This is a genomic window from Rhizobium sp. GW821-FHT14E12 (assembly GCF_058803745.1).
The window spans coordinates 1-53,901 of record NZ_JBXAPH010000006.1 but is presented as its reverse complement, the minus strand read 5'-3'; the positions used below and the strand labels follow the sequence as shown (position 1 = coordinate 53,901).

Here is a 53,901-nt window from a genome sequence, read left to right as displayed (position 1 = left end):
CGTCGGCATCCCGGCGCCGGAAGACCGCCTGTCGAACTTTCCGCACCAGATGTCGGGCGGTATGAGCCAGCGCGTCATGATCGCCATGGCGCTTGCCTGCAATCCAAAGCTCCTGATCGCCGACGAGCCGACCACCGCGCTCGACGTCACCATCCAGGCACAGATCCTCGATCTGCTCGTGCGCCTGCAGCAGGAACAGGGCATGGCGCTGGTGCTGATCACCCATGACATGGGCGTCGTCGCCGAGACCGCCGAGCGCGTGCAGGTGCAATATGCCGGTCAGAAGGTCGAGGAGCAGCCAGTTAAGGCGCTGTTCCGCGATCCACATCATCCCTATACGGCGGCGCTTCTCTCGGCTCTGCCGGAGCGCGCCATCGTCGGCCAACGCCTGCCGTCGATCGCCGGCGTCGTGCCCGGCCAGCATGATCGTCCCACGGGCTGTCTTTTCGCACCTCGCTGTTCGTTCGCGACGCCCGAATGCGATCGTGGCGTCAAGCGCCAGGGCATCGAACTTGGCGTGACGCTCTGCAACTATCCGCTGGAACACGGCAAGCCGCTCGGTCATCCCGGCCTTGTCGCCACGCAAACAGCAGGAGGTGCCGCATGACCGGCGCTGTTCTCGAAGGGCGCGATCTCGCCCGCTTCTACTCCGTCAAGCGCGGCAGCTTCAAACCGGAGGCAACCGTCAAGGCGTTGAACGGCGTCAGCTTCAGCCTGCAATCTGGCCGCACACTCGCCGTCGTTGGCGAATCCGGTTGTGGCAAGTCGACGCTCGCTCGTCTGGTGACGATGATCGAACACCCGACCTCGGGCGAATTGCTGATCGACGGCAAGCCGGCGAAGATTGGCGACCGCAGCCTGCGCAGCGCCGTGCAGATCGTCTTCCAGAATCCCTACGGCTCGCTCAACCCGCGCCAGAAGGTCGGTTCCATCCTCGAGGAGCCGCTGAAGATCAACACCGATGACGATGCCGCCACCCGCCGTGGCAAGGCTGAGGCCATGATGGCGCGCGTCGGCCTGCGTCCGGAACATTACGATCGCTATCCGCACATGTTCTCCGGCGGCCAGCGCCAGCGCATCGCTATTGCCCGCGCGCTGATGCTGAAGCCGAAGGTGCTGGTGCTGGACGAGCCGGTTTCCGCACTCGATCTGTCGATCCAGGCGCAGGTGCTGAACCTCCTGATGGACCTGCAGAAGGAGATGGGCCTCGCCTATCTCTTCATCTCGCACGGCCTTTCGGTGGTACGTCACATCGCCGACGACGTGATGGTGATGTATCTCGGCCGCCCGGTGGAAACCGGCACGGCGGAAGAGGTCTTCACCCGCCCGCGCCATCCCTATACGGCAGCCCTTCTGTCGGCGACGCCGATTGCTGATCCTGATCGCGCGAAGAATCGCATTCGTCTACAGGGCGAGCTGCCATCGCCGCTCAATCCGCCGACCGGCTGTCACTTCAACCCGCGCTGCTGGCGCGCGCAGGATAAATGCCGTCAGGTGATGCCGGAACTGACGGGCGAGGGGACACACAAGTTTTCTTGCTTCTTCCCGCTGGATTGATCCAAGTTGCGAATCAGGCATGGCCGGTCTTTCCAGCCATGCCTGATTGATGACTATTCCTTCAGGGCGAATTCAATGAGCGATACATCAAACACTTCCCTCGCCATCATTGTCATGGGCGTCAGCGGCAGCGGCAAATCCTCGATCGGTGAGAAGGCGGCGGCTCGGCTCGGCTTGCGCTATGTCGAGGGTGACGCGCTGCATCCCACCGCCAATGTCGAGAAGATGAGCAAGGGCATCCCGCTGACGGATGAGGATCGCTGGCCCTGGCTCGACGTGATCGGTCAGGAGATTGCCGAGAGCCTCGCAAAAGGCGAGGGTATCGCCGTTTCCTGCTCGGCGTTGAAACTCGTCTATCGCGAGCGCCTGCGGGCTGCCGCCGGCGGGCACCTCTATTTCATCTATCTCGACGGCTCGAAGGAATTGCTGACCAGGCGCATGGGCGAACGCAAGGGCCACTTCATGCCGTCATCGCTGCTGGAAAGCCAGCTTCGCACGCTGGAAGTGCCGACCGGCGAGCCTGGCGTCGTCACCGTCAGCATTGATGATACCATCGACGGTATCGTCGAGGCCGCGCTCAAAGGCCTTGCCGCAATCGGTTGAAGCCCTGCGATATCAGGGCGCGAACCGGCCCGGCGCATAGGCCGAGATATCGATGAAGGGCGTTTCGCCGGTGATGAGTTCGGCGAGAACGCGGCCGGTCACCGGCCCGAGCGTCAGGCCGTGATGGGCATGGCCGAAGGCGAACCACAGGCCGTTATGGCGCGGCGCCTTGCCGATGATCGGCATCATGTCCGGAGTGCAGGGGCGGGCGCCCATCCAGGGCTCCGCATCGAGCCGTTCGCCGAGCGGAAATACAGTGCGGGCGACGGCCTCGGCGCGGTCGAGCTGCACTGGCGTCTTCGGCGCGTCGCGTCGCGCGAATTCAGCCCCGGTCGTGAGCCTTATGCCGCGGCTCATCGGCGCCATCAGGTAGCCGCGCTCCGCATCCAGTACCCAGTTGTTGAGGACGGCGTTGCCCTCGGCTGCATAATGCATGTGATAGCCGCGCTTGACGCCGAGCGGAAAGGCGTAGCCGAAGCGCTTCGTCACCTGATCCGCCCAGGGGCCGAGCGCGACGACGACATCCTCGGCTTCGATCGACCCCTCCGCCGTCACCATTTTCCAGCTTGAACCGGAGAGGCCAAGCGAGACGGCGTCGCCGGTCGTGACGCGGCCGCCGATGCTTTCGAAATATTTGCGATAGGCGGCGGTCAAACCGTGTGGGTCGAGCACCGACCACGGATCGCGCCAGCGCAGGGCGCCAGCGAAACTGTCCGTGAGATGCGGCTCCGATGTCGCCACGTCGGCGCCGGTTAGAGCGTCGGAGGCAATGCCGAATTCGCGGCTGAGACGCTCGGCCTCGGCGAATTCCGCATCGCGTTTCTCGTTCGAGCGGTAAAGTTCGATCCAGCCGTCTTTGCGGATCAGTTCCTCGGCATGGGAAGCTTCGATGAGGTCGTTATGCTCGCTGATGGAATGGGCGATGAGCGGCGCATAGGCGCGGGAGATCATCTCATGGCGCTTGGTATTGGAGTTCCACCAGTAACGGGCGAGGAAGGCGATCTGGCTTGGCAGGGCCTTGAGGTGATAATGCGCGTCGATGCGGTTGTTGAAGGCATAGCGCAGCAGCAGGCCGAATTGCTGCGGAAAGCCGTAGGGAACGACGCCCTCGCGCTGGATCAGGCCGGCATTGCCGAAGGAGGTTTCCTGACCGGGCGACTTGCGATCGACGAGGGTCACCTGGCGTCCGCGCCGCTGGAGGTGGATGGCTGTCGATACGCCGACAATGCCCGCGCCGAGCACGATTGCGTCTTTTGTCATGATCCCCTGCTATCCGCATGCTTGTTTTTCTGCGCCTGACCCCGAAAGACGCTCAGCCCCTTCCGGGATCATGCTTCAAGCATCGAAAATGCCTGCCAAAATGCTGCGGTGCAAATGAAAAATGCGATCACGCCATGGCCTGATCCAGAGCCGCATTCTCGGCGCGAATGCGTATCGCGAGGACGGCGGCGTTGAGCAGCGAGAAGATGATCGCATGGAGCGGCAGGCCGAAGGCAAGCGGCAATACGGCGATCTCGCCGACCACGACCGCATAGTTCGGATGGCTGAGAAAGCGGTATGGTCCGCTTGCCACCAGCGGCGCTCCCGGCAGTATGATGATGCGCGTCGTCCAGCGCCCTTTCAGCGTCGCCAGCACCCAGACGCGCAGGCCTTGCAGCACCATGAAGATGATGAACCAGACTGGGTTGACCGGCTGGCCGGTGGCGAGAAGCCACAGGCTGATGAGCCAGGCGGTATGCATCGCCACCATATAGGGATAATGCCCCGGCGCGATCTCCCGCCCGCCTTGTGAGAGAAGTGCAGCGGTGTTGCGCCGGGCATAGGCCAGTTCGGCAAGCCGTTGCAGGGTGACGAAGGTGAGAAGTGCTATCGACGGCCAGAGCATCAGGCAACCCTCTTCAACGTGATGCAGCTTGCGGTAAAGCCCGGACCCATGGCGACCATGGCCGAGCGGCTTGGCAGGCCGGCGAGGATGGCGCGCTCCAGCACGAACAGCACCGTCGGTGACGACATATTGCCGTAGTCGCCGATCACCTCGCGCTCGATATCGAGCGAGCCTGGCTCGAGGTCGAAAGCGGTCTCCAGCGCCTGCAGCACCTTGGTGCCGCCGGGATGGCAGATGAAGCGGTCGATATCGGAGATCGTCAGGCCGGCGCGCTCGAGAATGCCGGCGACGGCGGGCCTGATATTTGCCTCGGCAAAGGGCGGCAACGATTGTTCCAGGATGATGCCGAAGCCGGTGTCGTCGATCTTCCAGCCCATGATGCCGAGTGTATCGGGGAAGAGATGTTCTCCTGTCGATTCGATCTCGGCGAGGCCCTCGCTGCCGGTTCGCAGGATGCAGGCGGCCGCGCCGTCGCCGAACAATGCCGTGGCGATGATGTTCGGCCGCGTCAGCTCGTCCAAGCGGAAGGCGAGGGAGCAGAGTTCGATGGAGACGAAGAGCACGACGGCGCCCGGACGGCTCTTCGCCATGCGCGAGGCGATGGCAAGCCCGGAGACGCCGGCCGCGCAACCCAGCCCGAAGACCGGCACGCGCTCGATATCGGAACGAAAGCCCATTTCGCGGGCGAGCCGCGCCTCCAGGCTCGGCGTCGCGAAGCCGGTCGAGGATACGGTGACGATGCAATCCACATCCCTGGCTCTGAGGTGAGCGCGTTCGAGCGCTTTGGTGGTGGTCTCCTTGAAGAGCTGGCTTGCAACCTCGACATAGGCTTCCATACGGTCCTGCCAGCCATGCGGCTGTTCGAACCATGAGAGCGGACGGGCGGCATAGCGCTTGCGGATGCCGGCGCTTTCGAACACGCGGGCGAGATGTTTGTAATCGCGAAACCTGTCGGAAAACAGGCGGCCGGCCGTCTCGGCGGCTTCCGTTTGGTGGATGATATTGTCGGGCGTGGCAACGGCCAGACTGACAAGCTTGACGGTATTTGTCACTCGGTTCTCCTTGGCGACCCTTGGCGGGTATGCAGGAGGAAACACGCCATCGTCAGCATTTATTCGAAAGCCGCCGGTCACGAAGGAGTGATGGCCCGGAGGCGAATCCGGGTGTGAGAAAAAAATATCTGATGGCTGTGAATAAAATGAATGGATGGCGTGTTCTCCCATCGCAACGTTCATTTGCCAAGGAGCAACCCCATGACCACCACCGCTTTCCGCCTGGCCTCGGCCGCACTCGGCGCCTGCCTCACCCTCAGTGCTTTCGCTGTTCCGGTCTTCGCGGCCGGCGACGATTCGAGCACGACACCGACCTGCAAGAAGGGCGAGATCTATGACAGCAAGACAAAGAAATGCGTGAAGCAGCAGGGCGCCAACATCACCGACGAAAATCGCGCCGACTATGCCTATTCGCTCGCCAAGAAGGATCATCGCTATGAAGAAGCGCTGGCCGTTCTCGACACCTTGCAGAACCCGAATACGGCGGAAGCGCTGAACTATCGCGGCTATGTCACCCGCAAGCTCGGTCGCACGGATGAAGGCATCTCCTACTATAAGAAGTCCGTCGCCATGGACCCGAAATACACGCTGGTTCGCGAATATCTCGGCGAAGCCTACGTGATCAAGGGCCAGATCGACCTCGCCAAGGACCAGCTCAGCACCATCAAAGCGCTCTGCGGCAACACATCCTGCGAAGAATACCAGGATTTGAACGAGGCCATCCAAAATCCGTCGAGCCTCTGATTTCAAGATCGGACCTGAGATGGCCGGCATAAGCAGTGAGTATTGAGAGGGATATTAGAGTGTCAGTCGCTCATTCCACGATTTCTGCTTATAGTCCGACACGATCGGAGCCGTCGGCGAGGCCGGCGGTTTCCAAAAACGTGAACCTCGCGGAGGGTGTCATCGCCAGCGAAGAGGATATCAGGGCGGGGCTGTCGCAGCATTTGACGCGGCTCTGGCGTTATGCCGTCGTGCTGTCGCATCAGCGTGACGTGGCGGATGATCTGGTGCAGGCGACCTGCGTCAGGGCGCTGGAGCGCGCCCATCAGTTCATCGCGGGTACGCGGCTCGACCGCTGGCTGTTTTCGATCCTGCATTCGATCTGGCTGAACGAGATCCGGTCTCGCCGGGTGCGTATGGGTCAAGGCTTCGTCGATGCCGACGAGGCGCTGGTCTTCGACGGTGCGCGCGAGACGGAGACGCATATCTTGGCGGGGCAGGTGCTGAAACAGGTACAGGCTCTACCGGAAGCGCAGCGCACCGCCGTTTTCCTCGCCTATGTCGAAGGCCTGTCCTATCGCGAGGTGGCACAGGTTCTGGATGTGCCGATCGGAACGGTGATGAGCCGGCTGGCGGCGGCGCGGGCCAAGCTCGCGGATGGCATGGGGGCGACGGACGAGGCGCGACTGGGGAACGGACATGAGTGAACAGGACAACAGAAACATGCCCTCGGACGAACAACTCACCGCCTTCATCGACGGCGAGCTGGAAACTGCCGACCGCGACAGGATCGAAAGACTGATCGAAAGCGACGCCACGGTGGCGGAACGCTTCGATCTCCTGTCGCGCAGCAATCTGCCCTTCCGCGAGGCATTCGAGCCGCTGCTCGCCGCTGCCCCAAGCACCAGGCTGGACGCGATGCTTGCCGCAATCCCCTCCGTCGATGCACAGAAGAAAGCCGCGTCCGGCATCGGCCGCCGTGGCTTCCTGGGTGCGATTGCCGCCTGCCTGGTCGCGGGCATCGCCATCGATCGCGCTGTGATCGGCATCAGCCATCGCCTCGCCAAACCGGACGAAGGGAGTGAATGGCGCGCCGTCGTTGCCGAATATCTCTCGCTCTATACGCCGGATACGCTGAGCGGACCGGCTGGCGATCGGGTGCAGCAGCTTGCGCAATTGAACGAGGTCGGCTCGAAGGTAGGTCTCGCTCTGACCCCCGAAGCCGTCGCGATCCCGGGTATCGATTTCAAGCGCGCCATCCTGCTGAATTACGATAGCAAGCCTTTGGCCCAGATCGCTTATCTCGACCCCGAGAGCGGTCCGATGGCGCTTTGCATCACCCCCTCGACGACCGGCGTGTCCGCCCCGGATATGGAAAACCGACGCGGCATGAATGTCGTCTATTGGTCGGACGCCGCGCACGCCTTCATGCTGATCGGCCATTTGCCGATCGACCGGATGAAGGCGCTGGCGGACGACGTCCGGGGCAGGCTGACAGCCTGATATTGAGTTTCGGCGTTTTGTCGCGAAGAGAGAGTGCCTCCAGCTAAAATCGCGCTTTTCAAAAAGAATTTGGCGAAAACTGTTCCTGCTGATATCCTCACGTCAACGAAAATCAAATGAGCGCCTGCTGCATGCCTGTCGGCCTTGCGCGGCGCGGTGGAAAAGATACGTGAGTGACCCCGACAGCGGCAGAGCGCCGCAGGCAGACGGGGCGTCGGTAGCAGAGCGCAGGAAGGGTAAATCCTCCCGGCGCGCTAAGCGTAAGCGTGGCGGTCAAGCCCGTCCGAACGCTTTGTCTGCGGAGGCCAACCAGACCGGAAAGTCCGGCCCGGTGGCGACACGCCCAACAGATCAGGACGCCGGTTTTCCGGCCAAGAAGCGCAAGCGCAGACGCCGTTCTCGTGGCGGAGCGCAGGATGGCGCGCAGCATTCCTCCCAGACACAGCAGCCACAGGCCTCCGCCGCGCCAGACCATCGCGCCGCGGGTGAGCATGGCCATGCGTCGTCGAACAAGAGCGGCAAGAACAGGCGCAAGCACCGCAGCAAGCGCGGCCTGCAGGGCAGGCCGCTGGCGCATGAGAAGACGGCGCACGTTGTTGCTCCCGCCGCCGTCATCGCCGCTGAGCGCGCTCCTGCTCACAACGATCATCGGCATCCGACGCAGCAGCGCCGCGAAGGCTCAGCGCCGCATCAGCAAGCCGATGCCGATTCCCGCCCCATGGATCTCTATGCGGCGCTCGATCTCGGCACCAACAATTGCCGCCTGTTGATCGCTCAGCCAACGCGGCCCGGTCAGTTTCGTGTCGTCGATGCCTTTTCTCGCATCGTTCGTCTCGGCGAAGGGCTTGGCGCCAGCGGCCGGCTGTCCGGTGACGCCATGGACAGGGCTGTCGAAGCCCTGCGTATCTGCGCCGCCAAGCTGAAGACTCGCGAGATCCGCCGCATGCGGTTGATCGCGACCGAAGCCTGCCGCGCGGCGGAAAACGGCGAGGTCTTCCTCGCTCGCGTCATCGAAGAAACCGGCCTGCAGCTCGAAATCATCGATCGCGAGACCGAGGCACGCCTTGCTGTTTCCGGTTGCTCGTCGCTGGTCGGTCCCGAGGCGCGCTCCGTCGTACTCTTCGATATCGGCGGCGGCTCCTCGGAAATCGCCATCATCCGGATCGGTGAAAACCGCTCCAGCCGGCTTGCCAACCACATCACTCACTGGACTTCGCTGCCCGTCGGCGTGGTCACGCTCTCGGAGCGTCACGGTGGCCGCGATGTCACGCCGGAATTGTTCGAGGCCATGGTGCGCGAAGTCGAGGGCATGCTCGAACGATTCGATTGCCCGCCGGTGCATGGGGCGACACGCGACAGCGCCGATTTCCATCTGATTGGCACGTCCGGCACGGTGACGACGCTCGCCGGCGTCCATCTCGACCTGCCGCGCTACGACCGCCGCCGGGTCGATGGTGTCTGGCTGTCGGATGACGAAGTGACCGCGATGCAGGCCAAGCTGCTTTCCTGGGATTTTGCCGGCCGCGCCGCCAATCCTTGCATCGGGCCGGATCGCGCCGATCTCGTGCTGGCGGGCTGCGCCATTTTGGAGGCGATCCGCCGCCGCTGGCCGAGCCCGCGCATGCGCGTTGCCGATCGCGGCCTGCGCGAAGGACTGCTCACCGATATGATGGCGGATGACGGCGTTTGGCGGCGGGGCCGCTCGCGCCGCGGCCATCGACCGAGGGATATGAAGGGACCACAGGCATGACAAAGCCAACGATCGCCGGCAACCGCACCGGCCGAAAGCTCGGCCAGCGTGTGAAGAACAAGAAGATGAAGGCTTCCTCGCGGGAGTGGCTGCATCGGCACATCAACGATCCCTATGTGCAGCGCGCCCAGCTTGAAGGCTATCGCGCCCGCGCCGCTTTCAAGCTGCTGGAGATCGACGAGAAGCACCAGATCCTGAAGGGCGCACGCCGCATCATCGATCTGGGTGCTGCACCGGGAAGCTGGTCGCAGATCGCTGCCAAGGTGACTGGATCGACGGAAGATGATATCCGCGTCGCTGCCATCGACTTTCTCGAAATGGCGCATCTGCCGGGCGTTACCATCCTTCACCTCGATTTTCTGGAGCCGGATGCACCGCAGCGGCTGGTCGAGGCGGTCGGCGGCGAGCCGGATCTCGTCCTTTCGGATATGGCCGCGCCGACAACGGGCCATCACCGCACCGATCACTTGCGCACCATGCATCTCTGCGAGGTCGCGGCGCATTTCGCAATCGAGGTTCTGGCCGAGGGTGGGCATTTCCTCGCCAAGACCTTCCAGGGCGGCACGGAACGCGACCTGTTGAACATGCTGAAGCAGAATTTCCGCCAGGTCGTCCATGTGAAGCCGGGCGCATCCAGGGCGGAATCGGTCGAAATGTTCCTGCTGGCAAAAGGCTTCAAGGGACGCAATGTCGAGCACGGCACAATAAGCGCTTGATTTAGCAGTCGCTTTTGGTCGATGATGTGCTCCCCTCGATACTGAAGGCGGCGCATCATCACCATGCTTCTTTACGTCACGCTCGGTTCCAACGATATTCCACGCGCCGGCATATTTTATGACGCGGTTCTGCCTATCCTCGGCTACCGGCGTCAACGCGAATCGGATGAGGAAATCGGCTATGCCGCCGATGGCGATGTCCGTTGCCGGTTCTGGGTGGTGATCCCCTACGATCACCACGCCGCGACGATCGGCAACGGCTCGATGGTCGCCCTGCATGCGGAAAGCCGCGCCGATGTCGATGCTTTTCATGCGGCCGCGCTCGCCCATGGCGGCACTGATGAGGGCAAGCCTGGCCTGCGGTCGTTCCATGCCAATTTCTATGCGGCCTACGTGCGCGATCCCGACGGCAACAAGCTCAGCGCCGTCTGCGAGAAGCCTGAATAGGCTTCAGCTTTTCCCTGAGATGTAGAGGAAACTACTTCACCACCGATTGCTGCGGCTCCGTCGCCGCCGCGCGCTTCAGGCCGGCCTTGTGGCCGGAAACCGTGGCGCCGGCATTGCGGTCCATGCGGATGAAGGGAATGGTGGCAAGCACGGTCAGGATCGAGATGCAGTAGAAGGCGATGTGGAAGTCGCTGACCTGCAGCTCCGTGCCGCTGAAGAAGGTCGAGGTTTCCAGGATCATCGCGGCGACGGCGACGCCAAGCGCCAGGCTGATCTGCTGCATCACCGAGCTCATCGATGTCGCCTGGCTTGCCTGCTTGTCGCTGATGTCGGCAAAGGCGAGCGCATTGATGCCGGTGAAGAAGAACGAGCGCGAGAAACCGCCGATCAGCAGCACGCCGATGATGACGAGATGCGATGTCGTGGGCTCGAACAGGCCGGTGCAGATTGTGGTCACCGTCGTGATGGCGGCTGCCGACAACAGCGCCGTCTTGAAGCCGACGGCGGTAAAGACGCGGCGCGCGATGAACTTGGTGGAGATGGCGCCGATAGCGCCGGCAAAGGTGATCAGGCCCGACTGGAACGGATTGAGCCCGAAGCCGAGCTGCAGCATCAACGGCGTCAGGAACGGCATGGCGCCGATGCAGATACGAAACAGCGTGCCGCCGGTGACGGAGGCGCGGAAGGTGGCGTTCTTCAGCAGTGTCAGGTCGAGGATCGGCGCCGGGTGACGGCGCGCATGGCCGACGTAAAGGAAACCGCAGACGAAGCCGATGGTGACCGTCGAGATGCCGATTGCTGGCGGTAGCGCCGGCAGGCTGATGACCGACATGCCGAAAACGACGCCGGCCGCCGCGAAGGAGGTCAGCAGGAAGCCGATGAAGTCGAGCTTTGGCGGCTTGGTCGCCTCAACCTCCGGCAGGTAGATCGACGCCAGGATAATGCCGAGGATGCCGACGGGTACGTTGATCAGGAAGATCCAGTGCCAGGAGGCATAGGTGGTGATGAAGCCGCCGAGCGGCGGGCCAGCCAGCGGTCCGACGAGGGCAGGGATGGACAGTAGCGCCATCGCCGAAACCAGGTCGCTCTTCCGCGTCGTGCGAACCAGAACCAGACGCCCGACCGGCGTCATCATCGATCCGCCGACACCCTGCAGGAAGCGGGCGGCAACGAATTCCAGAAGGCCACCCGAGACGGCGCACAGAATCGAGCCGACGACGAAGACACCGATGGCAATCCGGAAGATGTTCTTTGCCCCGAAGCGATCCGCCATCCAGCCGCTGATCGGGATGAACACCGCCAGTGACACCATGTAGGAGGTCAGCGCCAGCTTGAGCGTGATCGGGCCGACATGGAGATCATTCGCAATGGCCGGCAGGGCGGTTGCGATCACCGTGGAATCCATCTGTTCCATGAACAGCGCAACGGCAAGGATCAGGGGAACGATGCGATTCATAGGCATGCGCCTTGATGGGTGGTGTCTTCGGGAAAAGGCGCCGCTTGCGGCGGGCACCCGCTCTGTAGTCCTATGTACTGTCTCTGCCAATCCCCGAATCTACCGCGTGGCCTCCCAAGCATCACGTCTTCGTGATGCTTGATATGGCCCGGTATAGTTTACCAGGTTTGACATATGCTAAGCGCATGTAAATGCTAAACGCATAAAACGTCATTCGGTCTATTAGCGGATTTGGCCGGCCATGTCATGGCCAAATTACCGGCCGCGAAAGATCGTGTTACAGCCTGCCATCGCCGATGACGATGATAGGCGCGGCTTACGCTGCCACCATTGGAGAGAATGAGATCATGAGTGTTGTTCTGCCGCCCGAAACCCACCAGTTCAAGCTGGGATCCTGTATCGTCACCGTCGTCAAGGATGGTGCCAATGTCATGGACAACCCCTGGGAAACATTCGGCTCGAACCAGACGCCGGATACTGTGCGCAAGCTGCTGGCGCAGCATTTCCTGCCGACCGAGAAGTTCGTCAACAGTTATGCGCCCGCCATCATCGATACCGGCTCTGATCTCATCGTCGTCGATACCGGCTTCGGCGCTGCTGGTCGCGCTCGCGGCCTGGGGCGGTTCCGCGAGGGCCTGAAGGCCGTCGGCTATACGCCAGAACAGGTGACGGTGGTCGCCCTGACACATCTGCATGGCGACCATATCGGCGGGCTGCTGGAGGAGGGCGCTCCAGCCTTCCCGAATGCCCGCTATGTCAGCGGCGAGATCGAATATGGCTTCTGGACCGACAAGGCCCGCGAGGGAACGCCGGCCGAGGGCGGCCACAAGGCGGTGCTTGCCAATGTCGTGCCCTTTGCCGAGAAGATGAGCTTCCTGAAGGAGGGCGACCAGATCGTCAGCGGCATGACCGCGATGCTTGCTCCGGGCCACACACCCGGCCATCTCGTCTTCCATCTCGAATCGGAGGGCAAGCAGTTGGTCATGGCCGGCGATACGGCCAACCACTATGTCCTGTCGCTCGGGCGCCCGGATTGGGAAGTCCGCTTTGATACCGACAAGGCGCAGGCCGCCAAGACCCGCCGCCGGGTCTTCGACATGATCGCCACCGACCGCATCCCTTTTATGGGTTTTCACATGCCGTTCCCGTCCGTCGGTTTCGTCGAGAAGCAGCCGGAAGGTTTCCGTTATGTGCCGAAGACCTATCAGTTTGATCTGTGAGGGCAGTTTGACGCAGGAATGATGGGAAACTCGTTCCGAGACCGGCTATGCATTTGCGTCCGGGCTGGCTTGCGGCCATCCGGCGCATTTTACTATTCCCTTCCTGTCATAGACGTGTTACCAGCCCTCGCCAACTTCCAAGCAACACTTGCAAGATCGCCCGGTAGACGATTCGTTCCGGAGCTGTCCTGTTTTTTAAAGACGAAGGAATTGGCAATGGCTCGCATTATCGAAACGTCAACCGGGTTAGACGCCCTTACTTTCGACGACGTGCTCCTGCAGCCGGGACACTCCGAGGTCATGCCCGGCCAGACGAATATCGCCACCCGCATCGCCCAGGATATCGAGCTCAATCTGCCGATCATGTCGGCCGCCATGGATACGGTCACGGAAGGCCGTCTTGCCATCGCCATGGCCCAGGCCGGTGGCCTCGGCGTTATCCACCGCAATCTGACCCCCGTGCAGCAGGCCGAAGAGGTCCGCCAGGTCAAGAAGTTCGAAAGTGGCATGGTGGTCAATCCGGTGACGATCGGCCCCGACGCGACGCTGGCCGACGCGCTCGGCCTGATGAAGGCCCACGGCATTTCCGGCATCCCTGTCGTCGAGAAGTCGCAGCGCCTGGTCGGCATCCTCACCAACCGTGACGTCCGCTTCGCCTCCAATCCGGAGCAGAAGATCCACGAGTTGATGACCCACGAAAACCTGATCACGGTTGCCGATGGCGTACAGCAGCAGGAAGCCAAGCGCCTGCTGCATACGCACCGCATCGAGAAGCTGCTGGTCGTTGACGGCGAGGGCCGTCTTATCGGCCTGATCACCGTCAAGGACATCGAAAAGTCGCAGCTCAACCCGAACGCCTCCAAGGATGCGCAGGGCCGCCTTCGCGCCGCCGCCGCCATCAGCGTTGGTGACGACGGCTTCGAGCGCGCCGAACGCCTGATCGAAGCTGGCGTCGACCTCCTGGTCGTCGATACCGCCCATGGCCATTCGCAGCGCGTTCTCGATGCCGTCACCCGCGTCAAGAAGCTCACCAATTCGGTTCGCATCATGGCCGGCAACGTCGCCACCTATGACGGCACGCGGGCGCTGATCGATGCCGGCGCGGACGCCGTCAAGGTCGGCATCGGCCCCGGCTCCATCTGCACGACCCGCATCGTCGCCGGCGTCGGCGTGCCGCAGCTCGCCGCCATCATGTCGGCGGTTCAGGCGGCGCAGGATCAGAATATCCCCGTTATCGCCGATGGCGGCATCAAGTATTCCGGCGACCTGGCCAAGGCGATTGCCGCCGGCGCGTCGGCCGCCATGGTCGGCTCGCTGCTTGCCGGCACGGATGAAAGCCCGGGCGAGGTCTATCTCTACCAGGGCCGTTCCTTCAAGGCGTATCGCGGCATGGGTTCCGTCGGTGCGATGGCGCGCGGCTCGGCCGATCGCTACTTCCAGGCGGAAGTTCGCGACACGCTGAAGCTGGTGCCGGAAGGCATCGAAGGTCAGGTGCCTTACAAGGGGCCGGTCTCGGGCGTGCTGCACCAACTCGCCGGCGGCCTGAAGGCGGCCATGGGCTATGTCGGCGGCGCCGATCTCAAGGACTTCCAGGAGCGCGCCACCTTCGTGCGTATCTCCGGCGCGGGCCTGCGCGAAAGCCATGCCCATGACGTCACCATCACCCGCGAAAGCCCGAACTATCCTGGCTCCGGCGGCTGATCGATGCGGAATGGCGCTGAAGGCAATGTCAGGTCCCTACAGGGCCTGACGGCGGTGCTCGCTGCCATGTCCCTGGCGCTGTTCGCCTGGATCTACGCGGGCTTCGTCACCGCCTTCCGCAATGCGGCGGCGGGCCAGCAGATGCTGGACGCGCGCATCGGCGGCTATGAGGCCGAAGATGTCGTTGCCATGGTGCGTTACCTCAAGGATCACCCTGATCCTGCCGCCATCCTGCATTCCATGTATCTGGGTCCTGAGCTGGTCTTCCCGCTGGTACTGGCCGGACTGCTATTTTGCCTGATGCGCCTGATCGGCCCTGGCGGTTTCTTCTTCGGCCGCCCCATTCCGCCGGGCGCGACCGCAGTCATTTTCTGCCTGCCGGTCTTTTATGGGATTGTCGATTATGCGGAGAATATTGCCGGCCTGCTGCTCTATCCGCCGGCTGCTCCGTCGGACGGAACCGTGGCGCTGCTGTCGGGCTTGCTGCCGATCATCGTGCGGCTGAAGTTCCTGTCGCTGGTCATCACCATCATTCTGCTGGCCCGTTTCTCGATTTTTCGCTACCTGTCTCCCGGCGGATCCAAGCCGTCCTGAGCGGTCGCTTCAGCCGCTTTGAAATCGTAAAGGAGTCGGCTGCGTGACCGGTTATGAAATGTTGTGGCCCATGGTGGCCCATGCGGGGCTTGTCTATATTCTCTACGGACTATTGGGCCTGCGCCGGCGCGATCTGGTCAAGGCCGGCAAGATCCGGCTATCGCAGTTTCGCGAGAACCATGCCGCCAATGAGGCGACGGAGAGTCTGGTGGTGCGCAACTGCATCGCCAATCAGTTCGAGCTCCCCGTCCTTTTCCATGCCTGCTGCATCACGCTGTTCATCGCCCAGGCGGATAATCTGCCGGCCGTGATCCTCGCCTGGCTCTTCGTCGCCACGCGCTATGCCCACGCCTATGTGCATGTCACCAGCAACAATCTGCGCTACCGCAGCCCACTTTTCGCCCTTGGCTATATCGTCCTTGGTGGCATGTGGGCCTGGCTTGCCGTCTGGCTCGCCGTTACGCAGGCCATGCCGGCCTGAGCGGCCCGCAGCGTCGCTTTCATGCGAAGACAAAGGCCGAAGCATGCTTCGGCCTTTGTCGACTCGGCGAGAATGCGTTATTACATATTGCATGTAAAATTGGACTTTTCCCCTTTACGTCCATTGAGTATGCCTGAGGCATAGCTTGCCCGCGTCTTCGGGCGTCGCTTTTGTGACAATGAAACGGGAAATGCATGAGCCCGGAAAAACCTGCCCGCATCGAATTCCGCAAGCAGCCGAAACAGGAGCGCAGCATCCAGCGCGTCGATGTCATTCTGGCGGCGGCCGCGCAGCTTATCGCGGAAAAAGGCGTCAGCGCCATGAAGATGACGGAACTCGCTGCCGTGGCCGGCGTGCCGATCGGTTCCGTCTATCAGTATTTTCCCGAAAAGGCGGCGATCGTCACGGCGCTGTTCGACCGCCATGCGCTTCTCGTTCAACAGAAGACGATAGAAGTCTTCGCCACCGTAACGTCGCTCGATCATGCCGTCGATCTCGTTTGCGGCACGATCGACTGGTACTATCGCGAGTTTCGCGGTGATCCGGCCTATATGGGCGTGTGGCTCGGGACGGAAATGGACGGGGATCTGCTGAAGCTCAATATCCAGCACAGCAATCGTGTCGCCGAGATCTTTCTCAAGGGTATCGAACCCTTCCTCCCGGCCGATAGTTCCATCGATCTGCAGGCTCGCACCCAGCTCTTCAGCCACCTGATCGGCGCCTCCGTCCGCCTCGCCATCATGAGCGACAAGGCGCTGGCGGTCCGCATGCTGAACGAGTGGAAACAGGTGATCCGGGCGACGCTGTTAGCGGATCCGGCAGGAGCAGGCAGTGGCCAGTAGGTTCTCGCTACTGCCCATAACTCTCACCAACCCGGCAGAATATGCCCCGCGCGCAGGCGCGGATAGGCGCGCGGAAAGGTCTTCACCTCGCCATCAAGATCGTCGTCGATCACCGCCGGCGTGATGTTATCGAGGCAGGCTGAGATATGGGCGGTAATGGCGTTCATCAGCGACACAGAAAGGCCCGGCCGCTTCATGATGCCGATCTGCACCGGCGGCAGCGGCGGGAAGCCGTCGGCCTGGGTCAGGACCTTCATGCCCGTGCGCAGCGCCGATTCCGGCATCACCGACACCGCCATGCCGGCAAGGACTGCGGACGCGACAACGGTGCAGGACCAGCTCGTGAACAGGACCTGATAGTCGCGGCCGCCGGCATCGAGTGCCGAGCAGGCAAGCTGACGCCACGGGCAGTCGCGTCGTCCGACGGCCAGCGGAATGGGAGCATCGTCCTTGAGTGGATGATTGGCCGATCCGACCCAGCATAGCGGCTCGGTCCGCACCACATCCGACATTCTCTCGCGCGGATTATGGGTGACCAACGCGATATCGAGTTCGCCGCGATGCATGCGCTCGGCGAGATCGACGGAAGGCTCGCAAACGATATAGAGCTCGACATTCGGATGCGTCTTGGCGAAGCGGCCGATGATCTCGGGCATATAGCGGTCGGCATAATCGTCGGGCGTGCCGATGCGCAGCGTGCCTTCGAGCCGGTTGTCGTCGAAGGCGGCGATCGCTTCATTGTTCAGGCGGATGATGCGGCGGGCATAGTTGAGCAGCTTTTCGCCCTCGGCGGTCAGCCGGTTGCCGCGCCCGTCCTTGATAAAGAGCTGCTTGCCGACGCGCTCCTCGAGCCGGCGCATCTGCATGGACACCGCCGACTGCGTCTTGAACACCCGGTCGGCCGCCTTGGTGAAGCTGCCGGAATCCACGATGGCGATGAAGGTCTGCAACTGATCGTTATCAAGCGGCGCGGACATGATCTCACCTATAAAAGAGTTTGATGCTTACCATTAGAAACATTCGTTGGACTGATCAATAGGTGTTTGGCATCTTCCTAATGCAAATCAGCATACCAATCGACAGACTTCCTGCTGAATTCCTCCCAGCCAACCCCTTGCCCGCACCACCGGGAAGGGGCTCGGCTAGCGCGTGCCTGAAGGAAAGGACCTTGAAATGAGCACGACAGACCGGACACTACATCTCGGCCACGCAAAGCCGTCGCTGCCCCTGACGGTACGCCTGACGCTTGCTTTCGATAAGATGGCAAAGGTCTGGCGCACATTTCGCAATCGCCGCGAGATCAACTATCTGCATGAGCTGAACGACAGCCAGTTGATGGATATCGGCCTGACACGCCAGGACCTGATGTCGGCGCTGACGACCTCGACCTTCTTCGAGGATCCGTCCTGTCAGTTGAGCACTTCGGCGCGTCAACGCGCGCGCCTCTTCGGCCTCGACAGCATTCGCCGCTGACGCTGGCCAACCGTTTCCCCGCAGGGTGATAGCCAATAAGCCCTGCTTCTTGCCCGGTGTCCGGCCTCAGTGCCGACACCGGGTTTTTTCTTTTCGGGCAGAAGCTTCGGGCGACGAAAAAGATGCTCGCGGAAATTGCCATGTGTTTCGAATGCCTTATGTTACAGCGCAGCTAAGATGCGAGGACGATGACAATGGCGACGGTGATCCTTTTTCATTCCGTTTATGGATTGCGCTCGCTTGAGCATGAGGCCGTCGCGCGGTTACAGGCCGCCGGGCACAAGGCATTTGCGCCCGATCTCTATGATGGCCAGACCGCCCGCTCTATCGATGAAGGCTTCAAGCTCAAGGACGAGATCGGCTGGGCGACCATTTGCGAGCGTGCCGAATGGGCGATGGCCGGCTTGCCTGCCTCAACCGTCCTGGGCGGATTTTCCTTTGGCGCTGCCGTCGCGACAAGTCTCTGGCCGAAACGGCCACAGACCGCCGGCATCCTTTTCCTGCACAGTATTGCAGAGATTGCCGGCAATGCCCGCAAGGGCCTGCCCTTGCAGCTCCATCTTGCCGACCCCGATCCTTTCGAGCCGGCGGAGGATGTTGCCGCCTGGCGGTTGGCCGCCGCACGATCCGGTGTCGCGACCGATATCTTCACCTATCGCGGCGCCGGCCACATTTTTACCGACGCCAGTCTGCCCGACTATGATGCCAAGGCTACCGATCTGACCTGGAGCCGTGTCCTCAGCTTCCTCGACACTATCGAGGCGTAGGCTTGAACTGAAAATGGTTGTCGCTTAAATTATCGGCACCCGTCATTCCAACAGGATGTGTGCCGCAATGGATTTCAACCCGATCACAATGCCTTTCAGCCTTGTTGCCGGGGAATTCCATATCCATGCCTGCATCCATCACACTTTCCAATCTTTCGTGGTCCACGCCTGACGGCCGGCCGCTTTTTTCCAATCTCGATCTGAGTTTCGGCGCCGAGCGCACCGGCCTTGTCGGCCGCAATGGCGTCGGCAAGACGACGCTCTTGCAGCTCATTGCCGGCGAGCTGCAACCGCAATCCAGGGCTATATCCTTTGCGGGTAGCCTCGGTGTGCTCCGCCAGAGCGTCCAGGTCGAACCTGACGAAACCATCGCCGATCTCTTTCAGATAAGGGAAGCGCTAGCGGTTCTTCGTCGCGCGGAGGCGGGGGAGGCGACGGCCGAGGAGCTGGCTCCGGCGGACTGGATGCTGGAAGCGCGAATTGCCTCCGCACTCGATCGCGCCGGCCTCGATGCGGACCCTCGGACACGGCTTGCGGCGCTATCTGGCGGCCAGCGAACGCGCGCCGGCCTTGCCGCACTGATCTTTACCGACCCCGATTTTCTCATTCTGGACGAACCGACCAACAATCTGGACCGCGAGGGCAGGGACGCAGTCATCGCTCTGCTCGCAAGCTGGCGCGGCGGCGCGATCGTCGTCAGCCATGACCTGGAACTGCTCGACACGGTGGACGCAATCGTCGAGCTGACCTCGCTCGGCGCCACCCGCTACGGCGGCAACTGGAGCCATTACCGAGAGCGCAAGGCACTCGAACTCGTGGCGGCCGAACACGATCTTGCCAATGCCGAAAAGCGCGTCACTGAAGTTGCCCGCGCCGCGCAGGCGACGGTGGAGCGGCAGGCGCGCAGAGACAGCGCCGGCAAGAAAAAGGCCGCCAAGGGTGGCATCCCGCGTATCCTGCTGGGCGGGATGAAGGAGCGGAGCGAGATGACCAGCGGCGAAAATGCGCGGCTTGCCGAACGCCAGCGCGCCGAAGCGGTTGATGCGGCCGCCGCCGCCCGCCGTCGCATCGAAATCCTCCAGCCTTTGTCCGTCAGGCTTCCGCCGACCGGGCTGCCGGCCAACAAGATCGTCCTGACGATCGACGGAGTGGCGGCAGGTTACCGGCCAAACCAGCCGATCATCCACGATCTGTCTTTCGACATCACAGGGCCGGAGCGGATCGCCGTCACCGGCGCGAATGGTTCGGGCAAGACGACGTTGCTGGCGCTGATCTCGGGAGAGCTTGAACCTTGGACGGGAACGATGCGTGTCATGACCACGTTTTCCATGCTCGACCAGCAGGTCAGCCTGCTCGATCCGTCTCTCTCGATCCGCGACAATTTCCGGCGGATTAACCCGCAAGCGGATGAAAACGCCTGCCGCGCTGCTCTTGCCCGCTTCATGTTCAGGGCGGATGCAGCACTTCAGCTCGTCTCCACGCTCAGCGGCGGGCAATTGCTGCGCGCTGGCCTGGCCTGCGTTCTCGGCGGCCCGACGCCACCCTCGTTGCTGATCCTCGACGAACCGACAAACCATCTCGATATTGATTCCATCGCCGCCGTCGAGGCGGGGTTACGTGCCTATGACGGCGCGCTTCTGGTTGTCAGTCATGACGAGGTTTTTCTGGAGAATGTCGGGGTCTCGCGCCGATTGGAGCTGTCGGCGCTGTCTAATTCAGGCTTTTGCGGAAATACGCATGTGTGAATGAGCCGGAATAGATGTAGCAAATCTTCTCCGGCTTATCCGCCATGAACTCGTCACAGGCTTTTTTGACGCCGGGCAAATGGTTCCAACCATCCGGGTTGATGCTTGGATCGCAATAATCGTCAATAAGACAAACGGCTCCTCTGGAAAGGCGAGGATACACATACTTCAAGCTGACCAATATTGAATCGTAGAGATCGCCATCCAGATACGCAAAGCATATCCTATCCGGCAAACCCTGCGAGAGCGTGTCCTCAAACCATCCTCTGTGGATGACAGGCGGCTCCAAGCCATGTGCCGCGAAATTATTGATCAGCACACCCTGCGATGTTGCCAGATCGCCTTTCTTGTAGGAATTTCCGTCTTCGCTTCGTGCGGACGGAAGCCCCTCGAAGCTGTCATAAACATGCAGTTTCTTATCGGAATTGAAGCTGTTTATGACTTTTGTGATGAGCACGGATGATTGGCCCTCATTGCAGCCAACCTCGACCAGATCTCCATCTATGTCATAGGCAAGCGCCTGAGAAACCAGATGGTACATGTTCATTCTCTGCTCCACATTCGTGGAAATTCCCGAACGGGTCGGCGAAAACTTAAGGCCGGTAAATTTGTAGATCGACCGGTCGATCATATCGGCGGTGTTGGCGTTAAATCCGAACCGCCTGGTGAGCAAATTAAGAAACCTGTCGATATTGGACGATCGCCGTATCTGCCAGTCGAAGTCTCTCGTAATGAAGAAATTGTCCATACTGCCCTCCAATTTCATGGTTAAAAATCCATTACCTGGCACAGGTGGAAAGGCGACCGTCAGTATGTTGGAGTATATTTTCCTGCCCTCATCAATATTGTTGTCTGCGCAGGGAAAAAGTCAAGAGTTTCGCACGAAAACTAGGCTCGTTGCTTTATTTTGTGCTTTTCTTGCGTAAATCATATGCAAATCCGCGAAACCGGAATTTCGGCTGACGGCATAGGCAACCGCACGGCCGCAAACGCCAAGCGGGAGCGGCGTATTGGCCATCTGCTCATTCGGTTTGACGGGAACTTCGGCAAGACTCAATCAACTTGCCACAACTCAGGCCAATCATCGAAGCTCTCGATCGGCACTGTGTCACACAGGAGCGTATACAGTGGTTCCGCAGGGAAGTCGTTCAGCCGGATAACCAGCGCCCCTTCGCCTGGATCGACAGCCGTATAGGCGAATTCCGCATCATCCGTTTTTTTCCAACGAAGATTGCGTTGCAGAAAAGACTTTGTGATCATGTCTTCCACCGCGAGATCTGCCCATCGTCACATCTATTTCGGCGCGGGCTTACCTTCCGCCGGCTTGTAGCTGTCGAAGATCGCTTCCATGTTCTTCTGATAGTTCTTCTGCACTTCCAGACCGCTGTCGAACATGGCGTTGAACATCTCGGTATAGGCGGCCATGTCGACGCCGGGGGCCGCAGGCTTGGCTTTCGGCTCCTCCTTCGGCGGCTCTGAAGCCGTCGAGACGTTGCGCATCATCTCCTGAAAAGCCTTGGCGAAGGGATTGTCGAGAAAGGGATTGGCGGCAGCGGGCTTTTCGCGCTCGACCGCCTGCGCGCCGAACATCAGTTCCATCACCTGCGTGAAGGGATTGTCGAAGATGCTCGCCTGCGGTGTCGGCTGCTGCTTTGGCGCAAAGCCGATGCTCTGCAGCCAGTTCTGCATCATCTCGCCCATCGCCGTGTTGAGGAAAGGATTGGCCATCTGAGGCATCTGGCCGCTGGTTTCCTTGAACAGGCCGCCCATCAGCGCGTCGGCCATGACGGGCAGCATGCGCTTGTAGATGTCCTGGCCGATGCCGGTCATCTGCGCGGCTTGCGCGGCCACGGCACGCGATACTTCCTTGGAGCCGAACAGGCGCCCCAGCACATTATTGCCGTCGGCAATGCCTTGTGGCGTGAAGGCCTTGCTCATGTCCTCGAAATATTTGGCATAGTTGCCGGAGGTGATGTCCTGCATCACGCCCATGAAGTTGTAGGGGTCGGTGGCGCTGCGCTTGAAGCCGGAGGAAAAGGCGGGCATCAGCGCCGCCATGGCCTTGGTCGCCTGTTCCTGCGCGAGGTTGAACTGCTTGGCCATCGCCTCGGTGGCAGCGCCGTTCTGTGCCTGCATCATCATGTCGAAGAGTGGCAGCATCGAAGTTCCTTCCCCCGTTATTTGGCCGCCTCGGAATCAGGAGACAGCAGTTCCAATAGTATAGCGGGAAAAAAGAGGGCGCATACCGGTTTCTATCGGCCTATTGCTCCGGCAACCGGGGCAAGGACGGGCTGCTAGTACTGATATTCCTCGAAGACCGGTTCGACCGATTGGTTCCAGCGGCCGTGATAGAGCATCAGCAGATCGTCGGAGAGCGTGCCTTTCTTGGCGAGCACTTCCTCGAGCGGCGCCAGGAACACGCTTTCGTCCTGGCCGTCGCCGTTCAGCCGCGCACGGCTCTTCAAACCGCCGCGGGAAATGCCGATGACCTCGCGGGCCACGTCGAACAGGCCGTGGCCCTTGATCACGGCCTTCAGGCCTTGCACGGGCACGATATCGCGCAGCGTATTGACCTCTTCGAAGGTCCAGTCCTTGGTCAGCTCGTCGGCAGCGGCAAGGGCCGCATCATCATACAATAAGCCGACCCAGAAGGCCGGTAGCGCACAGATGCGCCGCCACGGGCCGCCGTCGGCGCCGCGCATTTCCAGGAAGCGCTTGAGGCGCACATCGGGGAAGAGGGTGGAGAGATGGTTCGTCCAGTCGCCCATGGTCGGTTCCCAGTCAGCGATCTCGCCCTTCAACGCGCCGTTCATGAACTGGCGGAAGGTGACGTGGGTACAGTCGTGATAGCGACCGTCGCGGACGACGAAATACATGGGAACGTCGAGCGCCCATTCGACATAGTCATGGAAGCCGAAATCGTCGCGGAAGGTGAAGTCGAGCAGGCCGCCGCGGCGGTTGTCGGTGTCCTTCCAGATCTCGCCGCGCCAGGAGGAGAGGCCGTTCGGCTTGCCTTCGGTGAAGGGCGAGGAGGCAAACAGCGCCGTCGCCAGCGATTGCAGCTTCATCGATACGCGCATCTTGCGGCGCATGTCCTCTTCCGAGGAGAAGTCCAGGTTCACCTGGATCGTGCAGGTGCGGTACATCATGTCGAGACCTTCGGTGCCGACCTTCGGCATGTAGCGGCTCATGATGTCGTAACGCGATTTCGGCATGCGCGGCGTCTCGGCCAGCGTCCATTTCGGGCTGCCGCCGATGCCGAGGAAACGGATGCCCATCGGCTCGGCGATCTCGCGCAGCGTCGCCAGATGCTGGTTCGATTCCTTGCAGGTCTGGTGAATGGTTTCGAGCGGCGCGCCCGAGAGCTCGAACTGGCCGCCGGGCTCGATCGAGATCGCGCCCATGCCGGTCGGCTCGGCGAGCCCGATGATGTTGTCGCGGTCGAGGATCGGATCCCAGCCGGACTTCGCCTGCAAGCCCTTCAGGAGCGCGGAAATGCTGGCGTCACCGGCATAGGGCACGGGACTGTTGTCGGCGCGGAAGAACACGAATTTCTCGTGTTCCGTGCCGATGCGGAACTGCTCCTTGGGCTTGTTGCCGGCGGCCAGATAGGCCGTCATGTCCGAGACCGAGGAGAGCGGGGTCTGGTCGGTAGTATCGCGCGCCATGGTATTACCTTGATCTCGGAAAGAAGCCCGCGCAAGACGCGGGCCGATTAGAAGGGTGATTGCAGCGAATTGAGGTACGGTGCAAGTGAATTTCTTTCAAGAGCAGTTCAAAAAAATAGGATCGTGTGTCTCGGAGATGCCCCACAATGGGGTCATTCGGCGGCGCACTTGCACAAGCGTTCAAGACGGCTCGCCATTCCCGTGGATAGTTTTGCTTCGACAGTCAAAGATCGGAGCATATCAATGTTCGATGAAATGGGTCTCTATCCCATCTTGACGCTGCTCGTAGCGTCGCTGGTGATCATGGGCAGTCCTGGCCCGTCGACGATCAGCGCGACGGCGGTGGGCGCGGCCTATGGTTTCCGACGATCGCTTGGCTACGTATCCGGCCTCATCGCCGGCACGGTCGCTGTACTCCTGGCCGTGGCGGCCGGCGTCGTCGCGTTTCTGCTGTCCGTGCCACATGGCGCGCTCGTGCTGACAGCGGTTTCGGCAGCCTATATCCTTTATCTCGCCGTCAAGATTGCTACGGCACCGCCACTGGCGCGCCGTGACGATCAGGTCGCCGCTCCCGTGTTTTCCGGCGGCTTCCTGCTGGCGATCGCCAATCCGAAAGCCTATTTGGCGATTGCGGCCGTCTTCGCCGGCGTCAGCCCGTTTCAGGATCGGCGGTTGCTCGATGCGACGGTCAAGATCGCGCTGCTGACGGGAATGATCGTCGCCATCCATATGATATGGCTTCTTGTCGGCGCCGCGCTCTCGCGCTTCCTTCGGCATCCGGCCATTTCGAGGGCGGTGAATATCTCCCTGGCCGTCCTGCTGATCGTTGCCACGGCATTTGCCGTGGTGGGCTGATGGCCTGCTTATGGTGCGAAGCTCTGGGCGCTACAGGAGAACGGCGGGTCTCCGCCGACCAACTGAGGCCGGCCTGCGAATCTGTACCGTTCGTCGCGAGTGCTGGTTGTCGCCGTTTCCGCTTAAGAAGCAATACGATCGCGATCGCAACGAGCCGCTCTTAGAGCTAAGGCCGAAGATGTTCATCTCGCGCGCTTGGCCCACCCCTCTGCAAACCAGGGCGGTATCGGGCAGGCCAAGCGCTAATCTACATCATAGGAGAAGATAAAATTGGACAAGTAAATGCGGCTCACTTGTTCATGTCTGCGACCACCCAGCGAAAAAATAAAACGACGATGGCAGCAAACAGTAACAACGGCATTATCTTGGGCAAATCAAGCATATCATGGCTCTCTAAATTTACATCTGCATCATGCAGACGAGTCATAACAACCACAGAAATATTAACGAAATTCTACCGTAATTTTTGAAAACTATACAGTTAAAGTGTATCTAATGCATGACTTAACGCAGATGTTTCGTATTGGCGCACGATAATATTAATAGTTTTATTTAGAGATATCTGAAAGATGAGGAGAGACTAGCCGACAACGCTCGGAAAGAGCTGAACCTGCTCAAGATGTATGCTTGCTGTATTTGATGTGGTGGCGATGCGAAGCCATTTCGATTGATAGAATTGCATCGCCGATCGGCCGGTGATCATTGTCGCATAGCGTCAAGCCTGCCCGAAAGGAATACGGCTCGATCCGCGCCATCTGGTACTCGCTCGGTAGAAACAAATCGCTCATCACAGCCTCTTGTCGGAGGCCATGAATTACAGTTGAATTCAAATAAACAGGTGCTAGTTCCAATCCCCGATCGCAGCCTGGATAACCGCCATGGCTGCCACTGCCGCAGTGTCGGCGCGCAATATACGTGGGCCGAGTGGGATAGCGGTGACGAAGTCGAGGCTGCGCAGCAGCGCGCGTTCCTCTTCCGAGAAGCCGCCCTCCGGGCCGACCAGCAGCGCCAGATGTTTCTCCTTGATCTTTGCGAGAAGCGGCAGCGGGTTCTGGCCGGCGTCGCCCTCGTCGCAATAGATGATGCGGCGATCCCTCGGCCAGCGCTCGAGGAGATCGGCGAGCTTTACCGGTTCGGCGACATCGGGAATGCCGAGAATGCCGCATTGCTCGGCCGCCTCGATGACATTGGCCCTGACCTTGTCAAGATTGGTGATCTTGCCCTGCACATGCTGGGTCATGACGGGCTGTAAGAGGCCGGCGCCCATCTCCACCGCCTTCTGCACGAGATAATCGAGCCGCCCGACCTTCAGTGGTGCAAAGAGATAGTGAAGATCGGAAGCGGCGGGCTGCGGCCGTGTCTCTTCGACCGGCGTCAGCAGGATGCGTTTGCGCGAGGGAAAGGAGATGCGTGCTTTCCATTCGCCGTCGCGGCCATTGAAGATCAACAGCTCCGCGCCGTCCTCCATGCGCAGCACATTGGCGAGATAGTTGAATTGCTCCTGATCGGCCTCGATGCCGGCATTTGCCTTGATATCCGAAACCACGAACAGCCGCTGCATGCGGAAATTGGCGCGCATGGGTAACCTCTTAAATGAAGAGCGCGACCATAGCCCAATATACCGCGGCTGCAAGCAGGGCTGAAACCGGCACCGTGATGGCCCAGGCGGCAATGATGGTCATGAAATGCGAGCGGCGCACGAGGCGCCGGCGATGGATTTCGTCGGGATTATGCTCGTCGGCTTCTTCCATGTCGCTCCAGACAATTCCGGAGGCTTCGGCCTTCTGTCGCATGTAGTCCAGCCGCCGTCTCGAGCGACTGGTGTACCATTCGCGGAAGAAGCCGACGCCGAAGACCGCGCCGACGGCAATATGGGTAGAGCTGACGGGCAGGCCGAACCAGGAGGCGACGATGACGGTGAGTGCCGCCGACAGCGCCACGCAATAGGCGCGCATCGGGTTGAGCTTGGTGATCTGCGAGCCGATGAGGCGGATCAGGCGCGGGCCGTAAAGCAGGATGCCGACGGAAATGCCGCAGCCGCCGATCAGCACGACCCAGAAGGGCACGGTCTGGCCGGTGGCGCCAGCGACGATGCTGAGGCTGTCGCCCTGGCGGACGCTGCGCACGATCGCCGCCAACGGGCCGATGGCGTTTGCAACATCATTGGCCCCATGCGCAAAGGACATCAGCGCCGCCGAACAGATCAGTGGTAGGCGGAAAAGCTTGCGCAATGCGCTGTTCTTGTTTTCCAACCCGACGGACTGCGCCACCACGAATGGTCTTGCGCTAAACCACGTCACCAGACCGACGCCGATGCCGATCGCAAGGGTAGGGAGGCCGACGACCGTATCCCTGGGCGCGAGCTGCAGGACAAGATAGGCGGTAAAGGCGCCGGCCATCAGGCCGATGAGAATGGGGATCCAATATCTGGCCGCGGCGATCTTGTCGTTGCGATAGATGATGAAGGTCTTGATGAAGAAGAGCATGCCGGCGGCGATCGTGCCACCCAGAAAGGGCGTCACCACCCAGCCGGCTGAGATCGCCGCCAACACATGCCAGTTGACCATATCAGGCCCGACGGCGGCGGTACCCGCGCCCACCACGGCACCGACGATGGCATGCGTGGTCGAGACCGGCGCTTTCAGCCAGGTAGCGAAATTGATCCAAAGCGCGGCCGATAGCAGCGCCGCCATCATCAGCCAGGCGAGCTTGCCGCTGTTGATGATCCGGTCTGTATCGACGATATGCGTTGAAACGGTCTTGATAACGGGGCCGCCGGCAATCGTGGCGCCGAGAATTTCGAAGATGGCCGCCATGACCAGAGCCTGCGTCATGGTGATGGCGCGGGCGCCGACCGCCGCGCCGACATTGTTGGCGACGTCCTTCGCGCCAATATTCATGGCCATGTAGCCTGCAAGCGCGACGGCGGCGATGACCAGCGTCGCGCCGGGCCGGTCCAGCACATAAATGCCGGCAACAAACATGGCGAAGCCAAGGAAGATCAGGCCAAGGCCTGGAGCGATCAGACGTTTCGTGACATGGTTCGCCGCATCCTCGACATAGCTGAGTTTGTCGAGATCCTTGTCTAGCGTCCGTTTTGTCAGTGTTACCGGTCGGTCTTCGGGCATGCCATTCTCTGAATCGAAACGTGTAGTTTTACGCTGCACAGCGCGCTGGGCAATGCCCAACGATCGTTCCGGCACAATTTATGTGTTGAGACTATCTAGCAGCTTACTTTGACTGCGCTGTGGCAGGCATTGCCGTCATCCGTTGCTGGAAAGCAAGGATGATGTCGCGCAGTTCCGGTTCGCGGACACGCTTGGCGGCTTCATCGCAGGACGCCCACTCGATCGAGCGCTCGCCCTTTTCCTTGAAGTTCTTGGCGAGATTGCTGACTTCAAGCGCATAGACCTGGACCCGGCAGGCCACCTGGATGCCGTCCTTCAGGACCTTGTCGTAGCTGAACGCGCCGAGCGGCTCGGTTTCCACCGTCCCATGCACGCCGGCTTCTTCATAAGCTTCGCGGGCCGCCACTTCATGCGACAGCTTGCCCGGCATCGGCCAGCCCTTGGGAATGACCCAGCGGCCGGTGTCGCGGCTGGTCAGCAACAGCACCTCCAACTCCCCCGTCTTCTTCTTCACCCGATAGCAGAGCGCGGCATATTGCTGTCGCGGCGGGCGCCGAAACATGAGCTGCACATCATTTGCAATACGGGTAAGAATGGCCAAGGGTCGGATCACCATAAAGAGCTTGAGTTGAGAATCGAATACATATTAGCATTGTGTGGAAAAATTATGCATTGCCTATGAATTCATATGGTGCTTCCCCACACCTTTATTGAGTGTTCAGTAGAAAAAAACGAACTGATTCGGCCTCTGATATTCGCCAGTGACTGTGCTGTAAGCGACATCAGATGCGGTTTACATGCCGCAGATGGTGCAGTTGCTCGTCGGCTCTTCCTATCATGCTGGAAAACAAGATAAATCTTCGTTATGTCCGAACACTCCTCGTCGCAACGCCTCCCGCCGCTGAACGCGCTACGCGCCTTCGATGCCGTTGCTCGTCGCGGTAGCATATTGCAGGCGGCGGCCGAACTCGGTGTCGTGCGGGGGGCCGTGCGTCAGCAGTTGGCCATCTTGGAGAGCCATTTCGGCATTGCCTTGTTCCGGCGCGATGGCCGGCGCCTGGTGTTGACGGAGAAGGGCAGGGCCTTTGCCGATGCCGTCGGTGTCGCCTTTGGCATTCTGACGCGGGCTTCGGGCGCGCTCACGACGGACGATCGGCGCACTATTCGTCTTGGCGTCCCCTCCGCTTTCGCTATCTGGTGGCTGATGCCGCGCGTCGCCGATCTGCAGGCCTCCCTTCCCGATATCGATATAGACATTATCCCCATGACGACAGTCGAGCCCCTGGCGCGCCATCCCGGTCTCGACGCGGTGATCATGGGCGGCGAATATCGGCCGGCGTCGGACATCACCGCCATTCGTTTCCTGGAGGATGAATTCGGCCCGGTCGCGACCCCTGACCTTGCGATACGCCTGGGCCTTGTCACCGGCGTGGAGGCCCTTGCCGGCGCTGTCGCCCTGACCAGCCGTTCGGCGCCGCGTCTTTGGGACGATTGGTTTGCCGAAAGCGGCCGGGCGCCCATCCGCTTCGCGCGAAATCGTGAGTTCGAAGACCTGCTTTTGGCGATCGGCGCCGCCCGCTCCGGTGTCGGCGTTGCCATCGCCCCACGCACGGCCGTCGGCGAAGACATCGAACGCGGCACATTGACGGCACCCTATGGCTTCATCCGCAGACCGGCGGGATACAGCCTCAGCGTCCGCAGCGGCGATGCGAAAGATGCGGCGCTTGTGGGATTGGTGGAATGGCTGGTGCGGGCGGGGTCAGTCCGTGCGTGACGATCCCGGCGAGACCTAAGAATACCGGCAAACGAGCATGGCAGATTTTCTGCCCTATCGTTCATTCGAATGTCCATCGACAGTCTGCGGTTCTCCGTGAGAGATCGAAGCATGACAGACCATTGCCAGGAGCGCATGATGGACCAACCTTCCTCTCTTTCCCGTATCGACTGGGTTGGCCGGAGCTGCCGGCTGCTTGCGGCCACGGCAGCGGAATTCCGTGAGACCCGACCCTTTGCCGGCCTGACGATCGGCACCGGCATTCATCTCGAGCCGAAGACGGTAGCGTTGTTGATGACATTGCGCGCCGGCGGCGCCCACCTTGTCTGCACCGGCAATCTCAACAGCACCCAGCCGGAAACCGTAGACTATCTGCGTGCGCAGGGCGTGACAGTCTTTGCCACCCAGACCACCGACGCCGATGAGCATGGTGCCAGCCTCGACGCCATCGTGGCGGAGAAACCGGACCTGCTGCTCGACAATGGCGGCGATCTCTTCGCGCGCGCCGCCGAGCGCCCCTATGCGAACCTCTTAGGGGGCACTGAGGAGACGACATCGGGCCGCACCCGATTGCTGCCGATGCGCGACAAGCTGGCCATGCCGATCCTCGTCATCAATGACAGCCCGATCAAGCAATTTGCCGAAAACAAGCATGGCGTCGGCCAGAGCTTGTTCGAGAGCTATCTGCGCTTCACCAACCGTTCGACCAATGGCAAGCGCGTCACCGTCTTCGGCTACGGCGCATGCGGCAAGGGAACGGCTGCCTGCTTCCGCAACGCTTTTTCCGCTGTCAGCGTGGTCGATATCGATCCGGTGACAACGCTGGAAGCGCATCTCGATGGCTTTGTCACGCCGCTGCGTGAGGAGGCGATCCGCTCCGCCGATATCCTGATCACCGTCACAGGCTATCCCGCGATCATAACCGCAGCCGATCTATCGCTGATCAAGGATGGCGCGATCCTGATGAACGGCGGTCATTTCCCGCATGAGATCGATGTCGAAGCCTTCCGGGACAGTCCGGATGTCGCCGGCGTCGATCGCTACGAGGCCGAGCATATCGAGACCATCCGCATGCGGGATGGACGGGCTTTCCACATCCTCGGCGCCGGCCACATGGCCAACCTCGCCGGCCCGCGTCCCCTCGGCAATACTGTCGAATCCATGGATCTCGGCTTCGCGCTGCAAGCCCGCTGCCTGGAACGCGTGGCAAAGGGCGGACTTGGCAAGGAAGCCTGTGTGATGCCCGTGCCCGCGGATATCGACGCCATGGTGGCGTCGGCCTTTCTCGATTTGGCGCGGTAGTGGTGCCCTATCGCTCCCAATAGGGCACCGGCCCATAAAGTTCCGCTAGGAAGTCGATGAAGACCCGCACCTTAGCCGGCAGGAACTGGCGGCTGGGATAGACGGCCGAGAGCGTGACATTGTGCGAGCCCTCATACGCGGGCAGTACCTGTACGAGGCGGCCGTCCTTCAGTTCGGGGCCGATATCCCAGGTGGAGCGCAACGCGATGCCGAGGCCGGCAATGACGGCCTCGCGGATGACCTCGCTGGAATTGGTGATCAGCCTGCCCTCCGGCCGGAAGGTCAGGGCGCCCTTCGGCCCATCCAGCCGCCATGGATCGTGATTGTGCGCCGGCAGGCATATGTGGCGGCGCAGGTCGTCGATATTCTCGGGCATGCCATGCGCGGCGACATAGGCGGGCGAGGCGCAGAGCAGGCGGCGCACCGGCGCCAGGCGCCGGGCAACGAGACTGGAATCGGTGAGCTCGGCAATGCGGATGGCAAGATCGTAGCCACCGCCGACGATATCGGTGAATTCGTCGGTCAGGATGAGGTTGATCGCCAGATCCGGATGCGCCTGCATGAAGGTTTTCAGATGCGGGGCGATATGCAGACGGCCGAAGGAGGTGGGGGCGGAAATCTTCAGCGTGCCCTGCATCTGCGCCGAGCGGCCGCCAATATAGGCTTCGGCCTCCTCCAGCCCCGCAAGGATGGCGAGCACCCGGTCGTAAAAGCCCTGGCCTGCCTCCGTCAGCGAAATCTGCCGCGTCGTGCGCTGCAAAAGCCGTGTGCCGAGCCTGTCCTCCAGCCGCTTGATGCGCTTGGAAATGACGGCGGGCGAGAAGCCGAGCGCGCGGCCGGCGAGCGACATGCTGCCCGTCGCAACGACGCTGGCGAAGATTTCGAGATCCCCGAGATTGGTCATGGCACAACTTGTTCCTATTTTGGCATAAATGCTTATCATTTACGCCGATTTCGGGAAAGTGATAACCGTGATATGGCGTTAGAAAGAGGCTGTATCCCGATTTGGATGCAGGAGGAGAACGCCATGGCCGAGGCCATTTCATTTCTGGCGCCGCGTGCGGATGTCCTGGCTCGCCGCAACGAGATCGTCGCCGATCTTGCCGATCTTCTTGCCCCGGAATGCCTGATTCACGAGCCGCGCGAGCTGATGCCCTTCGAGACGGACGCTTTTGTCTCCTATCGCCGTATGCCGCTTGCCGTCGCCCTGCCGCGCTCGACGGCGGAGGTCGCCGCAGTGATGAAATACTGTCACCGCTACGGCATTCCCGTCGTGCCGCGCGGTGCCGGCACATCGCTGTCCGGCGGTGCCATTCCGCAGGAAGATGCCGTCGTGCTCGGTCTTTCGAAAATGAACCGCATTCTCGACGTGGATTTCGCTAATCGCTCGGCGACGGTGCAGGCTGGCGTCACCAATCTGAATATTTCCGAAAACGTCTCGGCCGACGGTTTCTTCTACGCGCCCGATCCAAGCTCGCAGCTTGCCTGCACCATCGGCGGTAATATCGGCATGAACTCTGGCGGCGCACACTGCCTGAAATACGGTGTCACCACCAACAATCTGCTCGGCGTCAAGCTGGTGCTGACTGACGGCACGGTGATCGATCTTGGCGGCAAGGCGCTGGATGCGGCGGGCTATGACCTGCTCGGTCTGGTCTGCGGCTCGGAAGGCCAGCTCGGCATCGTCACGGAAGCGACGGTGCGGCTGATCGCCAAGCCGGAAGGCGCGCGGCCGGTGCTATTCGGCTTCGATACCTCGGAGCAGGCGGGCGCCTGCGTGGCCGATGTCATCGCCGCCGGCATCGTTCCGGTCGCTATCGAATTCATGGACAAGCAGGCGATCGAGATCTGCGAGGCCTTTGCCCATGCCGGCTATCCGCTCGACGTCGGCGCGCTGTTGATCGTCGAGGTCGAGGGCTCGGAAGCCGAGATGGACGACATGCTGAAAAGCATCGTCGACATCGCCCGCGCCCACAAGGTCAAGACGGTGCGCGAATGTCAGTCGGCAACGGAGGCTGCACTGATCTGGAAGGGCCGTAAATCGGCTTTCGGCGCCACCGGCCGCATCGCCGACTATATCTGCATGGATGGCACCGTGCCGCTCAGCCAGCTCTCTTACGTTCTGCAGAAGACCACAGAGATTATCGACCATTACGGCCTGCGTGTCGCCAATGTCTTCCATGCCGGCGATGGCAACATGCATCCGCTGATCCTGTTCAATGCCAACGACCCCGAAGACGCCGCCAAGGCCGAAGCGGCAGGCAACGATATCCTCCGGCTCTGTGTCGACGCCGGCGGCTGCCTGACGGGCGAACATGGCGTTGGTATCGAGAAGCGTGATCTGATGCGGCACCAATATGCAGAGGTTGATCTGGCACAGATGATGTCGGTGCGCGCCGCCTTCGATCCTGGCTGGATCCTGAACCCCTCCAAGGTCTTCCCGCTGGACGGGCGTAACGCAGCATGAGCGACTTTCTGCCGAAGACGGAAGACGAGGCCGCAGCTATCATTCGTGACCATGCAACCCGGGGTGCGGCTCTTGCGGTCATCGGCGGCAACACACGCTCCGGCTTCGGCAATGCCGTCGCCACTGACGCGGCATTATGTTCGCAGGGACTTACCGGCATCGTCGCCTATAATCCGGGCGAGATGGTGATGACCGTACGGGCGGGAACGCCCGTTGCCGAAGTCGAGGCAGCGCTTGCCGAGAGCGGCCAAATGATGGCCTTCGAGCCGATGGATCACCGGCCATTGATGGCGACCGAGGGCGAGCCGACGATCGGCGGCGTCTTTGCCGCCAATGTCTCCGGTTCTCGCCGTTTCATCAGCGGTGCTGCGCGCGACAGCCTGCTCGGCGTCCGTTTCGTCAATGGCAAGGGTGAGATCGTCAAGGCCGGCGGGCGAGTGATGAAGAACGTCACCGGCCTCGATCTGGTCAAGCTGATGGCCGGTTCGCACGGCACACTCGGGCTTTTGACCGAGGTGACCTTCCGCGTGCCGCCGCGACCGAAGACCGAGGAGACGATCGTCGTTTCCGGCCTCAACGATGCCGAGGCGGCAAATGCCATGGCTGCGGTCATGGCACTGCCGCTCGACATATCGGGCGCCGCGCATCTGCCGCTGACCGTCCGCTGGACCTTTCTCGACGGCAAGCTGCCGGAAGGTGAGGCGACCGTGCTGCGCATCGAGGGCCTGGCCGGCTCGGTTTCGGTTAGGGCCGAAAAACTGGCCGCCGCCATGGGGCGGCTCGGCCCGGTGACGCGGCTTGCCGAGGCGGACAGCCGCAGGCTCTGGCGCGAGATCCGCGATGTAAAACCTTATGCAGACGGCACGATGCGCCCTGTCTGGCGCGTTTCCGTCGCCCCGAGCATCGGCCATCAGCTCGTCGCAGCCCTTCGCCTCGATGCCGGCGTCGATGCCTATTACGACTGGCAGGGTGGTCTCGTCTGGATGCGAATGGAATCGGAGCCCGAAGGCGATCTCGTCCGCCGGTATATCCACGCCCTCGGCGGCGGCCACGCCACCTTGCTGCGCGCCACGCCGGCCGCTCGTGCGACGACACCGGCTTTCCAGCCACAGCCGGAGGCCGTGGCGCTGTTGTCGGCGCGCGTGAAGGAAAAGTTCGATCCGGCCGGGATCTTTAATCCGGGGAAGATGGCGTGATGGGGAAAACTGCCTGATGCAAACCAATTTCACCCTTGCCCAGCTTGCCGATCCGCATGTCGCCGAATCCGAGGCGATCCTGCGCAAATGCGTGCATTGCGGCTTCTGCACCGCCACCTGTCCGACCTATGTGACGCTTGGCAACGAGCTCGACAGCCCGCGCGGCCGCATCTATCTGATCAAGGATATGCTGGAAAACGGCCGGGCGGCCGACGCCGAAGTGGTGACGCATATCGACCGCTGTCTGTCCTGCCTTGCTTGCGTCACCACCTGTCCCTCCGGCGTCGACTACATGCATCTGATCGACCACGCCCGCGCCCATATTGAGGAAACCTATAAGCGGCCTTTGCTCGAGCGCCTGACGCGCAACATGCTGGCGGCGGTGCTGCCCTATCCCGGCCGTTTCCGTCTGGCGCTCAACCTTGCGCGCCTGGCCCGGCCGTTCAAGGGTCTGATGAGACGCATTCCGGCCCTGAAACCCTTTGCTGCCATGCTCGATCTCGCGCCGCGATCCATCCCGGCGCCGTCACCATTTGCCAAGCCCGGGCGGCATCAGCCGCAGGCGGAACGGCGCGGGCGGGTGGCGATCCTGACGGGCTGCGCCCAGCCGGTGCTCGATCCTGCCATCAACGAGGCGACCATCCGGCTCCTGACCCGCCTCGGCGTCGAAGTGGTGGTACCGCAGGGCGAGAGTTGCTGCGGCTCGCTGGTGCATCATATGGGCCGCGAGGAGCAGGCGCTGGCGAGCGTGCGCGCCAATGTCGATGTCTGGATGCGCGAGGTCGAGGCCGGTGGGCTCGATGCCATCATCGTGACGACCTCCGGCTGCGGCACGACGATCAAGGATTATGGCCACAAGCTCCGCCTCGATCCGGCCTATGCGGACAAGGCCGCAAAGATCTCGGCGCTTGCCAAGGATATCACCGAATATCTGTCGGGTCTCGACCTGCCGACGCACATGCCGCGCGGCATCACCGTCGCCTATCATTCCGCCTGCTCGCTACAGCATGGCCAGAAGATCACCATGGCGCCGAAACTGCTGTTGAAGACGGCGGGCTTCACCGTGCGCGAGCCGGCGGAAGGGCATCTCTGCTGCGGCTCGGCCGGCACCTACAACATCATGCAGTCGGAAATCTCCGCCGAGCTGAAGGCGCGCAAGGTCAAAAATCTCGAGGCGACGAAGGCCGATGTCATCGCCACCGGCAATATCGGATGCATCACGCAGATCGCGACGGGAACGGGCATACCGATCCTGCACACGGTCGAATTGCTGGACTGGGCCTATGGCGGAGAGATGCCAGCAAAACTGAAGGGCCTAGAGCCGGTCGCCGCCTAAAATATCTAGTGCGACGAAGACGGCCGGTGTGATTGCCATTCCATCTCGAAGATATCGGCGCCGATGGCGGTCAGACTGATGCGATCTTGCCCCTCTTCGAAGAAGGTGCCGTCGAGCAGGCCGGCGACACCGTCATAGAATGAGCCTTCTACCAGGCTGGTGATGCTGGCCGTCTTGTATTTCTGCCCGGAAAAATCGGTGACAGACATGCATTGCCGACGTCCATCGGCGAACACGTCGATCAGCCGGGGAACGACGCCCGCGTCGTCGACCTCGTAATAGATCATGACCGGTTCATCGTTTTCCGGATGGATCCAGTCGCATCGGTAGTAGGAAAAGCTCATGCGCCATTGCTTAGCACAGGAACCCCCAGGCGGGAATCGCTTTGGGGGTCCGGCAGGGCGCGTGGTTAAATTTTCTAGAAATTGAACGACACACCGAAATTGATGGCGTTGGTGAAGACCTTGGTCTTCAGCGTATCGCCGCTGTCGATCGAGACATTGTCGACGAAATTGTAGTTGCCCTTATATTCGACAAAGGTCGCCCAGTGCTGGCTGATCTGGTAGCTGACGCCGGCCTGTGCCTGCAGGGACGCGCCGCCGAACTGGTAATCGAAGGTCCGGCCAGAGGCGCGGGTGACTTCGACATGCGGCACGTTGATGCCGGCGCCGAGGCCGACATAGGGCGTCCATTTGCGGCTCGGATCCTGGAAACGGTAGAGCGCGTTCAGCGTCAGCATGTTCAGGCCGTCGGTGAACTCGAAATGCGACCAGCCGGGCGTATTGCCGAGATTGCCGTAGACCTTGGCATGGGTGTAATCCAGCGAGATACCCCAATTCGACTTGTTGAAATCGTCGAGCCAGAAGATGCCTCGAAAGCCGAAATAGGGCGGCATCTTGAAGGATTTTCCCGACCAGTCGGGATCGAAATTGGCACCGTCCGACGTCTTGACGTTGCTGCCGGTCGCGCCCTGGATACCGCCATAGGCTGAAAACTGCATTTCCGCCGAAGCGGAGTTGGCGGCGAAGACAAAAGCTGAAAGCGCAAGCGCGGCAACAGCCGGCTGTTTGATGCGGAATGCACGACGCATATGAAGCCCCCGGATGTGGATGCCGCCATCTAAGCGTGCTTCTGTGACAGTTCTATTGTGGCGCGCTGTGGCTTGCGTCGGCTTAGGCGCGAAAACTGACATCAAACTGAAAGGAAACGGCCGCTTCGCCACCCTCTCGGGAGATAAGTTTGAGGATGTTACACCTGCGCAACAGTAGGATGGCCGCACTGGTATGCGACCACTCCTTCGCTAAATTACCCGCCGAACATCGTCCGCAGAATGTCGACGCCACGATCCTCATAGCTGACTTCGCCCTGCTTGTTGCCGGGGCCGACGACGATGACCTTGGTGCCGATGGGGACGCGATCATAGAGATCGGTGACGTCCTTGTTCATCATGCGAATGCAGCCGGACGACATGTTGAGCCCGATGCTCCAGGGCTGGTTGGTGCCATGGATACGGAATGCGGTGTCGCTGCCGCCGCGATAGAGATACATGGCGCGGGCGCCGAGCGGATTATCCTCGCCGCCTTCCTGATAGGCCGGCAACTTATGGCCCTTCTTGGCCTCGCGAGCGATCATTTCCGGCGGCGGCGTCCAGCCAGGCCATTCCGCCTTGCGGCCGACCTTGACGACCCCCGACCATCCGAAGCCGTCACGACCGACACCAATGCCGTAGCGCCGCGCCCGGTTGTCGCCCTCGACGAGATAGAGAAATTTGTTGTTGGTATCGACGATGACCGTTCCCGGTGCCTCATTGGTCCTCAGCCGCACCATTCGCCGCTGGAACTGCGGCTTGACCTGCCCCTGCGGCGCGGTCGATACGCGGATCACGTTGCTGGGCAGTGCCTGTGCGACATGGGGTGCAGAGGCTGTGAAGGCTGCGGCATCCGACGCTGCCGCGAGACACGACACGGCGATGCCCGCCGCCGCCACGACCGGTAGTATTGATTTCATCCGTGATTCCCCTCTCCGTTTACCAGTCAAGAAACTAGCGAAACGCGGGAGAGGATCAAGATCAAATTGCGTATGATAAAGACCACGCCGCTGGAGCGGCTGCCTATTCTGACGAGGGAGAGGTTATCGTTGGGATGCTATAGTGCTCAATAATGGAAGATATCTTTGCTGTGGACGCCAAGACCTATCTCGCCCGCCAAGGACGAGATCAACTCCGCATTTGCAGCAATCTCTATGCCCATCACATGACGATAACCCGAGTCCCGACCTTCACCCGGTTGTAGAGATCGATGACATCTTCATTGCGCAGGCGGATGCAGCCGGAGGATACGGCGCTGCCGATGCTCCAAGGGGCATTGGTGCCGTGGATGCGGTAGAGGGTCGAGCCGAGATACATGGCGCGGGCGCCGAGCGGATTGGCTTCGCCGCCATCCATGCGCGCCGGCAGATAGTGACCCTTGGCGGCTTCGCGCGCCACCATTTCGCGCGGCGGCGTCCAGTCCGGCCATTCCTGCTTGCGGGTAACTGTGTGGGCGCCGGCCCATTCGAAACCGGGCTTGCCGACGCCGACGCCATAGCGCCGCGCCTGGCCGCCATCCATCACCAGGTAGAGGAAGCGATTGTTGGTGTCGATGACGATGGTGCCCGGCTTTTCCTTGGTCTGGTAATCGACCACCTGCGGCAGGAATTGCGGATCGAGCTGGCCACGGATTGCCGGATATTGCGGCCTAACGACGGCCACCTGCTGGACGGCGGGGCGTGCGAACAGGCCGCGCGGCTGGATCGCGCGCTGCGCCTGCGGATTGGCCATCTGCCGCGCCGCCGGGCGAACCGGATAGACGGCCGGCTGCACATTGCCGCCGCCGAGCTGCATCACCCAGGGGGCGGTGAGGTCAGGGCTGACGATGACGGGCGGGCGCGACTGGTAGCGATCATCGGCGAAAGCGCTGGAGGCCAACAGGCTCAAGGCGCCCGCGGCAAATAAAATGCATTGTCTCATCATCGGACAAACTCTCTACAAATGGGCCGAGGATGGGCGTAATTGCGCCCGGTCCCGAATATGGTGACATTTGCGCGCCAGCGAATGGTAAATGGCTGTTCATTAAAATGCCGCGAAACCGATAAACCTTTTGTCAGGGTTACGACTTGGTTTGGAAAGACGGTTTGCAAATGGTAAACCCTGAATCGAGATGATTTGCCTTCGAATCGTCCTTTCGATCTTAAGTATTTGATTGGCCTGATCTTATCCGATAGCTGTTTGGCTGTTTTCGCGATCACGCTCTGACATAGGGGACGAAGCACGACTATGGCCGGAACGGGCATCATCACCGGTGAGGACGGCAAGGACCGCTGCGCCTGGCACGGCAATCTGCCGGAATATCAGCGCTATCACGATCAGGAATGGGGCAGGCCCGTCATCGACGATATCAGGCTGTTCGAGAAGATCTGCCTGGAGGGCTTTCAGTCGGGCCTTTCCTGGCTGACGATCCTGCGCAAGCGCGAGAATTTCCGCGCCGCCTTCGCCGGTTTCGATTTCGACAAGGTGGCGACGTTCGGCGATGCCGATATCGAGCGCTGCGTGGCCGATGCCGGCATCATCCGCCATCGCGGCAAGATCGTCTCGACCATCAACAATGCCCGCCGCGCCATCGAGTTGCGCGCCGAATTCGGCTCGCTCGCCCGCTATTTCTGGGGTTTCGAACCGACGGCTGCGGAGCGTCCCGCCTTGGTCGACTATGCGACCATCGCCGCCAATCCGACGACGCCGGTCTCCGTGCGTATCTCCAAGGATCTGAAGAAGCGCGGCTGGACCTTCGTCGGCCCGACCACGGTCTATGCCTTCATGCAGGCCATGGGCCTTGTCAACGATCACATCGAGGGCTGCTATTGCCGGAAAGAGGTGGAGGCGATGCGCAGCGCATTGGTGCGGCCATGAGACGCCTGGTTCTTGCCTTCTCCCTGCTCGCCTTCTCCCTGCCGGTCGGGCATGTGGCCCATGCACAGGCTAGCCAGAGCGGCAACAGCACGAACGGTGACGAGCAGCAGCTCCAGCTACCGCAGCTCGATCGTGGCGAGACGGTGGAAAAGCTTGGCTTCCCCGCCGTGCTGGAGAAGCTCACCGGCTGGACGAAATTCGGCAAGGGCAAGGTCTATACGCTGCCGCTGAAGAAGGGCCAGCACGTCCGCGTTACCTTCAGCTCGAAGAGCAAATACGCCTTCATGGCGATCTTCGATCTCTCCTCGAATGATGACGAATCCTTCTTCGGCACCGACGAAGACGGCATGACCGCCGACGTCACCGTCAATGAAGATACGACATGGCTGATCAAGCCCTATTACTCCCGAGTCACCCGCCGTCGCGGCCTCGGCGCACCCTATGAGATCCTCATCGATCCCAATCCGCCCGCCACGCAGCAGCAGGACAAGCCCGTCGACCAAGGGCCGATGCTGTTCCCGCCGAGATCAAAGCAGGGACAGTGAAGCTTTCAGGTTAATCCCTCGATGATGCCGTGCAGCTCCCCAAGATATCCGATCTTGTGGAAGCGCGGCGCCTGCGTCGGTTCCTCGACATGTTCGAAGATCCAGGTGAGCTCATGCGGAATGAAGACGCCGTAGCTGCCGGCGGCAAGCGCGGGCACGATGTCGGATTTGAGCGAATTGCCGACCATCATCGCCCGTTCCGGCCCGTCGCCGACCTTGGAGAAGATGCGGCGATAGGTGGAGGCGTTCTTGTCGGAGACGATTTCGACGGCGTCGAAGAGATCGCCGAGGCCGGATTGCGCAAGCTTGCGCTCCTGGTCGAACAGATCGCCCTTGGTGATCAGCACCAGCAGATAGTTGCCTGAAAGAGTTTCCAGTGTCCCTCGGACATCGGGAAGCGTTTCGACGGGATGGGAAAGCAGATCGCGGCCGATATCGAGGATTTGCGCGATCACCGTTGCCGGCACCTCGCCCTTGGTGATCTCGATCGCCGTCTCGATCATCGAAAGCGTGAAGCCTTTGATGCCGAAGCCATAGTGGTTCAGATTGCGCTTTTCGGCTTCCAGCAGTTTTTGGGAAATGTTCTCGCTCTCGGCATGGTCGGCGAGCAGCTCGGTGAACTGCCGTTCGGTGAGCCGGTAGAATTGTTCATTCTGCCAGAGCGTGTCGTCGGCGTCGAAGCCGATGGTGGTCAGCGGGCGTTGCGGCATAGGCCTGTCCGTCCTTGCGGATTGGATGAAGGCGGGATTCTATCGCGCGCTGATAGGGAGGCAAGAGCAAAGCTGAGGTAACCGCATTGTGATCGGCGCCGGGTCTCGCGTTGAAATCGGATTCCGGTGCATTATGTCGATATCGTCCAGGTAGCGGCGTGACCGCCCCTCGACGATCATCTCCGGACCTCCCCAAGACAGCACGGATGAGTGGCTGTCATGCCGAGGCCAATAGCCAAGAGATCAGGATTCACCGGCCGGAAGCCGCCTTCCGGCGGACCACAAGGGAATTTTCTCAGATGCGTTATAACCAGCTCGGCAATACCGGTCTATTCGTCTCCGAACTCTGCCTCGGCACCATGACCTTCGGCGAAGCCAATCCCAACAGCAACTGGGGCGCCATCGCCGATGTCGACCAGGCACTGGCCGACAAGATCGTTGAAAACTCGCTCGCCGCCGGTGTCAACTTCATCGACACCGCCGACGTCTATTCCTTCGGCAATTCGGAAAAGCTGCTCGGCCAGGCGCTGAAAAATGTCGGCGTGCAGCGGAAGGACGTCGTCATCGCCACCAAGGTCTATGGCGTCATGGGCGACAAGCCCAACGATCGCGGCGCCTCGCGCGGCCATATCATGGATTCGGTCCAGGCCAGCCTCGAGCGGCTGCAGACCGACCATATCGACCTCTACCAGATCCATGCCACGGATACGGTCACGCCGATCGATGAGACCCTGCGCGCGCTCGACGATCTCGTCTCGCGCGGGCTGGTGCGCTATGTCGGCGTGTCCAACTGGCAGGCCTGGCGCATTGCCAAGGCGCTCGGCATTTCCGAACGCCGCGGCTTTGCCCGCTTCGAGACGGTGCAGGCCTACTACTCCATCGCCGGCCGTGATCTCGAGCGTGAGATCGTGCCGCTGATGGCGGAGGAAAAGCTTGGTCTTATGGTCTGGTCACCGCTTGCCGGCGGTCTCCTCTCCGGCAAGTTCGGCCCTGGTGCTGCGGGTAATGGCGAAGGCCGCCGCGCCAGTTTCGATTTCCCGCCGGTCGACAAGGATCGCGCCTGGGCCTGCGTCGCCGCCATGCGCGAAGTGGCCGAGAAACACGGCGCCAGCGTCGCCACCGTGGCGCTCGCCTGGATCCTGGCAAAACCCTTCGTTACCAGCATCATCATCGGCGCCAAGCGTCTGGATCAGCTCGACCAGAACCTCGCCGCCGTCAAGCTGAAGCTCGACGCCGAGGATATCGCCAAGCTGGACGAAGTCAGCGCGCTTGCTGCGGAATATCCCGGCTGGATGCTCGCCCGCCAGGGAGCTGCGCGCATTCCGCAGCCTTTCGAACCGAAGGCTTGATTTATGCAGAAACCGAGCCGCCGTCTGCCTGACGGCGGCTCGGCTGTCGTCAAAACTCGATGACAATCTTGCCGAAGGCACCGCGATCGAGATGGTCGAAGGCGGCGGGAACCTCGGAGAAGGCGTAGCGATGATCGATAACCGGCTTCAGGCCGATACGGTCGACAGCGCGGACGAAATCCTCCAGCGCACGCCGATGGCCGACGGAGATGCCCTGAATGATCGGAGATTTCAGCAATACCGGTCCAGCGGGTCCCGATAGGTCAAATCCTTCAAGCACGCCGATAACCGAGATCCGACCATGCACGGCCACTGCTTTCAGCGATTGGCCGAGATGTGACCCGCCGGCGATTTCGAAGATATGGTCGATGCCGCGATCATTGGTGAGGCGATAGACCGCCTCCACCCAATCCTCGGCGTTGCGATCGATGCCATGGCGGGCGCCGAGCGCCTTTGCCCGCGCCAGCTTTTCGGGGCCGGAGGAGGTCACGAAGACCTCGGCACCTTGCGCCGTCGCGATCTGCAACCCGAACATCGATACCCCGCCGGTTCCCTGCACCAGCACGGTGTCGCCCGGCTTGATCTTGCCGCGTTCCACCAGTGCGAACCAGGCCGTCAGGCCGGCGCAGGGCAAGGTGCTGGCCTCGCCGTCGTCGATGCTTGTCGGCGCGGCGACGAACCAATCTTCGGGAAAGGCGACATATTCGGCAAGCACACCGGGGTAAAAGCCGCCTAGCGTCTGATAGGGCAGATTGCGTGCATCACCGGGCGGCTTGTCGTCTATCCAGCCGGGGTGGAAGGTGGAGATAACCCGGTCGCCGGGTGCAAACCGCGTTACCCCTTCGCCAACCGCTTCCACGATGCCTGCCATGTCGGAAGCGGGCACAAAGGGGAACTGGATGGGCAGTCCCATGCCGCTTTCCCGCATCAGCTTGTCGCGATAGTTCAGCGAAACCGCCTTGGTCTGCACAAGAACTTCGCCGCGGGCGGGCGAGGGGACTTCGGTCTCGGTGAGGCTGAGAGGGGCATTGACGCCGAAGGTGTCCAGTGTCCAGCGTCGCATGGTCTTCGTCATAATGATCTCCTGCGAGAAATTGAAAGTACGGAGACCACTATATCGTTGCGCTGAGGTCGCCAGTGGCGATATGATTTCCACTGACTGGTTCCTCTTTGGAAACAATAGCGATGAATGACATGCTCAACGGCATTCCGGAATTCGTGGAGGCGGTGGAAGCAGGCGGCTTTTCAGCGGCAGCGGCCCGCATGAACCTGTCACGCTCGGCGATCGGCAAGACCATCGCCAAGCTCGAGAGACGCCTGAGCGTCCGGCTCTTTCACCGCACCACCCGCACGCAAAGCCTGACGGACGAGGGCCAGGTCTTCTACGAGCGCTGCCGCCGGGCGCTGGACGAGATACAGTCGGGCGAGGCGATGCTGGAATCCGGCAAGCGTGAGGTGGCGGGACGTCTGCGCATCTCGATGCCGGTGCTCTTTGGCCGCCGCTGTATCGCGCCGTTGCTGATGGAGCTTGCCCGCGCCCATCCGAACCTCGAACTCGATCTTTCCTTCAGCGACCGTGTTGTCGATCTCTTGGATGAGGGCTTCGATCTCGCCATCCGCAACGGTCCGCTGCGGGATAGTGCCGGGCTGGCGACGCGCAGAGTGGCGCGGCACCGCATGGTGGTCTGCGCATCGCCCGCCTATCTCGCAAAGCGTGGGACACCGCAGGCGATCGCGGATCTTGAGGACCATGATCTCATCGCCTATGCCCGCGCAGGCGAGGTAAAGATCTGGACCTTCCCGCAGGCCGATGGCGTCGACATCGAATATATGCCGAAGACGCGATTGCGGTTCGACGATCTCGAAGTGATGGCCGATGCCGCCGCCGCTGGGATGGGAGCCGCGTTGCTACCCTGCTGGCTGATACGAGGTCAGGTGCTCGCCGGCAATCTTGCCCCCGTGCTGACGGATATGTCCGGCCTGACCTTCCACGCCTATGCCGTCTGGCCGCAGACGCCGCACCTGCCGCTCAAGACCCGCGCGGTCATCGATCTGCTCGCGGCCCGGCTGCCGCAGGTCATGGAGTGACGGAAGGCGGCGGTATTTGTTGTCGCGGCAGACGGGCGCCGTCGGCAAAGACCCGGTTCCAGACCAGGATTTGCACCGATTTCCGGAGCCCGGCTGACCAGAACGGATCCTCTTTCACCAGCCGGTCGACCTCTGCGGCATCATTCGCCTCGACAAGCCACAGGCCGCCTGCAAACGCATCGCCCGGCCGGCTGAGTGGCCCTGCCGTCTTGATGCGGGCCGCATTCGCCTGCAGGAAGTCGAAATGACGTTCCAGATATTTCTGCCGTATCTCGGCGGCGTGTTGCCGATCGTCTTCAAACAAAACAGCGAATAGCGTCATTGTAGCCTCCTTGCTGGACCTTCGGAGCCTATGACTGCAATAATGTGATTGCATGCGGTAAGTTCGCCGAAGAAGGCTGCAAAAATGCACGATATCGACTGGAATGATCTGCGTTATGTCCTCGCCGTGGCGCGGGGTGGCTCCTTTGCGGCGGCGAGCCGGGAGATCAAGACGGATGCGACGACGGTCGGCCGGCGGTTGCGGATATTGGAGGAAAGGCTCGGTGCCGCGCTCTTTCAGCGCGATGCGGGCGGCGTGATGACGCCGACACCGGCAGGTGAGATCGCCGTGGCTCGGGCCGAGGCCGTTGAGGCGGAGGTCATGGCGCTCTCAGGGGCGCTGGAGGCGGCGGATATCACGGCGCTCGGCAAAGTGCGCCTGACGGCGCCGCCTTCCTTCATCTGCCGCCTGTTGATCCCGGCTACGGCCGAGCTTCTGTCAAAGCATTCCGGCCTGCAACTGGAACTCATCGGCGATGCCCGCAACTTCAACCTGACCCGCCGTGAGGCGGATATGGCGATCCGCCTTGCCAGGCCCGCTGACTTGGCCAACAGCAAGGTCGTGGCGCGGCGGATCGCGAGCCTTGACTACGCAATCTACGTCGCGGCCGGGAAACAGGACGATGCGGAAAAGCTGCCATGGCTGGTCTATGAGGAGGGGATGACGCATTTGCCGCATGCCCGCTGGATTGCCGCGCAGGCAGAAAAATCGGGCGCTGCCGCTCTCGCCGTAAACGACGCGGAAGCCCTGCTTCAGGCCGCCGTCGCTGGATTGGGCCGAGCGTTATTGCCCACAATTCTGGTCGAGCGCGTCGAGGGACTTTATCGCGTCGAAACCGACGACAAGAGCTTGCCGGTGCGGGAAGTATGGCTGCTGACTCATGCCGAACTTCGCAATGCCGTCAGGATCAGGGCGGTTGCCGGATGGCTGGATCGGGTGTTTCACCGCCCGAAACCCGACGAGATCTAGGCGCGACGAGAGGCGGCCGAAATGCCGCCCCTCGTTCTGTTTCAATCCGGCTTATTTGCCGTGCTTCTTCAGCCAGGCGTTCATGCCTTTGATTTCGGCCTCCTGCGCCTTTATGACGTTTTCCGCCAGTTTGCGCAGTTCCGGATCCTTGCCGTATTTGAGCTCGATCTTGGCCATGTCGATGGCGCCCTGATGATGTGGGATCATGCTTCGGGCGAAATCCGCGTCGGCATCGCCGCTATAGGTGATCATCATGTTGCTGTGCATCTTGCCCATGGCATCGTTGAACGCCTTGCTGGACGCGCCCTGGTCGCCCATCGGCTTGCTCATATCCATGCTTTTCATGTCTTCGGCGATGGCGGGGATAGAGAAGGTGAGCGCGAGAGCGCCGGCAAGGATGATGGATTTGGAAATAGACATGTGAGTTCCTTCCGTTTCGGAACGGTCTCTGAATTTCTGGCGAAGGGTCGCTTCGCAAGTGGGATGAAGTCAGATGCGTATCAGGCGAAGCGGGGAGGCGGCGCTGTCGGCGCGGGGCGGGAGTCGGCAAGCCGTTGACCATGCGTGGGTGCCGGGTAGGAGAATGCCAGCACACGGCCGTCATCCAGCGTCAGCGAAGGCGCAACGGCAAGACAGGCGGCGCAGGACGGCACATGCGCCATGCCGCCGGCACAGGGGTTGTCCGGTTTCTTGTCCGCATGCTGGGACTTCGCGCCGTGATCCGTGGCCATGCCAGGCATGGCGTTATGCACACTCACGCTGGAAGCGGCCGGCATCGCCATCTCGGCATCGCAAATCGGACAGGCCGCCAGTGCGGGCATGGTACCGTAGATCAGCCAGGCAATCAGCATTGTCAGAGTGGCGAAGAAGCGCATGGGCAAACCCTAAGTGCATACCCGTGAAAGGCAAGTGCAAATTGCACTGAGCCAATCTTGGCGCGGTATCAAGGCCGTAATTTGACCTCTTCCAGGATTTCGACAGGGGGAAATCCGATGCAATCGGCAATGTCAAACGTCACGGCAAATCGTGCCGGTGTTTCGGCTGCCCATTTGAGCGCCGCCGTCGCCGCCTCCTTCGGAATACTCATGGCGATCGTGCAATGCGGTTGCCAATGGCCGGGACGATAATGCTCATGACACAGCATCGGATCGATCTCCCGATGAATAGCCTCGTGCATGCGGCGCAAGGCGCTGTCATCGACCGGGCGTGCCCAGAGCACCAGCGTCTCATTTGGAAAATGGTGGATGCCTGCAAATTCAACCGAAAGTATCGGCATGTCGCGAAAGATCTTGCGCACGGCCTCAAGGGGTCGTTCCGGTGCGATGTCTCCGTAGATGGCGAGCGTCAGATGCGGTGGGTAGTTCAAAGCCTGCATCGATGGGACGGTTTCGAAGCGGCTTGCCTCGCGCCAGAGATCGAGAGCCGGGTTCGCGGTATCGTTCGTGCATTTCAGGCTGATTGCGTAGGCCGCCACTTTTCTATCCCTGATCTTCGGTCAACGTCAGTTTTGTCGAACGACATCATACAACAATCCTTGCCGCATCTCGCCCAATCCGCTAGTTAACCGCCACTGTTCCCGTACCGGATTATCCAACAAATGAGCGACAAACAGAAGAAACCACAAAAGCTCAAGGCCCGCCTGCCGCGTGGCTTTGTCGATCGTTCGGCGAGCGATATTCGCGCCGTCAACGAGATGACCGCTAAGATCCGGGCGGTTTATGAGCATTATGGTTTCGATCCCGTCGAAACGCCGTTGTTCGAATATACCGATGCGCTCGGCAAGTTCCTGCCCGACAGCGACCGTCCGAACGAGGGCGTGTTCTCGCTGCAGGACGATGACGAGCAATGGATGTCGCTGCGCTACGACCTGACAGCGCCGCTCGCCCGTCATGTCGCTGAGAATTTCAACGAGATCCAGCTGCCGTATCGCACCTATCGTGCCGGTTACGTTTTCCGCAACGAGAAGCCGGGTCCGGGCCGTTTCCGCCAGTTCATGCAGTTCGATGCAGATACCGTCGGCGCGCCCGGCGTGCAGGCCGATGCTGAAATGTGCATGATGATGGCCGACACGCTGGAAGCGCTCGGCATCAAGCGCGGCGACTATGTTGTCCGCGTCAACAACCGCAAGGTTCTGGACGGCGTGCTGGAAGCCATCGGTCTCGGCGGCGACGACAAGGCTGGCCAGCGCCTGAACGTGCTGCGCGCCATCGACAAGCTCGACAAGTTCGGTCCGGAAGGGGTCGCGCTGCTGCTCGGGCCAGGCCGCAAGGATGAGTCCGGCGATTTCACCAAGGGTGCCGGGCTCAATGCGGAGCAGATCGACAAGGTGCTCTTCTTTGTCGGCATCAAGGATTATGCCGAAAGTGCCGCCCAACTCGCCGAGCTGGTTGCCGGCACGTCCAAAGGCGTCGAAGGCGTCGAGGAATTGAATTTCATCGGCAGCCTCGTCACCAGCGCGGGCTATCAGTCCGACCGCATCAAGATCGATCCTTCCGTCGTTCGCGGCCTCGAATATTATACCGGCCCGGTCTATGAGGCCGAACTGCAGTTCGACGTCACCAACGAAAAGGGCGAAAAGGTCGTCTTCGGCTCGGTTGGCGGTGGCGGACGCTATGACGGGCTTGTTTCGCGCTTCATGGGCCAGCCGGTTCCGGCGACGGGCTTCTCCATCGGCGTTTCGCGCCTGATGACGGCCTTGAAAAACCTTGGCAAGCTCGGCCAGGACGAGGTGATCGAACCCGTACTCGTCACCGTCATGGACGGCGATGTCGAGGCCATGGGTCGTTACCAGCGCTTTACGCAACAGCTGCGCGCCGCTGGCATTCGCGCCGAGATGTTCCAGGGCAACTGGAAGAAGTTCGGCAACCAGCTGAAATATGCCGACCGCCGCGGCTGCCCGATCGCCATCATCCAGGGTGGCGACGAGCGCGCAGAGGGCGTCGTGCAGCTCAAGGACCTGATCGAGGGCAAGCGCCTCTCCGGCGAAATCGAGGACAATGCCAGCTGGCGCGAAGCCCGCGTTGCGCAGGAGACCGTGCCCGAGGCCGATCTGGTCGCCAAGGTGCAGGCGATTTTGGCGGCGCAGGCGGAAGATCGCAAGAGGGCGAGTGGCGATGTCTGACCGGGCCGAGCAATCTCGCTTGCCCCTTCTCCCCTCGGGGAGAAGGTGGCCCGCAGGGTCGGATGAGGGGGGCTCTCGGCTCGGGAAAGCTATCCTTCGCTTCCCGCTCAGGATCCTCGTCACTTCGTTTCTCGGGCCCCTCATCCGCCCTGTCGGGCACCTTCTCCCCGCTGGGGAGAAGGTAGGAAGAGAGGCGATCGCATGCCTCTAATCAATCTTCCCGATTTCGCCGTCGATCTCCTCGCCGAATTTGCTGCCCGCAGGACGGATCGGGTCGACACGCCGATCATCCAGCCGGCCGAGCCGTTTCTTGACATGGCGGGCGAGGACCTGCGCCGCCGCATCTTCATGACTGAGAGCGAAACCGGCGCCAGCCTCTGCCTGCGCCCGGAATTCACCATTCCCGTCTGTCTGCAGCATATCGAGACCGCCACCGGTACGCCGAAGCGTTATTCCTATCTTGGCGAGATCTTTCGCCAGCGCCGCGAAGGCGGCCATGAGTTTTATCAGGCGGGGATCGAGGATCTTGGCGATCGCGATATCGCCAGCGCCGATGCCCGTGCCGTGGGCGATGCCATTGCCATTCTCAACCGGCTGGTGCCCGGCACGGCGTTGTCGGTGACGCTGGGCGATCAGGCTGTCTTCGAAGCCGTCGTCCAGGCGCTTGGCCTGCCGTCCGGCTGGCAGAAGCGGCTGATCCACGCTTTTGGCAACATGATGCAGCTCGAAACCCTGCTGGCGCGGCTGGCAAGCCCGCAGCCGGTCACCGGGCTCGATCCGCATGCGCTCGATTTTCTCGCGCGCCGCGACGAGCAGGGGCTGGTCATGCATATCGACAGCACCATGCAGGCGACCGGTTATTCCACCAATGCCAGCCGCTCGCCGCTGGAAATTGCCCGTCGTCTGCGCGAAAAGCTGGTCCTGTCGGAAACCCATCTCGATGACGAGGCCTTCCGCGTCCTGGAAGAATTCCTGTCGCTGAGCGTGCCGCTCGACGAGGCCTCCTCGGCGCTGGCCGGCTTTGCCGATGCTGCCGGGCTGAAGCTGGGCACGGCGCTTGAGCGCTTTGACGCCCGCGTCGCTGCTCTTGCCAATGCCGGCGTCGATGCGGCGCTTATCGACTATCGCGCCGCTTTCGGCCGCCCGCTCGATTATTATACCGGCCTCGTCTTCGAGGTGACGGTGGAGGGATCGGCGGCGGTGCTCGTCGGCGGCGGCCGTTTCGACCGGCTGCTGACGCTGCTCGGCGCAAAAGACCATATTCCGGCCGTCGGCTTCGCGCTTTGGCTCGACCGGATCGAAACCGCGAGGGCGGCCTGATGACCATTACCATTGCGCTTCCCTCCAAGGGCCGGATGAAGGACGATTGCTCCGCGATCTTCGACCGCGCCGGCATGCCCATCGTCGCCGTCGGCAATGACCGCTCCTATCGCGGTCGTGTCGAAGGCTGGGATGATGTTGAGGTGGCGTTTCTGTCAGCCTCGGAAATCTCGCGCGAGATCGGCAATGGCAGTGTCGATTTCGGCGTCACCGGCGAGGATCTGGTGCGCGAAGGCTTGGCGGATGCCGACCGTCGCGTCGAGTTCTGCGCCCGCCTCGGCTTCGGCCATGCCGATGTCGTGGTGGCCGTGCCGGATATCTGGCTTGATGTCGATACCATGGCCGATCTCGGCGATGTCGCCGCCGATTTCCGCACCCGCCACGGCCGCAGGCTGACCGTCGCCACCAAATATTGGCGGCTGACACAACAGTTCTTCTCCAGCCAGCACGGCATCCAGCTCTATCGCATCGTCGAGAGCCTTGGGGCAACCGAAGGCGCGCCGGCCTCCGGCTCGGCCGATATCATCGTCGACATCACGTCCACCGGCTCGACGCTGAAGGCGAACCATCTGAAGATCCTCTCCGACGGCACCATCCTACGCTCGGAGGCCTGCCTTGTCCGTGCGCGTAAGGAGAGCCACGAGGGTGATCCTATGGTCCAGCGGATCATTGCAGCGGTGCAAAATGCGGGACCAAAGAGCAACGATGTTTGACGAGTAACGTCGTTGCTTGTCTACTTCCGACTGAGCTTCCCATGCTTATACAAGGGCAGCCGGCTGACGTATAGCGGGCGTCCGCGGGGCATACGTTGCATCACCCTCACGCCTCCCTGACGCTCTCATAGCCGGCCGCTTTGGCGACTTTCACCAGCTTCCGGTCGAATGTGACGAAGCCCTCGCAATGCGCCGATCGACCGAGATGCAGCGCGTCGGCGAAATCCATCCCTTTTTCGGCCAATTCGAGCGCCGCCGCGACAAGGGCGGCGTCCTCCACTGTCACGGTGGGAAGACCACCGAAGGCTCTCAGCGCGCGGGCGACATCGATCGAGCCATAGCCGTATGTACTGCGCAGTACCCATTCGACTTCCAGAACGACGGTCGCGGCCACGAATACGGCCCCGCCATCGACGATCCCACGGGCACGGGGTGATTGCTCGGGATGATCGCCGGTCAGGTAGCGGACGATCAGGTTGGTATCAATAGCGATCATGGCGGCGTTGGGCTTCGGCCAGCACACCGGCCTCCATGTCTTCGAGGGATTTCGGCTCACCCTTGAAGGGCAACAGTCCGAATACCTCATCCGGCCGTGTCGCGGCGAAGGCCGGTGCCCGCTTCAACAGCACACCGTCCGCGGTTTCCTCGACGATCAGCCGCGTCCCGGTATCCCATTCCCGCCGCTGGCGTATGGCTTTCGGCAGGATGACCTGCCCCTTGGTCGAGACGGTCGTGATGATCTGTTCGGCATGCGCCATCGGCCTGAATCCTTGGTGTAAGACGGAAGTAAGATAGTTGCGATTGCCTCACACTTCAAGATCGAACCTCGTTTCATCGATACAGACACAAAAGCCCGCCGTGGAAACGGCGGGCTTTTTAGGTCTGGGAGGTATCTGGTAATCAGGCTGTAGCGTAGGCGCCGCGGCGTGCGTCGAGCGAGTAGACGCCCGGGCCGTTGGTGGCGAGCATGATGTAGGCGCCGGCCAGGGTGACGTTCTTCAGGAAGTTGACGAAGTTCAGGCCGTTGATCCAGCCATTGGCGGCGGCCGGGAAGTCCGGAACGTTGACGGTCGGCAGGTGGAAGACGATACCGGTGAAGATGCAGAAGGCGGCGAGCAGCCAGCCGACGATGCGGATCTGGAAGCCGAGGAGAACGCAGACGCCGGTGATGAATTCGAAGGCGCCGGCGAGATAGGTGAGCAACGTGGCGGCGGGCATGCCGGCGCCAGCGATCATGCCGGCGGTGCCTGCCGGATCGGTCAGCTTGCCGAAGCCAGCGAAGATGAACATGAAGGCGAGCAGGATGCGCGCCACGAGGATGATGACATTATTGGTGTTGGACATGACGGTCTCCAGTAGGGGTGGTCGGCACTGTGAGTGACGATTTCTGGAACCATCTATTCGCGATTTCGCTGTGGTTGGAAAGATAAACAACTGCGCACGATTAGTTCACTATTATTGAACAATGGCGCTGTTCGATCACTCTTCCCATCCATGCGCTATCGGTTATGGTGGCGCGAATTCACTGCCAAATCATAATTTTCGGAAGGAAACCCCTTATGGCCGATCTGTCCTCATTTCCGATCACGAAGCGCTGGCCCGCCAGCAATCCGGATATCATCCAGTTCTATTCGTTGCCGACACCGAACGGTGCCAAGGTCTCGATCGCGCTTGAGGAACTCGAACTCCCCTATGAGCCGCATCTGGTTTCCTTCGGCACCAACGACCAGAAGTCGCCGGAATTCATCTCGCTGAACCCGAACGGCCGCATTCCCGCGATCATCGATCCCAACGGTCCCGGCGGTAAGCCGATCGGCCTGTTCGAATCTGGCGCTATCCTCGTCTATCTCGCCGAAAAGACCGGCAAGCTCATGCCCAAGGATGCCGCCGGGCGCTACGAAGTGCTGCAATGGGTGTTCTTCCAGATGGGCGGCGTCGGCCCGATGTTCGGCCAGTTCGGCCACTTCTTCAAATTCGCCGCCGACAAGGTCGCCAACAATTCCTATCCTGTGGAACGCTATCGCGATGAGGCCAAGCGTCTGCTCAGCGTTTTGGAAGAGCGTCTGAAGGGTCGTCAGTGGATCATGGGCGACGAATACACCATCGCCGACATCACCACCTTCCCCTGGGTCCGCGGCGTCGACGTCTTCTACGGCGGCGGCGAGGTTCTTGAGCTCGCAAGCTTCCCTTCGGTCATGGACTGGGTTGAACGCGCGACTGCCCGCCCGGCGAGCCAGCGCGGCCTGAATATTCCGAAGCGGGATTGATCGCTTCAACTGCGTCTAGGGCACAGGTCAGGCATGTTCGCCTTTGCCGCGCCTATATGCCTGGCCCCTCACCCCAGCCCTCCCCCCGTAGACGGGGCGAGGGGGCGCTCCCGTGTTTGCGCGGGCATCGTGTTCAGCAATGAAGCCACTAAGTTTAAAGGATAAGACTCCCTCTCCCCGCTTGCGGGGAGAGCGACTGTCTTGTTGGTCAAGCTGATTGCCATGGTTTTTGATCCCGGATGATGGCATTGAGGATGGTAAGAAGCTTTCGCATGGTTGCGACGATGGCGACGATCTTTGGTTTGCCGGAAGC

59 protein-coding genes and 1 pseudogene (1 of these 60 only partly in view) are annotated in these 53,901 nt (G+C 61.3%); 32 read left to right on the top strand and 28 right to left on the bottom strand.

The features are described 5' to 3' along the window. The 3 genes from AC1RO0_RS21305 to AC1RO0_RS21295 all read left to right on the top strand — a co-directional run. Positions 1-607, top strand: partial view of an ABC transporter ATP-binding protein gene (locus AC1RO0_RS21305; RefSeq protein ID WP_498594785.1) — the 3' portion only. Its footprint begins 410 nt before the window's first position; only the last 607 of its 1,017 coding nucleotides appear in the window; its start codon lies beyond the left edge, outside the window; the stop codon is at positions 605-607. Further along, positions 604-1,557: a peptide ABC transporter ATP-binding protein gene (locus AC1RO0_RS21300; protein ID WP_498594784.1), complete on the top strand. Its 954-nt coding sequence runs from the start codon at positions 604-606 to the stop codon at positions 1,555-1,557. The genes AC1RO0_RS21305 and AC1RO0_RS21300 overlap by 4 nt, the downstream gene beginning before the upstream one ends. Before the next feature lie 75 nt (positions 1,558-1,632). Continuing rightward, a complete protein-coding gene (locus AC1RO0_RS21295; protein ID WP_498594783.1) occupies positions 1,633-2,160 on the top strand; it encodes a gluconokinase in 528 nt (175 codons plus the stop codon). Positions 2,161-2,172: 12 nt separating this feature from the next. Here AC1RO0_RS21295 and AC1RO0_RS21290 read toward each other — a convergent pair whose 3' ends face one another. The 3 genes from AC1RO0_RS21290 to AC1RO0_RS21280 form a co-directional block, all read right to left on the bottom strand. Then, on the bottom strand, positions 2,173-3,420 hold the full coding sequence (locus AC1RO0_RS21290) for an NAD(P)/FAD-dependent oxidoreductase (RefSeq protein ID WP_498594782.1): 1,248 nt from the start codon (positions 3,418-3,420) through the stop codon (positions 2,173-2,175). A 127-nt stretch (positions 3,421-3,547) separates the two neighbouring features. Continuing rightward, complete coding sequence (locus tag AC1RO0_RS21285) at positions 3,548-4,045, bottom strand: isoprenylcysteine carboxyl methyltransferase family protein (protein ID WP_498594781.1); 498 nt, start codon at positions 4,043-4,045, stop codon at positions 3,548-3,550. After that, a complete protein-coding gene (locus tag AC1RO0_RS21280; RefSeq protein ID WP_498594780.1) occupies positions 4,045-5,097 on the bottom strand; it encodes a type III polyketide synthase in 1,053 nt (350 codons plus the stop codon). Before AC1RO0_RS21280 ends, AC1RO0_RS21285 begins: the two co-directional genes overlap by 1 nt. 201 nt (positions 5,098-5,298) lie before the next feature. Between AC1RO0_RS21280 and AC1RO0_RS21275 the strand changes: the two genes are divergently transcribed. From AC1RO0_RS21275 to AC1RO0_RS21250, 6 genes are all read left to right on the top strand, one after another. Next, on the top strand, positions 5,299-5,841 hold the full coding sequence (locus AC1RO0_RS21275) for a tetratricopeptide repeat protein (protein WP_498594779.1): 543 nt from the start codon (positions 5,299-5,301) through the stop codon (positions 5,839-5,841). Between the two features lie 59 nt (positions 5,842-5,900). Beyond that, positions 5,901-6,527, top strand: a complete 627-nt coding sequence (locus tag AC1RO0_RS21270) for an RNA polymerase sigma factor (RefSeq protein WP_498594778.1) — start codon at positions 5,901-5,903, stop codon at positions 6,525-6,527. A gap of 16 nt (positions 6,528-6,543) precedes the next feature. Next, the gene (locus AC1RO0_RS21265; RefSeq protein ID WP_498595001.1) at positions 6,544-7,323 is read left to right on the top strand and encodes an anti-sigma factor family protein; all 780 of its coding nucleotides are present in this window, start codon (positions 6,544-6,546) and stop codon (positions 7,321-7,323) included. A gap of 169 nt (positions 7,324-7,492) precedes the next feature. Beyond that, on the top strand, positions 7,493-9,073 hold the full coding sequence (locus tag AC1RO0_RS21260) for a Ppx/GppA phosphatase family protein (protein WP_498594777.1): 1,581 nt from the start codon (positions 7,493-7,495) through the stop codon (positions 9,071-9,073). Continuing rightward, complete coding sequence (locus AC1RO0_RS21255) at positions 9,070-9,789, top strand: RlmE family RNA methyltransferase (protein WP_498594776.1); 720 nt, start codon at positions 9,070-9,072, stop codon at positions 9,787-9,789. The genes AC1RO0_RS21260 and AC1RO0_RS21255 overlap by 4 nt, the downstream gene beginning before the upstream one ends. Before the next feature lie 63 nt (positions 9,790-9,852). Beyond that, complete coding sequence (locus tag AC1RO0_RS21250; protein ID WP_371110748.1) at positions 9,853-10,236, top strand: VOC family protein; 384 nt, start codon at positions 9,853-9,855, stop codon at positions 10,234-10,236. Positions 10,237-10,267: 31 nt separating this feature from the next. Here the strand turns inward: AC1RO0_RS21250 and AC1RO0_RS21245 are convergent, their stop codons facing one another. Continuing rightward, positions 10,268-11,692, bottom strand: a complete 1,425-nt coding sequence (locus tag AC1RO0_RS21245; RefSeq protein WP_498594775.1) for a DHA2 family efflux MFS transporter permease subunit — start codon at positions 11,690-11,692, stop codon at positions 10,268-10,270. A 296-nt stretch (positions 11,693-11,988) separates the two neighbouring features. On the opposite strand from AC1RO0_RS21245, the gene AC1RO0_RS21240 reads away from it, so the two are divergent. From AC1RO0_RS21240 to AC1RO0_RS21220, 5 genes are all read left to right on the top strand, one after another. Further along, positions 11,989-12,912, top strand: coding sequence for an MBL fold metallo-hydrolase (locus AC1RO0_RS21240; protein ID WP_498594774.1), 924 nt, complete (start codon positions 11,989-11,991; stop codon positions 12,910-12,912). Between the two features lie 216 nt (positions 12,913-13,128). Continuing rightward, the gene (gene guaB, locus AC1RO0_RS21235; protein WP_368510878.1) at positions 13,129-14,613 is read left to right on the top strand and encodes an IMP dehydrogenase; all 1,485 of its coding nucleotides are present in this window, start codon (positions 13,129-13,131) and stop codon (positions 14,611-14,613) included. Positions 14,614-14,616: 3 nt separating this feature from the next. Then, positions 14,617-15,207 (top strand): hypothetical protein, encoded by a 591-nt coding sequence (locus tag AC1RO0_RS21230; protein ID WP_498594773.1) that lies wholly within the window; start codon positions 14,617-14,619, stop codon positions 15,205-15,207. 43 nt (positions 15,208-15,250) lie between these two features. Further along, positions 15,251-15,688 carry an MAPEG family protein gene (locus tag AC1RO0_RS21225; protein WP_498594772.1) on the top strand — a complete coding sequence of 146 codons (438 nt, stop codon included), beginning with the start codon at positions 15,251-15,253 and terminating at the stop codon, positions 15,686-15,688. A 194-nt stretch (positions 15,689-15,882) separates the two neighbouring features. Beyond that, the gene (locus tag AC1RO0_RS21220; RefSeq protein WP_498594771.1) at positions 15,883-16,530 is read left to right on the top strand and encodes a TetR family transcriptional regulator; all 648 of its coding nucleotides are present in this window, start codon (positions 15,883-15,885) and stop codon (positions 16,528-16,530) included. 23 nt (positions 16,531-16,553) lie between these two features. Here AC1RO0_RS21220 and AC1RO0_RS21215 read toward each other — a convergent pair whose 3' ends face one another. Beyond that, a complete protein-coding gene (locus AC1RO0_RS21215; RefSeq protein ID WP_498594770.1) occupies positions 16,554-17,507 on the bottom strand; it encodes a LysR substrate-binding domain-containing protein in 954 nt (317 codons plus the stop codon). 196 nt (positions 17,508-17,703) lie between these two features. On the opposite strand from AC1RO0_RS21215, the gene AC1RO0_RS21210 reads away from it, so the two are divergent. From AC1RO0_RS21210 to AC1RO0_RS21200, 3 genes are all read left to right on the top strand, one after another. Further along, positions 17,704-18,003: a YjiS-like domain-containing protein gene (locus AC1RO0_RS21210; protein WP_498594769.1), complete on the top strand. Its 300-nt coding sequence runs from the start codon at positions 17,704-17,706 to the stop codon at positions 18,001-18,003. A gap of 194 nt (positions 18,004-18,197) precedes the next feature. Next, positions 18,198-18,770, top strand: a complete 573-nt coding sequence (locus AC1RO0_RS21205; RefSeq protein WP_498594768.1) for a dienelactone hydrolase family protein — start codon at positions 18,198-18,200, stop codon at positions 18,768-18,770. A gap of 125 nt (positions 18,771-18,895) precedes the next feature. Continuing rightward, positions 18,896-20,515, top strand: coding sequence for an ABC-F family ATP-binding cassette domain-containing protein (locus AC1RO0_RS21200; RefSeq protein WP_498594767.1), 1,620 nt, complete (start codon positions 18,896-18,898; stop codon positions 20,513-20,515). Here the strand turns inward: AC1RO0_RS21200 and AC1RO0_RS21195 are convergent. The 4 genes from AC1RO0_RS21195 to AC1RO0_RS21180 form a co-directional block, all read right to left on the bottom strand. Further along, entirely contained in the window at positions 20,481-21,263 is a 783-nt protein-coding gene (locus AC1RO0_RS21195; protein WP_498594766.1) for a TylF/MycF/NovP-related O-methyltransferase, read from the bottom strand. The genes AC1RO0_RS21200 and AC1RO0_RS21195 overlap by 35 nt on opposite strands. A 305-nt stretch (positions 21,264-21,568) precedes the next feature. Then, complete coding sequence (locus AC1RO0_RS21190; RefSeq protein ID WP_498594765.1) at positions 21,569-21,775, bottom strand: hypothetical protein; 207 nt, start codon at positions 21,773-21,775, stop codon at positions 21,569-21,571. A gap of 33 nt (positions 21,776-21,808) precedes the next feature. Further along, on the bottom strand, positions 21,809-22,675 hold the full coding sequence (locus AC1RO0_RS21185; RefSeq protein ID WP_498594764.1) for a DUF937 domain-containing protein: 867 nt from the start codon (positions 22,673-22,675) through the stop codon (positions 21,809-21,811). Positions 22,676-22,809: 134 nt separating this feature from the next. Then, the gene (locus tag AC1RO0_RS21180; RefSeq protein WP_498594763.1) at positions 22,810-24,183 is read right to left on the bottom strand and encodes a glutamate--cysteine ligase; all 1,374 of its coding nucleotides are present in this window, start codon (positions 24,181-24,183) and stop codon (positions 22,810-22,812) included. A gap of 243 nt (positions 24,184-24,426) precedes the next feature. On the opposite strand from AC1RO0_RS21180, the gene AC1RO0_RS21175 reads away from it, so the two are divergent. Further along, positions 24,427-25,038 (top strand): LysE family translocator, encoded by a 612-nt coding sequence (locus tag AC1RO0_RS21175; RefSeq protein ID WP_498594762.1) that lies wholly within the window; start codon positions 24,427-24,429, stop codon positions 25,036-25,038. Between the two features lie 614 nt (positions 25,039-25,652). Here AC1RO0_RS21175 and AC1RO0_RS21170 read toward each other — a convergent pair. From AC1RO0_RS21170 to AC1RO0_RS21155, 4 genes are all read right to left on the bottom strand, one after another. Continuing rightward, complete coding sequence (locus tag AC1RO0_RS21170) at positions 25,653-25,826, bottom strand: hypothetical protein (RefSeq protein WP_498594761.1); 174 nt, start codon at positions 25,824-25,826, stop codon at positions 25,653-25,655. A 53-nt stretch (positions 25,827-25,879) separates the two neighbouring features. Further along, positions 25,880-26,617 (bottom strand): 16S rRNA (uracil(1498)-N(3))-methyltransferase, encoded by a 738-nt coding sequence (locus tag AC1RO0_RS21165; RefSeq protein WP_498594760.1) that lies wholly within the window; start codon positions 26,615-26,617, stop codon positions 25,880-25,882. Between the two features lie 10 nt (positions 26,618-26,627). After that, entirely contained in the window at positions 26,628-28,166 is a 1,539-nt protein-coding gene (locus AC1RO0_RS21160; RefSeq protein WP_498594759.1) for an inorganic phosphate transporter, read from the bottom strand. Between the two features lie 103 nt (positions 28,167-28,269). After that, on the bottom strand, positions 28,270-28,782 hold the full coding sequence (locus tag AC1RO0_RS21155; RefSeq protein WP_498594758.1) for an NUDIX hydrolase: 513 nt from the start codon (positions 28,780-28,782) through the stop codon (positions 28,270-28,272). Positions 28,783-29,031: 249 nt separating this feature from the next. Here AC1RO0_RS21155 and AC1RO0_RS21150 point away from each other — a divergent pair, with 249 nt between their 5' ends. Further along, on the top strand, positions 29,032-29,940 hold the full coding sequence (locus AC1RO0_RS21150) for a LysR substrate-binding domain-containing protein (protein WP_498594757.1): 909 nt from the start codon (positions 29,032-29,034) through the stop codon (positions 29,938-29,940). Between the two features lie 138 nt (positions 29,941-30,078). Next, positions 30,079-31,242 carry an adenosylhomocysteinase gene (locus AC1RO0_RS21145; protein ID WP_498595000.1) on the top strand — a complete coding sequence of 388 codons (1,164 nt, stop codon included), beginning with the start codon at positions 30,079-30,081 and terminating at the stop codon, positions 31,240-31,242. Between the two features lie 7 nt (positions 31,243-31,249). Here the strand turns inward: AC1RO0_RS21145 and AC1RO0_RS21140 are convergent, their stop codons facing one another. Further along, on the bottom strand, positions 31,250-32,146 hold the full coding sequence (locus tag AC1RO0_RS21140; protein WP_153366613.1) for a LysR family transcriptional regulator: 897 nt from the start codon (positions 32,144-32,146) through the stop codon (positions 31,250-31,252). 123 nt (positions 32,147-32,269) lie between these two features. Between AC1RO0_RS21140 and AC1RO0_RS21135 the strand changes: the two genes are divergently transcribed. From AC1RO0_RS21135 to glcF, 3 genes are read left to right on the top strand one after another with little or no spacing between them, the layout of a single operon-like run. After that, positions 32,270-33,709 carry an FAD-binding oxidoreductase gene (locus AC1RO0_RS21135; RefSeq protein ID WP_498594756.1) on the top strand — a complete coding sequence of 480 codons (1,440 nt, stop codon included), beginning with the start codon at positions 32,270-32,272 and terminating at the stop codon, positions 33,707-33,709. Further along, positions 33,706-34,905 carry an FAD-binding protein gene (locus AC1RO0_RS21130; protein WP_498594755.1) on the top strand — a complete coding sequence of 400 codons (1,200 nt, stop codon included), beginning with the start codon at positions 33,706-33,708 and terminating at the stop codon, positions 34,903-34,905. The genes AC1RO0_RS21135 and AC1RO0_RS21130 overlap by 4 nt, the downstream gene beginning before the upstream one ends. A gap of 16 nt (positions 34,906-34,921) precedes the next feature. After that, positions 34,922-36,241, top strand: coding sequence for a glycolate oxidase subunit GlcF (glcF, locus tag AC1RO0_RS21125; protein ID WP_498594754.1), 1,320 nt, complete (start codon positions 34,922-34,924; stop codon positions 36,239-36,241). Positions 36,242-36,246: 5 nt separating this feature from the next. On the opposite strand, the gene AC1RO0_RS21120 is transcribed toward glcF, so the two are convergent. The 4 genes from AC1RO0_RS21120 to AC1RO0_RS21105 form a co-directional block, all read right to left on the bottom strand. Next, positions 36,247-36,585 (bottom strand): DUF6881 domain-containing protein, encoded by a 339-nt coding sequence (locus AC1RO0_RS21120; protein WP_498594753.1) that lies wholly within the window; start codon positions 36,583-36,585, stop codon positions 36,247-36,249. A gap of 74 nt (positions 36,586-36,659) precedes the next feature. Continuing rightward, on the bottom strand, positions 36,660-37,331 hold the full coding sequence (locus tag AC1RO0_RS21115) for an outer membrane protein (protein WP_498594752.1): 672 nt from the start codon (positions 37,329-37,331) through the stop codon (positions 36,660-36,662). 215 nt (positions 37,332-37,546) lie between these two features. Continuing rightward, entirely contained in the window at positions 37,547-38,248 is a 702-nt protein-coding gene (locus tag AC1RO0_RS21110) for a L,D-transpeptidase (RefSeq protein ID WP_498594751.1), read from the bottom strand. Between the two features lie 241 nt (positions 38,249-38,489). Then, positions 38,490-39,251 carry a L,D-transpeptidase gene (locus AC1RO0_RS21105; protein ID WP_498594750.1) on the bottom strand — a complete coding sequence of 254 codons (762 nt, stop codon included), beginning with the start codon at positions 39,249-39,251 and terminating at the stop codon, positions 38,490-38,492. 303 nt (positions 39,252-39,554) lie between these two features. Between AC1RO0_RS21105 and AC1RO0_RS21100 the strand changes: the two genes are divergently transcribed. Both AC1RO0_RS21100 and AC1RO0_RS21095 read left to right on the top strand, forming a co-directional pair. Continuing rightward, positions 39,555-40,184: a DNA-3-methyladenine glycosylase I gene (locus tag AC1RO0_RS21100; RefSeq protein ID WP_498594749.1), complete on the top strand. Its 630-nt coding sequence runs from the start codon at positions 39,555-39,557 to the stop codon at positions 40,182-40,184. Continuing rightward, complete coding sequence (locus AC1RO0_RS21095; protein WP_498594748.1) at positions 40,181-40,729, top strand: hypothetical protein; 549 nt, start codon at positions 40,181-40,183, stop codon at positions 40,727-40,729. Before AC1RO0_RS21100 ends, AC1RO0_RS21095 begins: the two co-directional genes overlap by 4 nt. Positions 40,730-40,734: 5 nt before the next feature. On the opposite strand, the gene AC1RO0_RS21090 is transcribed toward AC1RO0_RS21095, so the two are convergent. Continuing rightward, the gene (locus AC1RO0_RS21090) at positions 40,735-41,439 is read right to left on the bottom strand and encodes an HAD family hydrolase (protein WP_498594747.1); all 705 of its coding nucleotides are present in this window, start codon (positions 41,437-41,439) and stop codon (positions 40,735-40,737) included. Between the two features lie 299 nt (positions 41,440-41,738). On the opposite strand from AC1RO0_RS21090, the gene AC1RO0_RS21085 reads away from it, so the two are divergent. Beyond that, the gene (locus AC1RO0_RS21085; RefSeq protein ID WP_498594746.1) at positions 41,739-42,788 is read left to right on the top strand and encodes an aldo/keto reductase; all 1,050 of its coding nucleotides are present in this window, start codon (positions 41,739-41,741) and stop codon (positions 42,786-42,788) included. 49 nt (positions 42,789-42,837) lie between these two features. Here AC1RO0_RS21085 and AC1RO0_RS21080 read toward each other — a convergent pair whose 3' ends face one another. Next, positions 42,838-43,863 (bottom strand): zinc-dependent alcohol dehydrogenase family protein, encoded by a 1,026-nt coding sequence (locus AC1RO0_RS21080; protein ID WP_498594745.1) that lies wholly within the window; start codon positions 43,861-43,863, stop codon positions 42,838-42,840. 110 nt (positions 43,864-43,973) lie between these two features. Between AC1RO0_RS21080 and AC1RO0_RS21075 the strand changes: the two genes are divergently transcribed. Beyond that, positions 43,974-44,876 carry a LysR family transcriptional regulator gene (locus AC1RO0_RS21075; RefSeq protein WP_498594744.1) on the top strand — a complete coding sequence of 301 codons (903 nt, stop codon included), beginning with the start codon at positions 43,974-43,976 and terminating at the stop codon, positions 44,874-44,876. Here the strand turns inward: AC1RO0_RS21075 and AC1RO0_RS21070 are convergent. Then, on the bottom strand, positions 44,866-45,198 hold the full coding sequence (locus AC1RO0_RS21070; protein ID WP_498594743.1) for a YciI family protein: 333 nt from the start codon (positions 45,196-45,198) through the stop codon (positions 44,866-44,868). The genes AC1RO0_RS21075 and AC1RO0_RS21070 overlap by 11 nt on opposite strands. A gap of 84 nt (positions 45,199-45,282) precedes the next feature. Here AC1RO0_RS21070 and AC1RO0_RS21065 point away from each other — a divergent pair, with 84 nt between their 5' ends. Next, the gene (locus AC1RO0_RS21065) at positions 45,283-46,167 is read left to right on the top strand and encodes a LysR family transcriptional regulator (RefSeq protein ID WP_498594742.1); all 885 of its coding nucleotides are present in this window, start codon (positions 45,283-45,285) and stop codon (positions 46,165-46,167) included. Positions 46,168-46,218: 51 nt separating this feature from the next. Here AC1RO0_RS21065 and copM read toward each other — a convergent pair whose 3' ends face one another. The 3 genes from copM to AC1RO0_RS21050 all read right to left on the bottom strand — a co-directional run bounded on the left by copM (position 46,219) and on the right by AC1RO0_RS21050 (position 47,641). Beyond that, positions 46,219-46,587 carry a CopM family metallochaperone gene (copM, locus tag AC1RO0_RS21060; RefSeq protein ID WP_498594741.1) on the bottom strand — a complete coding sequence of 123 codons (369 nt, stop codon included), beginning with the start codon at positions 46,585-46,587 and terminating at the stop codon, positions 46,219-46,221. Between the two features lie 80 nt (positions 46,588-46,667). Continuing rightward, positions 46,668-47,042, bottom strand: coding sequence for a hypothetical protein (locus AC1RO0_RS21055; protein ID WP_498594740.1), 375 nt, complete (start codon positions 47,040-47,042; stop codon positions 46,668-46,670). Positions 47,043-47,110: 68 nt separating this feature from the next. Further along, the gene (locus AC1RO0_RS21050; protein ID WP_498594739.1) at positions 47,111-47,641 is read right to left on the bottom strand and encodes a 2'-5' RNA ligase family protein; all 531 of its coding nucleotides are present in this window, start codon (positions 47,639-47,641) and stop codon (positions 47,111-47,113) included. Between the two features lie 123 nt (positions 47,642-47,764). On the opposite strand from AC1RO0_RS21050, the gene hisS reads away from it, so the two are divergent. The 3 genes from hisS to hisG all read left to right on the top strand — a co-directional run bounded on the left by hisS (position 47,765) and on the right by hisG (position 51,321). Beyond that, positions 47,765-49,288 (top strand): histidine--tRNA ligase, encoded by a 1,524-nt coding sequence (gene hisS / locus AC1RO0_RS21045; RefSeq protein ID WP_498594738.1) that lies wholly within the window; start codon positions 47,765-47,767, stop codon positions 49,286-49,288. 201 nt (positions 49,289-49,489) lie between these two features. Then, positions 49,490-50,608, top strand: a complete 1,119-nt coding sequence (locus AC1RO0_RS21040; protein WP_498594737.1) for an ATP phosphoribosyltransferase regulatory subunit — start codon at positions 49,490-49,492, stop codon at positions 50,606-50,608. Then, positions 50,608-51,321, top strand: coding sequence for an ATP phosphoribosyltransferase (gene hisG, locus AC1RO0_RS21035; RefSeq protein ID WP_498594736.1), 714 nt, complete (start codon positions 50,608-50,610; stop codon positions 51,319-51,321). Before AC1RO0_RS21040 ends, hisG begins: the two co-directional genes overlap by 1 nt. Positions 51,322-51,427: 106 nt before the next feature. Here the strand turns inward: hisG and AC1RO0_RS21030 are convergent, their stop codons facing one another. The 3 genes from AC1RO0_RS21030 to AC1RO0_RS21020 all read right to left on the bottom strand — a co-directional run bounded on the left by AC1RO0_RS21030 (position 51,428) and on the right by AC1RO0_RS21020 (position 52,665). Further along, the gene (locus AC1RO0_RS21030) at positions 51,428-51,817 is read right to left on the bottom strand and encodes a type II toxin-antitoxin system VapC family toxin (protein ID WP_498594735.1); all 390 of its coding nucleotides are present in this window, start codon (positions 51,815-51,817) and stop codon (positions 51,428-51,430) included. Further along, on the bottom strand, positions 51,804-52,079 hold the full coding sequence (locus tag AC1RO0_RS21025) for an AbrB/MazE/SpoVT family DNA-binding domain-containing protein (protein WP_371110706.1): 276 nt from the start codon (positions 52,077-52,079) through the stop codon (positions 51,804-51,806). Before AC1RO0_RS21025 ends, AC1RO0_RS21030 begins: the two co-directional genes overlap by 14 nt. Before the next feature lie 142 nt (positions 52,080-52,221). Further along, a complete protein-coding gene (locus AC1RO0_RS21020) occupies positions 52,222-52,665 on the bottom strand; it encodes a DoxX family protein (RefSeq protein ID WP_498594734.1) in 444 nt (147 codons plus the stop codon). Positions 52,666-52,880: 215 nt separating this feature from the next. Here AC1RO0_RS21020 and AC1RO0_RS21015 point away from each other — a divergent pair, with 215 nt between their 5' ends. Next, positions 52,881-53,588, top strand: coding sequence for a glutathione binding-like protein (locus tag AC1RO0_RS21015; RefSeq protein WP_498594733.1), 708 nt, complete (start codon positions 52,881-52,883; stop codon positions 53,586-53,588). Between the two features lie 208 nt (positions 53,589-53,796). Here the strand turns inward: AC1RO0_RS21015 and AC1RO0_RS21010 are convergent. Then, positions 53,797-53,901, bottom strand: a pseudogene (locus AC1RO0_RS21010) (IS110 family transposase); the annotation flags it as partial.

What these genes read in the sequence shown, in the direction of transcription:
- AC1RO0_RS21300 (WP_498594784.1), top strand. Translation starts at nt 604, where the DNA reads ATGACCGGCGCTGTTCTCGAAGGGCGCGATCTCGCCCGCTTCTACTCC.
- AC1RO0_RS21295 (WP_498594783.1), top strand. Translation starts at nt 1,633, where the DNA reads ATGAGCGATACATCAAACACTTCCCTCGCCATCATTGTCATGGGCGTC.
- AC1RO0_RS21290 (WP_498594782.1), bottom strand. Translation starts at nt 3,420, where the DNA reads ATGACAAAAGACGCAATCGTGCTCGGCGCGGGCATTGTCGGCGTATCG.
- AC1RO0_RS21285 (WP_498594781.1), bottom strand. Translation starts at nt 4,045, where the DNA reads ATGCTCTGGCCGTCGATAGCACTTCTCACCTTCGTCACCCTGCAACGG.
- AC1RO0_RS21275 (WP_498594779.1), top strand. Translation starts at nt 5,299, where the DNA reads ATGACCACCACCGCTTTCCGCCTGGCCTCGGCCGCACTCGGCGCCTGC.
- AC1RO0_RS21265 (WP_498595001.1), top strand. Translation starts at nt 6,544, where the DNA reads ATGCCCTCGGACGAACAACTCACCGCCTTCATCGACGGCGAGCTGGAA.
- AC1RO0_RS21255 (WP_498594776.1), top strand. Translation starts at nt 9,070, where the DNA reads ATGACAAAGCCAACGATCGCCGGCAACCGCACCGGCCGAAAGCTCGGC.
- AC1RO0_RS21250 (WP_371110748.1), top strand. Translation starts at nt 9,853, where the DNA reads ATGCTTCTTTACGTCACGCTCGGTTCCAACGATATTCCACGCGCCGGC.
- AC1RO0_RS21245 (WP_498594775.1), bottom strand. Translation starts at nt 11,692, where the DNA reads ATGAATCGCATCGTTCCCCTGATCCTTGCCGTTGCGCTGTTCATGGAA.
- AC1RO0_RS21240 (WP_498594774.1), top strand. Translation starts at nt 11,989, where the DNA reads ATGACGATGATAGGCGCGGCTTACGCTGCCACCATTGGAGAGAATGAG.
- guaB (WP_368510878.1), top strand. Translation starts at nt 13,129, where the DNA reads ATGGCTCGCATTATCGAAACGTCAACCGGGTTAGACGCCCTTACTTTC.
- AC1RO0_RS21230 (WP_498594773.1), top strand. Translation starts at nt 14,617, where the DNA reads ATGCGGAATGGCGCTGAAGGCAATGTCAGGTCCCTACAGGGCCTGACG.
- AC1RO0_RS21220 (WP_498594771.1), top strand. Translation starts at nt 15,883, where the DNA reads ATGAGCCCGGAAAAACCTGCCCGCATCGAATTCCGCAAGCAGCCGAAA.
- AC1RO0_RS21215 (WP_498594770.1), bottom strand. Translation starts at nt 17,507, where the DNA reads ATGTCCGCGCCGCTTGATAACGATCAGTTGCAGACCTTCATCGCCATC.
- AC1RO0_RS21210 (WP_498594769.1), top strand. Translation starts at nt 17,704, where the DNA reads ATGAGCACGACAGACCGGACACTACATCTCGGCCACGCAAAGCCGTCG.
- AC1RO0_RS21205 (WP_498594768.1), top strand. Translation starts at nt 18,198, where the DNA reads ATGGCGACGGTGATCCTTTTTCATTCCGTTTATGGATTGCGCTCGCTT.
- AC1RO0_RS21200 (WP_498594767.1), top strand. Translation starts at nt 18,896, where the DNA reads ATGCCTGCATCCATCACACTTTCCAATCTTTCGTGGTCCACGCCTGAC.
- AC1RO0_RS21195 (WP_498594766.1), bottom strand. Translation starts at nt 21,263, where the DNA reads ATGGACAATTTCTTCATTACGAGAGACTTCGACTGGCAGATACGGCGA.
- AC1RO0_RS21190 (WP_498594765.1), bottom strand. Translation starts at nt 21,775, where the DNA reads ATGATCACAAAGTCTTTTCTGCAACGCAATCTTCGTTGGAAAAAAACG.
- AC1RO0_RS21185 (WP_498594764.1), bottom strand. Translation starts at nt 22,675, where the DNA reads ATGCTGCCACTCTTCGACATGATGATGCAGGCACAGAACGGCGCTGCC.
- AC1RO0_RS21180 (WP_498594763.1), bottom strand. Translation starts at nt 24,183, where the DNA reads ATGGCGCGCGATACTACCGACCAGACCCCGCTCTCCTCGGTCTCGGAC.
- AC1RO0_RS21175 (WP_498594762.1), top strand. Translation starts at nt 24,427, where the DNA reads ATGTTCGATGAAATGGGTCTCTATCCCATCTTGACGCTGCTCGTAGCG.
- AC1RO0_RS21170 (WP_498594761.1), bottom strand. Translation starts at nt 25,826, where the DNA reads ATGAGCGATTTGTTTCTACCGAGCGAGTACCAGATGGCGCGGATCGAG.
- AC1RO0_RS21165 (WP_498594760.1), bottom strand. Translation starts at nt 26,617, where the DNA reads ATGCGCGCCAATTTCCGCATGCAGCGGCTGTTCGTGGTTTCGGATATC.
- AC1RO0_RS21160 (WP_498594759.1), bottom strand. Translation starts at nt 28,166, where the DNA reads ATGCCCGAAGACCGACCGGTAACACTGACAAAACGGACGCTAGACAAG.
- AC1RO0_RS21155 (WP_498594758.1), bottom strand. Translation starts at nt 28,782, where the DNA reads ATGGTGATCCGACCCTTGGCCATTCTTACCCGTATTGCAAATGATGTG.
- AC1RO0_RS21150 (WP_498594757.1), top strand. Translation starts at nt 29,032, where the DNA reads ATGTCCGAACACTCCTCGTCGCAACGCCTCCCGCCGCTGAACGCGCTA.
- AC1RO0_RS21145 (WP_498595000.1), top strand. Translation starts at nt 30,079, where the DNA reads ATGGACCAACCTTCCTCTCTTTCCCGTATCGACTGGGTTGGCCGGAGC.
- AC1RO0_RS21140 (WP_153366613.1), bottom strand. Translation starts at nt 32,146, where the DNA reads ATGACCAATCTCGGGGATCTCGAAATCTTCGCCAGCGTCGTTGCGACG.
- AC1RO0_RS21135 (WP_498594756.1), top strand. Translation starts at nt 32,270, where the DNA reads ATGGCCGAGGCCATTTCATTTCTGGCGCCGCGTGCGGATGTCCTGGCT.
- AC1RO0_RS21130 (WP_498594755.1), top strand. Translation starts at nt 33,706, where the DNA reads ATGAGCGACTTTCTGCCGAAGACGGAAGACGAGGCCGCAGCTATCATT.
- glcF (WP_498594754.1), top strand. Translation starts at nt 34,922, where the DNA reads ATGCAAACCAATTTCACCCTTGCCCAGCTTGCCGATCCGCATGTCGCC.
- AC1RO0_RS21120 (WP_498594753.1), bottom strand. Translation starts at nt 36,585, where the DNA reads ATGAGCTTTTCCTACTACCGATGCGACTGGATCCATCCGGAAAACGAT.
- AC1RO0_RS21115 (WP_498594752.1), bottom strand. Translation starts at nt 37,331, where the DNA reads ATGCGTCGTGCATTCCGCATCAAACAGCCGGCTGTTGCCGCGCTTGCG.
- AC1RO0_RS21110 (WP_498594751.1), bottom strand. Translation starts at nt 38,248, where the DNA reads ATGAAATCAATACTACCGGTCGTGGCGGCGGCGGGCATCGCCGTGTCG.
- AC1RO0_RS21105 (WP_498594750.1), bottom strand. Translation starts at nt 39,251, where the DNA reads ATGATGAGACAATGCATTTTATTTGCCGCGGGCGCCTTGAGCCTGTTG.
- AC1RO0_RS21100 (WP_498594749.1), top strand. Translation starts at nt 39,555, where the DNA reads ATGGCCGGAACGGGCATCATCACCGGTGAGGACGGCAAGGACCGCTGC.
- AC1RO0_RS21095 (WP_498594748.1), top strand. Translation starts at nt 40,181, where the DNA reads ATGAGACGCCTGGTTCTTGCCTTCTCCCTGCTCGCCTTCTCCCTGCCG.
- AC1RO0_RS21090 (WP_498594747.1), bottom strand. Translation starts at nt 41,439, where the DNA reads ATGCCGCAACGCCCGCTGACCACCATCGGCTTCGACGCCGACGACACG.
- AC1RO0_RS21085 (WP_498594746.1), top strand. Translation starts at nt 41,739, where the DNA reads ATGCGTTATAACCAGCTCGGCAATACCGGTCTATTCGTCTCCGAACTC.
- AC1RO0_RS21080 (WP_498594745.1), bottom strand. Translation starts at nt 43,863, where the DNA reads ATGACGAAGACCATGCGACGCTGGACACTGGACACCTTCGGCGTCAAT.
- AC1RO0_RS21075 (WP_498594744.1), top strand. Translation starts at nt 43,974, where the DNA reads ATGAATGACATGCTCAACGGCATTCCGGAATTCGTGGAGGCGGTGGAA.
- AC1RO0_RS21070 (WP_498594743.1), bottom strand. Translation starts at nt 45,198, where the DNA reads ATGACGCTATTCGCTGTTTTGTTTGAAGACGATCGGCAACACGCCGCC.
- AC1RO0_RS21065 (WP_498594742.1), top strand. Translation starts at nt 45,283, where the DNA reads ATGCACGATATCGACTGGAATGATCTGCGTTATGTCCTCGCCGTGGCG.
- copM (WP_498594741.1), bottom strand. Translation starts at nt 46,587, where the DNA reads ATGTCTATTTCCAAATCCATCATCCTTGCCGGCGCTCTCGCGCTCACC.
- AC1RO0_RS21055 (WP_498594740.1), bottom strand. Translation starts at nt 47,042, where the DNA reads ATGCGCTTCTTCGCCACTCTGACAATGCTGATTGCCTGGCTGATCTAC.
- hisS (WP_498594738.1), top strand. Translation starts at nt 47,765, where the DNA reads ATGAGCGACAAACAGAAGAAACCACAAAAGCTCAAGGCCCGCCTGCCG.
- AC1RO0_RS21040 (WP_498594737.1), top strand. Translation starts at nt 49,490, where the DNA reads ATGCCTCTAATCAATCTTCCCGATTTCGCCGTCGATCTCCTCGCCGAA.
- hisG (WP_498594736.1), top strand. Translation starts at nt 50,608, where the DNA reads ATGACCATTACCATTGCGCTTCCCTCCAAGGGCCGGATGAAGGACGAT.
- AC1RO0_RS21030 (WP_498594735.1), bottom strand. Translation starts at nt 51,817, where the DNA reads ATGATCGCTATTGATACCAACCTGATCGTCCGCTACCTGACCGGCGAT.
- AC1RO0_RS21025 (WP_371110706.1), bottom strand. Translation starts at nt 52,079, where the DNA reads ATGGCGCATGCCGAACAGATCATCACGACCGTCTCGACCAAGGGGCAG.
- AC1RO0_RS21020 (WP_498594734.1), bottom strand. Translation starts at nt 52,665, where the DNA reads ATGTCCAACACCAATAATGTCATCATCCTCGTGGCGCGCATCCTGCTC.
- AC1RO0_RS21015 (WP_498594733.1), top strand. Translation starts at nt 52,881, where the DNA reads ATGGCCGATCTGTCCTCATTTCCGATCACGAAGCGCTGGCCCGCCAGC.